The sequence below is a fragment of the Asaia krungthepensis NRIC 0535 genome (assembly GCF_025995175.1).
In the GTDB taxonomy this organism is placed as follows: domain Bacteria; phylum Pseudomonadota; class Alphaproteobacteria; order Acetobacterales; family Acetobacteraceae; genus Asaia; species Asaia krungthepensis.
This window is the reverse complement of sequence record NZ_BAPV01000037.1, coordinates 1-50,930: the sequence shown is the minus strand read 5'-3', so window position 1 is coordinate 50,930 and position 50,930 is coordinate 1. Positions and strand designations below refer to the sequence as shown.

Sequence of the window (50,930 nt, the reverse complement as noted above, 5' to 3'; positions counted from 1 at the left end):
TGAGATGGCCGCGATCGAGGCCAGAGCCACGGTAATCCGCCAGTTCTGCGCGCTGGCCATAAGGCAGCCCTGTTTCCGGATGGAAGAATTTCGTGACGCGTCCAAGGCTTTCCGCACTGTCGAGCGCCTCGTCTGTGAGGTGCTCGGCCGACCAGAGGGGAATACGCGCGTCAAGCGACTGCATAGCGATATAGACCCGGCGACAGACGATTGTCGTGATCGGCCGGACTGACTGCGCAAGCAATGCCGGCGGCGTATGGCCGACAGAAAGGTCGTCGCAGGGGCGGGTCTGGGCATGAGCCATGGTCAGAGGCAGGGCTAAGGTCGCAAAGACGGCGGAGGCGCTGAGAAAATCGCGCAACATACTGAAATCCCTTTACTTTATTCTCGGAGCGGCGCTTATCTTTCCTCATGCGAGGAAATTCCATGACACAGGCAAGTGCAAGGCTTCTTCGGTTTCCGGCCGAACGCTGTGCTGCGCCCACCTTCGATCACCTGCTGGCGCAGCTCCCCGCAAATACCAGCATGGCCGATGAGTGCCTGCATTATGGACTGCCGGCACCCGATCTGAACGCCTTGCGTGAGCAGGGCATCGCAATCGGTATGAAGATGCGTCGCCAGATCGTCTTGCCCGCCGATGCAGGCGAGGAGGCGAGCAAACGCGAAATCTGGTTTGCTCCCGCTCGCGTCACCATGCAGCGAAGCATCACGCGTGTGCATGATATGACGTGGCGTGCTGAGCAGACCCGAAATCCTCAGGATCACAGGGCCGCATTCAGCGCCCGCTATCGTGCCTGGCAGACATGCAAACGATTGATCGCGGCCTGGGAGACGCTTTGCCTGGATGAAGAGAATGTGCGTCCGAGCGCATCAATCCTCACCTTCCAGAAGAAGGCGTCGGGCTGAGCGCAAGGCGCAAGTGGCTTCACGGCGCCAGCTTGCGCTACGTGATGCGAGAAGGGCGTCCTCTTCAGAGGCGTCCCTGAGGAAGGCGGCTTCCGCCAGGGTTCGACGTGGGTTTCCGAAATACGCGCAAAGCGCCGCGGCTTTCATGTCGGCGGATGGGGCGTAACCTTTGGCTGTATGAAGAGCGGTCCGCATGGCGAGATCCTTTCACCGTATGGCACGGCATTCCAGAGTGAAGTCTTATTCCCGATTGCGGCGGCGACAGCCGCCTGGGCGCGCAAGCGCCACTGGGCGAACCACTCGACGAGGTCGGCGCCCTCTACGGGATGATCCTCTCCGAAGGCCTCGGCTTCGTAGCCGAGTGCCTCCTCGATGACCGAGATCAGGGGGCGGGAAATTGCGTCCGGCATTGTCGGATCAGCGACGCGCAAGAAGCGTCGTGTGGTGAACAGGCCTGGCATCATCTCCGGCCAAGAGGCTCGGGCCGCATGTGACGGTCAGAACCAGCGTCACGAAGCCCGTGACATAGAGCGACATGGCCGCCAGCTCGCGCATGTTGGTGATCAGGGCCTGCTTGGTTTCTTTCGTCATGACGGGTTCCTTTTCGGGATGGATCGGAACACCCGGCGCGCAGCATCTCATGGCCCGCCTGGGTGGTCAGGACGGAGCCGACTATCTGTCTATTCTCCTCTTGACCCGATCCGCAGCTCATGGGGCGTGCAGCCCGGAAAGGGGGATGCGCCGGCACGGCGCGTCGGGAGCGGAGCGACAACCCCTTGTAGGGCTGTGCGCGCCATGAGAGCGGTCCCTCTCCTCTTCTCTCGTTTTCTTCGGCACCTCCCCAGCGGTCCACTGGCCTCTTAGGGCGGACGGCATTGGGGAGGATCAGTCGGGGCCGACGCCACTGATAGTGACGGTTTGCCCAAACGCCGCCGCCGCGAGAGCGGTGCGGATGGGGAGCATGGCGGGTGTCTCTGATGTGGCCTCGCCATGCTGGTTCTGCATGACGCAGTCATGGGCCTGAGCGGCAGCCTCGCGATCGACATCGAACACCTGATGGGTGGAGTGCTCGATCTGGTGCGCCCAGTTTGTAAGACTGAGCGAGGCGATTTCCTTGCCCGTTGCAAGGTCCAGCACGATTGCACCGCCGCAATACGCATCAAGGCATGGCTTGCTGCAATCACCAGTCCAGATCAGACTCCAGCGAACCGGCAGGGTGAGCTTCTTCTCGCAGCAGGCGTACACGAAGGTCAGCACGTCCTCGATCGACCCACGTTCATCATGGTGAATCCACAGATGCTGGAGCTCGGAATCAGGAGGCTCGTTCGCCTCGGCTTCAAAGCCTACAGAGTCCGACTCAAAGGCCCCGTCAGCACCTTCCGCGCGCATTGCTTCGAGCAATTCAAGGGCCAGAATGCCCGCTTTAGCGCTGCATAGCGGCAGAAGAGTAGAGAATTTTGTGTAGTGGTTGGGCATTGCAGTCAGTCCTCATCCAAGAATGGAAGGGTCTCATCGACCGGGCCGTCCGCATCGAGCAGGACGTAATCGCAGTCCAGCTCACGGGCGCGGGCGAGGATTGCGACGAGCGCTGGGATCTCACTCCAATGCGCAGGATCCGGGTCGGTCGATACGTAGATCAGCCATCCCCTTTCACCCGTCATCGAGCTGCTTGATGCGTAGGGTGGCTGTTCGGTCAGCATTGCTGTGAGCTGCTCGCGGTCGTGCTGCGAGAGATGTCCCGTGCTGAGATCGAGGAACTTACGAACGCTCATGCGTCATGCTCCTTTAGCCAGACGCGCAAGCGCCGAGCCGCGTCGTGGCTCTCGGGGTGACGTGTGTCCAAAATTGCGCGCGCAAGGATTCCATCCAGATCCCGACGCATGTCGCGATCCGTCCGAAGGAAATCAGAGGCACCACAGGTCAGGATCAGGTCTTCGCTGCCGGATGCGCGGACCTCGGCAAGGATATCCGTATCCTCGACCGTATCGGGGTCGAGGGAGGCAGTTGATCCATCAGGCAGGATGACGGAACGGACGCCGCCACTGGTATCGTCAGAAACACCCGACAGCACGATGCGTGCTGCCGTTTCTGCGTTGCAGGCCTCTATCGAGAGGGTCGCCTCATCTATCATGATGAGGCGTTCGACAATTTTTACATCGAAGCGAGGCATGGCTCTTACTCCGTTCCGCTATGCGGGACGCAGTAACCAGCGCTCATAAGCTCGGTCGCCACGACGAAGGGGTGGTGACGGTCCTTATATCGCCTGGTCATGATTGACGCGTCGGTACGGTCGAACAAGGAGCAGCGCGAGTTTGTGAGCAACTGAACACGGGCATTGATCATTCGCAGCCAGCCATAATAGCCGAGATGCCCGTGAGCATGAGGCGTGAACTCGTCGGGCTCAGCGTCCGTCCAGACAGGAGCGCGATCGCTGAGCTGGAATGGCGCCGCTTTTGCCCCCCACATGCGCACGGGGGGCGTTCCGTCCTCGATCGTCGCATCGAGCATGATCGTGAACAAGAACGCCTCGTCGCGCAGTCCGCCGTTTCGTGCGCAGCGGGCGTACCAGCGCGGCTTGCGCGCGCCTGGAGCGATCTCGGCGCAAACGAGAAAGGACAGTTCGCGTGAGCGCTGACGGATCAGCTGGCCGAAACTGTTCATCGCGTTCGCAAGGGAGTCCGCGTTCGTGACGTCTGCCTCATGGGAGAGGTCCGCAAAAATCCCGGGGGTGGGCTCGATCGAATACTCGTCGGATTTCTGAACGCGTGCGGCGGGGGACGCGACCAACTGGAAACGGGTCATCGTGTGTCTCCTGAATACGAAAAAGCCGCCTTGCGGCGGCTTGAGGGAATGGAAAGGATCAGGCTTCGGATCGGGAGGTGAAGACATACTCGGCACCGCCGAACGACTTGCTCCATGGCGTGTCTTCCTGCCTGGCGCAGTCGCTGTAGTGATCGAATGTGCCGGTCTTGAAGCGGCCGGTGATCTCAGACACCTGATCTTCAGACGGACCGTCGCTCCAGCGAACGTAAATGCTGCCGTAATCCGACTTGCGAACGCTGAATTTCGTTGTCTTGAACGCAGCCTTGAGAAGTTTGCGGATGTTCTTCGCCGCGAGTGCTCCGTCGCGAGCGTCACCCTGTTCCAGATCGGCGTAAGCCGGGTCGGCTTTCAGGGCCTCGACCGCACGTGCGAACGCCGCCTCTTCCTCGCGTTCCTGCGCGAGCTGCGCAGCCTCGAGATCCGATGCAAGTTTCTCGAGCTCGGCAAGACGCCATCCTTCGGCGAACCCCGCGTCCTTGGGGTATATTTTCCACTGCGGGCCATGAATGATGCACTCCGGTAGCCGTACTGAACGAGCGCCGATTTCGAAGATGATATCGAAGTGCGCGTTGCCTCCGGTGCCCATGATGCCACCGATGCGCTTGACTGTTTGTGGCATCTGTTCCCCATGGATCGCCGTGATATAGCCACGCCCTCTGTCGTAGAGGGGTGTTGAAACCATCGTGCCCACTTCGAGGGTATGTGCTGTGTCTGACATCCTGCGTCTCCTTTATTTCTGCTGGATGCCCTCCCGCTGACGCGAACGACTGGCCGGGGCCAGGGCGGCGCGCGCGCCGTTCACGGAGCCACGCGCAGCTTGCGAGCATGGCGACGCCCTGGCGGCGGACTGGCGTTTGTGTCAGCCCCTCTCTCCTCATTGTCTCGTGGGTTGCGCCGTGATGAGGGAGGGTGGATGTGAAGAGGGCAAAGAAAAGGGCGATGCCTCTGCGTAGAGACATCGCCCTTGAAAATCGTATCCGGATTGACCATCATCGGAGGTGATCGAGGGGTACCTCGGGAAAAGATAGCCCCTCGATCGGTGTGAAAATGCTACTCGAAAAGGCTCTTCAGAGCGGCTGTAACCGCCTGAAGGGCTTTCTTCGTTTTACGAAGAGATTTCGAGAGCCATTTCCTGTCCACCACAATCAAAACGATCACGGAGGACTCTCCTCTGACAATGGGCGCGACACCACGGCCCCGCGGCATCTGACCCGGCTACGAGATATGGGGCCGCGACGGTGCAGAGGTGTGCCCTCTGGCCCGTTTCGCCTATGCCCGGCTCATCAGGCGGCCCAAATGTTCAGTTGCGTCAGTATGGGATCTCCCACTCCTCAAGCGGCGTTACCGTTTTTGGAGCCGTAAGATCGCGCCATGCATCGATGCCGTGCTCGCTGACATAGTCATGAGCGCTGTCGTCTTCCGGGTGGGGAACGCGCAATCCGACATAAAGAGGATTGGGGTACCAGACGTCACGGTCGCTGAGCACCCATGCACAGTCGGTGCGCACCCGCCCTGCCTCAAGGGCGTAGTCGTGATTGGCGAGAAATTCGAAGCTCATCCTGCGTCTCCTTAGGAGGGGTAACGTTCGTTGAAGGAGCGGGCGACTGGCGATCCGGTACGGACCAGTTGCCATGCAGGGTTGGTGCGGCTGGCTCTCAGTGGCAGCGGTTTGTCGTGACGACCGTCCCAGCTCAGCCCCTCGCAGGGACCGAGGAGCTTTGCGGCCTGGGCTACGCGATCGCGGCCGGGGCAGACGCGCTCATTGCCGCCCGCGCTGCGCTGGCAGGGATTTCCGGGCGTGGCATTGCAGTCGGGACAGGCGAAGCGATAGGCCGGATCACCGTCATCCCATTCGTGATGGCAACGGCGGCAAGTGACGCTTTCGGACGTGCAGGACCAGCGAACCGGCGTGCTGAAAGTCGGATTTTTTCTGGAAAACAGGTCGTAGGTCATCGACAATCTCCTCTTGATTGCCTCCCGCGCGACGGGGCGTCGGTTTTCGGGTCAAGGGCGACGCGCTAGCGTCGGGCGCAGCCTTCCCTTGATGCGAAAAGCGACGTCCCGTAGCCCTCTCTGCTTTGTTGGTGGGGCACGCGTGTTGGGTGCCCCTGCGCTTCAGACTGGGCCTTAGAACGGGACCTCGTCGTCCAGATCTGAGCTGGAGTTGCCGCCACCTTGCGGCTGACGCGGCGGCGCATCACGGGAGGGACGATCATCAAGGCCGTAGCGGCTCTCATCACTGTAGCTCTGCGCGTTATCGAGCAGGGTGAGCTCGCCACGGAAGCGGTCGAGAACGATCTCTGAGGTGTAGCGGTCCTGGCCGGACTGATCGGTCCATTTGCGGGTCTGAAGCTGCCCCTCGACGTAGACCTTGCGGCCCTTGCGCAGGAAGCGCTCGGCCACATCGGCAAGGCGTTCGTTGAAGATCACGACGCGATGCCACTCGGTGCGCTCCTTGCGCTCGCCCGAATTACGGTCATTCCAGCCTTCGCTCGTGGCAACCGTCAGATTGACGATCTTCGCGCCAGATTGGGCGTGACGGACTTCCGGGTCGCGACCGAGATTGCCTACGAGAATGACCTTGTTGACGCTTCCTGACATGAGGGGATCTCCGTGACTGCATGAAGAGAGGATCGTCCCGGCCACCTGGCGCACAGTCGAAGCAGTTGCTCTGCCTGTTCGGGATCATATTTCTCTCTTGATGCTTCCCGGGGACCGGGACGGCGTAGCCGGGGCAATCGCGGCGCTCATGCGTCGGGATCGGCATCGACCCGCAGCCACGCGCAGCTTGCGAGCATGGCGAGGACGCGATGCCGACCCACCGATTGCGCCGGCTGCGCCGTTCTGGTTTCCCCCTCTCTCCTGTGTGCGGCGTTCTATGGATGCATTCGAGACGACGGGACGCCTAGGTCGGCACTATGATCTCGCGCCAACGCTTACCTGCATGCCACTCTGCGACGCCTTGCAACGCCCAGTTCGATCCTTCGGGATGGTAATGACAGGACAATGCAATCTCAGGGAACTCTGCGCTGATGCGGTCACCCAGAAAATAGGTGGGGCCGTCATCGGCGCCGAGCTGGTCGAAATCCAGTTCCCACAGGCCCGAAGGTACGACGGCTGGCGCCACCTCGACCATCAATTGCGTACGCAGGCGCTCGATATCGGCCGCGCTGCCGATCGCCACGAAAATATCATGGCTGCGATTGCCCATCACGCCGCCTCCTGCGCAATTTTGGACACAAGCGCGGCGATATCCCAGCTTTCGGGCAGGTGAAGCACGAACCAGTGGTGATATTGTTCGGTCAGCGGATCTGCTGCGTTGATCCTGTCTGCTGCCGCCTGTGCCTCGGCCTCGGTCGGGTAGATGTCCTCCTCGATCTCCTGATCCAGAGATCCATCCACAACAATCCAATGGCCTGCCTGCGCACCATAGGTCGCAGGATCATCGGCAAGCTGCCATGGCAGGGCATTGCATTTCGATTCCAAGGCGCAAGGGTCTGCCACTGCGGCAGGCGAGCCGGGATAGCAGGTGGTGATTGTGGGCTCGAGCGCACGTGTCCATTCACAGTACAAACCGAGGTCGGCGCATCGTTCACGTTCGCTCGTCACAAAGTTTATGATGGCATCATTCAGCTCGCTTCGTGCGCGATCTATCATCCTAAACTCCGCTGGAAACCCCGGCGTTCAGGCCGGGGAGGAAAGCGGCTCAGCTCTTTACTGACCCGGCTTTCCATACCAAGCTAATTGCATGTCGTTTCGTGGCTTCACATACAGGCTCAAGCCCAACGCCTTGCAGGAAGAAGCCTTCCTTCAATCCGCGGGCGTCTGCCGTCTTGTGTGGAATCTTGCTCTTGAACAGCGCCGCGAACACTGGCGGAACTATCAGGCCAGAACCGGCGACAACCTGAACTACGTGACGCAGGCGCGGGAACTGACGGCGCTCCGTCGCGAGGTAGACTTTATCCGGGCTGTCAGCCAGACCTGCCAGCAATACGCGCTCAAGGCGCTGGACAATGCTTACCGCCGTTTCTTCAAGGGTCTCGGCGGCTATCCGCAACCGAAGAAGAAAGGCGTGAACGATACCTTCACCTTCAACGGTCGTGAGATAACCGTTGAGCGCCTGAACAGCCGCTGGGGCCGTGTCCGTCTGCCGAAGATAGGCTGGGTCAAGTTCCGCATGACGCGGAACCTGACGGGTAAACTGACGGAAGCAACCGTCAGCCTCACGGCCCTCGGCTGGCAGATCGGCTTTGGTTGCAAGGACTGCGACATCCGCGACTTTGCGACCGAGGGCGCGGTTGGCATTGATCGGGGCGTGTCCGTGCCGCTCATGCTCTCCGATGGCACGGCGTACGTGCTGCCGGAACGGCTCGACGTCATCGAGAGACAGGCACGTAGGGCACAACGCGTCCTCGCACGCCGCAAACGGGGTTCGAACCGTCACACCTTTGCCCGCAAGCGCGTTGCAGCACTCAAAGCAAAGGCCGCCCGTATCCGCAAGCACTGGGCGCACGAGACTACAACCGCCATCTGCCGGAACCACGGAACTGCGATTATCGAGCGACTGCGCACCAGAGACATGACCGCCAGTGCCGCCGGAACCCTGGAGAACCCCGGCAGCAACGTCGCACAGAAGCGCGGGCTCAACCGCGCTATTCTCAACGTGGGCTGGCACCAGATCGAAACGCTGCTCTTTTACAAAGCCCATCGTGTCGTGAAGGTGGACCCGCGCTTTACCTCGCAGACGTGTTCGTGCTGCGGAGCCGTGGACAGTCGAAGCCGCAAGAACCAAGCGTCCTTCGTCTGCACTACATGCGGCTTCCATGCCAATGCCGATCACAATGCCGCCCTCAATATTCTTCACAGGGGGAACACTCCTGTCGTGGAGCCACAGGTAACTGGGGCGTCGAAGCGAAAACTACATCCGGTCTGACCGGAGAAATCCTCGCCCTTCAGGGCGAGGAAGATGTTAAGTCTCCTCATCTCCTGCGCTGCGCGCAGGAGCGGTTTCATTTGTAGGTTTTTGGGGGCGTCAGGCCTGGAAGGTGTAGGCCTCGTGCTCGACGATGCGCTGGGTGTGCGAGACGGAGAGATCGCGTGTGGCAAGGTCGAAAACCGCTTCGCCGAAGCCGCCTGCCCCGTCGTTCCATCCTGGCTTGGACCGACCGAGGACGATCTGCACGCAAAGCCATGCAACATCAGACAGCGTGTCTGGGAAAATCGGAGCGAGCTGAGCGGGAAGGCCCATGGCATCGACCGCTGTAGGCAGGCGAATTGCTTCAGGCAATGGCACGCTATCTGATGTCCCCTCGAAGCTGACCGTAGGGGCATCAATCCCGGCGTACTGGCAGTCATAGTTCACTCTGAGCCGCGTACCGGCACCGGCCTGCATCGCATCCCAGACAAGCTCGAGGTTCTGTCGCAGCGCCTTCTGACGCAATGCCTGGCGGCGCTTCAACTGCTCCATGTAATCAGGCCCTATCACTGAAGGGCGTTCCATCTGGGGTGCGATCTGTTCGGACATTGTCCTGTCTCCGGCTTTTGTCTCGCGCTCTAATCTCTGCGCTTGACCGTTCCGGTAGGTGGCGGGTCGGACCGGGTCAGGCGCGGCGCGTTAGCGCCGGGACCGGACCCACGCGCAGCTTGCGAGCATGGGGAGGACCCACCGCTTGATGCGGGCCGATCCCGTCACCTACCCCCTTTCTCCTTTCCCCGTCCGAGAACCTCGGACGGGCGGGTCAACGGCTCACGCTGGGAGGGGCACATCGACGCTTGCGGCGACCGCGATCGGACGCACCCAGATGGGTTCGACACCGAGCATGAATGTCTCGCCATTCCATGCGGCCAGCAGCGTACGGCCCATGGTTTCCGCAATCGCACGCGCCGCATCGGGCGGGACTGCATTGCCGATCCGCTCACGCCAGGCAGAGTCATTCAGACCGTCAAGCTCGGCCTGCTCCTCAGGATCGTAGAGCGACTGCAGTGCCGCCAGCTCGGCTGTCGTGAAGGGGCGATGCCAGGTACCGTCGAGGGCGCGGATAACCGCAACGAGCTTCTCGGTCGCGCAGGGCAGCGTCTCACGAGGATCAGCCACAGCCCAGCGGCCGTTATCATGGCCAGCAGCGGCGCTCACGGCGCCGGTCGCGTCATCCCATGAAACCACCCCATAATGGCCCGCGGTGAGATAGGGATCTCCCTTTTCGCGCGACAGGTTCGGTCGCGGATCGGCGATGCGCTGTCCTGAACCTCTCGGCTCGCCGAGCACACCTTCATCCCCTGTCCAGGGGACGATCCTGTATTCATTCGCCAGTGCGGAACCGGCGAGGTCGCGCGGGTCAGCAACTGCATGCGGACCGCCTCCAACAAGCATTTTTCCCGTGACGACGGGAGCTGGCTCTTCCCAGCGCCGGATACCATGCTGGACTGAGCGCTCGTGACCATCGATCCGAGGGTCGGCTACATTGAACCGTCCATTCGTCGCATTCGAGCGCCCTGCGACCACGCCAACAGCATCACTCCAGGGGACAACGCCGAGAGGGCCACCACGCCAGTTCTGTTCCGATACCAGAAGGTAGTCGCGCAGAACGCCGTTTTCCACAGCAAGCCGTTGCAAGGAGCGCCAGTCCTTTCCAGCTTCGATAAAAGCAAGTCTGGCCCAGGTCTGCCACTGGAGACGAGGCACGCGGTGCATCGGTCCTGCCAGTGGATCACCCGGCAGGCGCATACGCCCCAGTACATCGCCCACGCCGCCGATTGCGCGTTTGGGTGGTTCCCAGAGGAACGGCCGCACCTTGGCGGCATGCCGCGCGACGAGGAGAAAACGCTTGCGCGATTGCGACAGCCCGCCCAATGCGCCGCAGTCATGCGTCGTCTCGGCGACAGCGTACCCATAGCTCCCAAGAAGCGCCACGATCTGATCGAGCAGGTGCCTGCCTCGGGTCGCGATGCGCGGCACATTTTCGAAGAGAATGAATTCGACCGGATCCTCTTTGTACGCTTCCAGAGCAAGCCATATACCGCGAAGCGTCAGGCGGTTGAGCGCCTGATACCGCCCTGTCCGGCTCATGGTTTCTGACAAGAGACCGGAAAATCCCTTGCAGGGTGCAGACAGGAAAAGAATGTGCGGCTTGCGGTTATTGAACGCGCGATGAATGTCGGCCGTGGTTGCTTCGGACCAGTCGGGCGCAGGGTCTGCGCCATGGAAATCCCGATACTGACCATGATCGAACAGGTCTAGGACGGTGCCCTTGACGCCTGACAGGCGTTCAAAGTCGCGGATCGCTGCAGGATCCACATCGATCCCGCCGAGACATTCGAATGACGCTGTCAGGGCGCCGTGTCGGGCCTTGGCTGCGTTGAAGCCCTTTGCTCCCCCGCCGAGGCCGCAGAACAGATGTGCGTGTGTGATAACGTGATGCGTCGTCAGGTCTGGCATGATTTCTTCTTCCTTTACGACTTCCCGGCTAGTCGTCAGGGGCGGTCCGGGTCAGTCGCGGCGCAGAAGCGCCGGGACCGGACCCACGCGCAGCTTGCGAGCATGGGGAGGACCCACCGATTGAGGCGGACCGGGCCTGTCGGCGAAAGCCTCACGCTGTGGAAGAGCGATGTAGTCCAGAACGGGCGAGTAGAAAGCCTTGTTTCCGCCAAAGCGGATATGCGCTTTGGTGGCTGCAATCACGGCCTCGGCAGCCTCGTGACGCTCGGCCAGTGGCGTATGAGCCGGGAGCTCGCATGCGCTTTCAGGCAGGCCCTCGCATTGCTCGATGTTGAAAACAGTGTAGCGCTTGAGAAACGCGATCGTCTTTGGATCGTCGCGCTCGACCTGGCTCTTGGGCACAAAGCGATTGGCATAGAAGACTGTCGTGCCTTTCTCGCCCTTGCGTACATTTCCACCCAGTTTCTCAGCCTGCCTGTAGGTCAGCCAACGCTGTGCGCTAAAACCGCCTGTTTGCCCGGCGATCCAGAGCAGGATGACGTTGATCCCGCTATAGCGGCTTTCCGTCGTCGCATTACGCGGCAAGGACCCTGACGTCATGGTGTTGGTCCACGGCTGAACCCAAGGCGCATAGCCTTTTTCGAGTTCAGTGATGATACGGTCGGTCGTTTCCTGGTGAAGGTCGGCGCGGGTACGGTCGGTCATGGGAGAGGCTCCGGATTTGGTGTGCGCTCTTTCTCTGAGCTTGACCTCTCCGGTAGTTCGCGGGTCGGGCCGGGTCAGGCGCGGCGCGTAAGCGCCGGGACCGGACCCACGCGCAGCCTGCGAGCATGGGGAGGACCCACCGCTTGATGCGGACCGATCCCGTCAGCTACCGCCCCTCTCCTCCCTCATTCTGTTGAGACCACCTCGGCGGGGGCCTCTGCCGGTTCCGGGTTGATGCGGTCGTCATCGAATTCGACGTCTTCGGCGACTGGATCATCGCCGACCGGGACGTCGCTCCCGTCAATCCAGCAGATGATTCCCTCGCGACGATCGGTGACTTCGATATGTTCCGGTTGACCGGTCTGTTCCATCATCTCGCGTGCGGCAGCCTTGGCCCGTTCGATGATTTCGCCGGGGCTATCGGCCTCTATCTCCGCGCTGTCATAGGCTCGGAGCCAGAAGCCGATCTTGACGGTGTATCGGGGCATTACGCGGCCTCCCTAGCGGCGGAGGCATTTGGCGAGACCAGCTTGAGCACGGGCTCCCTCCCCTTCGACGGGCCGCGAACCGTCGCCTTGCTGTAAATGGCGCGTTCATCGAGCGTGTGGAACGCGAAGAAAAGCGCAGCATGCAGCGGATCTCGCAGGGGGCTCAGCTCCCATAAGGCGTAATCACTATCTCCCTGCGGCGTCATCAATGCCTCGAGCTTTGCGAGACGCTCCCTCTGCCACGAACGGAGCTTCGTCCGTGTCACCCTGATCGACGCGGAAACTCCGATGCCGGTCTCGCCGAAGCCATCCCGTGTAAGGGCTCGCTCGAGGGTTGAGCGGTTCTTGCGGATATAGGTCTCTGCCTGCGTGCTGCGAGCATTGGAAAAGCGCATCCCGCCACCTTCACAAGAGGCCGCGTATTCGACGACCTTGCGCATGACGACCCACTCGCAATCCGCGCCAATCAGATCCCAGGAGCGGGTACGCGCGCCGGTATCGCAGTCATACATATTGTTATCGCCCCCCAGTTCGAAGAGCATGAAATAGTCATCCCTCCCGTGTTCGGTCGGGCAAGAAATGGCGAGCTGGGCGGCCGTGAATTTCACAGCCACCTGATCATAGACGATGCGATAAGACATAGCCGGCCTCCCTCAGTATTCAGAGGTCAGCATGACGACCTTGGCCCCTAGGCCCTCGTCGCTGATCGCATAGAGTTCGAGGCTCTCGAGCGGAAAATCCGTATAGGGAATGTCCTGCGCAAAGAGTGTTACCGGCTCCCGCCCTTCCTTGCCTCCGTCCGTGCATGTGACGACGGCAGCGTTCGTCTTGAGATCGACCTGCAAAGACCATGCTTCGAATGGCTCTCGCCGAACTTTCGGATCGAGGCGTGCAGATGCGATCACATCGACAAGCCAGCCTGCCCCGTTTTTGACCAGAAATGCAGCGCCGTCTGTGAGAACCAGACCGAATGTATACCGATAATATTTCGAGGTGCCGTAGAACCGGGCGAGTTCGGCTTTGGTAAGGGCAGTCGTCATGGAGGTCTCCGGGGTTGTCTCGCGCACCTTGATATTCTTTGCGCTTATCCCTTCCGGTAGCTGGCGGGTCGGACCGGGTCAGTCGCGGCGCGCGAGCGCCGGGACCGGACCCACGCGCAGCTTGCGAGCATGGGGAGGACCCACCGATTGAGGCGGGCAGATCCCGTCAGCTACCGCCCCTCTCCTTCCCTCACGCGGCTATCGGGGTTTCACCCACTTCCGATGCGGCATCGGCCTCGGCGTCGGACGCCAGATCGGCCTCAAGTTCTGCGAGAGCGCGCTTCTTCTCATCGAGCACTGCCTGGTCGCGGAACGGCGTGCCAAGCCGCGCGCGATAGGCAGGCAGACGGGCGGTGATCTCGTCACGCGCCTTGCGGGTTTCCATCAGCTCTGTCTCGATGCGGCCGAGCCGGTGCTCGATTTTCGAAATCAGGCCAAGCGGTTTGGTGTCGCGATCAAACGACACTTCGGACGGGGTGGACGTGAACGCGATCGCAAGGCCTGCCTCGATCTTCGGCGTTCCATCATCAAGAAACCGCGTCTGTGCTGCTTCGAGCAGGATCTCGAAACCACCGATACGGCCGAGACGCCACGAGCCTACCTCGCGGTTCTTCTCCACCCTGCGCGCCTGGGACAAAAGCCATGCCCCGGCTTTCTCGCGCTCGGCCAGAACGCCACGCGGTCCCTCGAAGGAAAAGGCCTCGCCGCGCGTCTCCACCCGCTGCGCGAGATCGGCCTCCAGGGCCGGGATCCGACGTTCGAGCGACGCCAGCTCACGCTCGCCAGTCTGGATCGAACGACGGACAGCGAACTGGTCATCGTAATGCGCGGCTGCAAGACGCTCGAGACGCGCGAGATCGGCTTCCAGTCCGGCTTTCTGCATCAGGCGCATATCGCCAGAGGCGAGCGCTTTGGCCATAGCGAACTGATTGCCCTCATCGTTGATGTCCTCGATCCGACGGATCGAGCGATCGCCTGACATGGCGAGCGCGATGAAGCGCAGCTTGCGCTCGAGAAGCTGCCAGTTGGTCGCATCGACCGAGCCTTCCTGCGCATAGGCGTAGATCTCGATTTCGGCATGCTGGTTGCCTTGTCGCTCGATACGGCCCCCGCGCTGGATGATGTCAGAAACGAGCCAGGGCACATCGAGATGGTGCAGAGCCTTCAGACGGACCTGGGCGTTGACGCCCGTTCCCATGGTGGCGGTGCTGCCAATCAGGATGCGCTTGCGCCCTGCGTTTAGATCGCCAAACAGGCGCAGCTTTGCAGCCGCCTTCTTGTAATGCTGCATGAACGCGATCTGATCGGCGGGCACGCCGAGACGGGTCAGCTCGTCACGGATATGCAGATAGGCCGAGAACCCACGTTTCTCGAACGCGGCTTCCGTGCCGAGATCGGAAAAGATCATCTGCACGGCGCCTGAAAGCGGCGCGGTCTCCCCTGTCTGTAGATCGCGATAGGTGTTCTCGCTCGTCTCGACCCAGATGCGATGGACGCGAGCGATCAGATCGTCGAGCTTGCTGGACTCTTTGGCGCCCCAGCCCACAAGACGCGGGTCGATCGCGGCGTGTCGGGCATCATTGATGACCGAGAGCAGAATATCGTCGCCCTTCTGGGGCTTGCCTTCCCGCTCCTCGATCGCCTTGATCCGGTACGCGAGCGTACGCTGATAGGCCTTGAAGTCGTCATTGGCGGGCGTGACGACGATCTCACGGTGTCCGCCCTTGATCGCGGGCAGTTTGACGTAGCGGCGCAGGTCGTCCTGCTGGACCACATCGGCGAAATGGCGATACATGGCCATAAGATCAGCGACGTTGACGAATTCGGTGAAACGCGTGACGGGCTTGTAGAGCCCGCTCGGCTGCAGCTCGAGCTCGGTGCGCGTCTCGCCGAAATTCGCAGCCCAGGCGTCGAACTCATGGAGATCGCGTGCGCGCAGATCCTCAAATGCCATGAAGCGCTGGACGGTGAACAACTCTCCAATCGTGTTCGTGATCGGTGAGCCCGATGCGAGGATAAGCTCGCGACCGGAATTACTACGGGCGAGATAGCGGGTTTTCACGAACAGATCCCAGGCACGCTGGCTGCCATTCGGGTCCACGCCCTTCAGGTCGGACTGGTTCGTCGCGAAAGAGAGCTTGCGGAACTGTTGGGCCTCGTCGACCATGATCTGATCGATGCCGATCTCACCAAGATGCACCAGATCGTCCTTGCTGCCCTGCAGGCTCTCGAGACGCTCCTGCATCCCCTCCTTCATACGTTCGATGCGCTTGCGTGAGAGGCGGTCGTCAGCATCGACATTATCGAGGATGGCCTCGTAGGACGCGATCTGGTCCTCGATCATCTCGCGCTCGAAACTGCTCTCGACCGGGATGAACTTGAAGGCATCATGCGTGATGATGATGGCGTCCCAGTTCCCCGTCGCAGCACGCGCGATGAAGCTCTGACGTTTGGCCTTCACGAAGTTCGTCTCGTCGGCGACCATGATATTCGCGGTCGGGTAGAGCATCAGGAACTCGCGAGCCATCTGCGCCAGGCAGTGCCCCGGCACGACGATCATCGCCTTGGAGATGAGACCTAGGCGCTTTTGCTCCATCACGGCCGCGCACATGGAGAAGGTCTTTCCGGCACCCACGGCATGCGCCATGTAGGTGCGCCCCGAGGCGATGATGCGCCAGATGACGCGCTTCTGGTGGTCGCGCAGCATGATGGCCGAGCTGGCCCCCGGCAGGCGCAGGTGGCTTCCGTCGAAGCGGCGCGGGACGAGATTGTTATAGGTCTCGTTATACAGGCGCACGAGGCGGTCGGCGCGCTCGCTATCCTGCCAAACCCAGTCCTGGAACGCATTGCGGATCGCCCGGAGCTTCTCCTTGGCGGCCTCGGTCTCCTTGGCGTTGAGCACGCGCTTTTCGACCCCGTCCTCCTTATAGGTGTCGAAGATCTTCGGGCTTGCCTGTGTGAGGGCGTCCTCGAGCAGCTCTCCGGCATGACGGCGCTCGGTTCCCCAGACCGAGGTCGCCTCGGCGCGACCGGCAAAGGCCTGCTTGTCGATCGACCAGCAGGCCACGGCAGCGGTGTGGTAGATCCGGGCTTCCACCCCGATCACCTCGGACACGAAAGCCGTCACGACCTCGACGGGAACCCACGGCGCACCCAGACGGGCGGTAATGTCGCTCGGACGCAGATCCTCGGGCTGCACGGCCTCGAGGGCTGAGACGTTGCGCGCGTAGCGTGCATCGCGCGCAGCGGCTTCGCGCGCCTCGGCGAGCTTGGTGCGCACGGCACCGGAAAGATACTCGTCAGACGTCACCCATACCGGGCGGCCATTGCTCGAGCGGCTTGGCTCGAGGAAGATGCTGTTGCCCAGCTCGGCCGTCACGGCTTCTTCGCTCTGCCCCATCAACTCAGCCACGATCGGCAGCTCGACGCGTCCGGCCTCGTGCAGGCACACGGCCAAGGCGTCATGGACGGAATGGATCTCGGGTTCGGACGGCGCCTGAATGACGCGATCGGTAAAGAGCGGCCCCGGCTCGGCCGTATCCGTCTCCTCGTCATAACGCTCGATCGAGGACACGAGCCAGACATCGGGATCGTCGAGAAAGGTCTGCAGGTTCGGGCGACGCTGGGTCTCGCTCTCGGCGCCGGTCACGGCGTTGACGCGGGTTGTCGTCTTCGTGTGGTTGATCGGGCCGAACTGGCGCGTGAAGTTCAGCCAGGCACGCTTGAGGCTCGCCTGCAGACCGGCAAACGGCTTGTTCTCGAACTGCGCCCGCAGCACGGCGCGGGTCGCATCGCGCACGGGAATCATCGCCTCGATGATACGCGCGTGCTTCTGGAAGATGCCTTCCTTCTGCTCGCCCTTGCGAATGGCGACCACCCTCCCCTGCCCTTCGACGATCTGATGCAGGATGCCGCCTTCCATGAAGTAGCTGCCTTCACGCAGGTCGCCGCCCTCCTCACGCGTCTCCTTTGCAGGGCGCACGATGCGACTATCGGCCACGGGCGGGAAACGCAGTGCAGGTGCAATGCGGCCGAGGGCTTCGGGGAGTGCGTCAGCCAGATCCTGCCCGTCGCGGGCAACGCAGGTATAATCCATACCAAAGGCCGTGCTGGCCCAGCCATGAAAGCCAAGGACCTGTTCGGGGTGCGCTTCCATCCACGCATTGATGCGCAGGGCCCCCTCCCCCATGTTCGTGCCCTCGATATCGACGCAGGACAGCCAGGTCTCGTCACCGGGCATCTCGCCGATCTCGCGCTTGCGGAAGAGCACGATATCCACGACCACATCCGTGCCGGCATCGGCGCGCATGGTGCTGGCCGGCAGGCGCACGGCACCCAGGAATTCGGCTTCCTCGTGAATGAGCGTGCGCGCACGGGCATCGGTCTTGTCGAGGGTGTGGCGCGAGATCACAAAGGCCGCGATCCCATTGGGGCGCAGGGCATTGATCGAGCGGGCCAGGAACCAGTCATGGAGCGACAGCCCCTTGAGGTCACGCGGCTCAGTCTGGCTCACGGTACGGTTCGAGAACGGCGGATTGCCGATCGCCAGATCGTAGCCCGTGCTCAGCTTCGCACGGGTGAAGTCCTCTGCACGGATCCACTGTTTCGGATAGAGCTTCGCGGCAATGCGCGCCGTGAGCGGGTCCATCTCGATGCCGGTGAAGGCGATCTTTCCCTCGAGCTTCTCGGGGCGCGACGCGACGAACAGGCCTGTCCCGCAACCCGGCTCCAAGACGGACCCGCCTGCAAAGCCACGCGCCATCATGAAGTCCCACATGGCATGGACGACCGTTTCAGGGGTGTAGTGGGCATACTGGGTCGAGCGTGCGAGGGCGCTGCGCTCCGCCTCGGTGGTGCAGGCCTCGAGATCGGCACCCAGCTTTTCCCAGCCCGCGCGATAGGCTTCATCGGCGCGGGGGAAAAGCGCATTCGCCAGATCCCCTGCCCCGAAGCCTGTGAAGCGGCTCAGCTGCGCCTGCTCTTCGCTCGTCGCGCTTCGGGCCTCGCGCTCGAGGGTCGCGACCAGCTTGATCGCCTCGATGTTGTCACGCGCACGCGCCTTCCAGCCCTGGGCCAGACCACGCAGACCGGCGAGACGGAAATCACTCTGAGGAATGGCAAGGGGTTCGACCGCAGGCCGCAGCGCGCCCGGTGCGTCGCCCTCTTCGCCTTCCAGTTCACCCCAGAAGAGGTTCGCATTGCCATCAAGGGCGGTATCGCCAAACAGGCTGAGTTGGAAATCGGCGTTCGACATCGGCTGGCATCCGTGCAGGACCGGACCTCACCTGCGCTCTTTGACGCGGGAGGATGCGGTGATTGGAGAGGATCCGGGATCGAGATTTTCTTTTCTCTCTCCCTTCTCCATCTCCGGCACCAGGACCCGGCGGCAGGGTTAAGCCCGGTGCGCTCGCGCGCCGGCACCGCAGCCACGCGGAGCGACCGCAGGTCGTGAGCATGGCGAGGCGCCACGGCTTAGCCATGACGGCGGGTTCTGGTCCGCCTCTCTCCTCTCATCTCCCCTCTGTCAGCTTCACCTCACTCCGACACCACTGTACGCGGCCCAATAAACAGACCCGCACATGCTCAATGAAGTCGTGATGCAACGTTGCATCACGCAGTTTCTATGAAACCGCCTCTTCGGAAAGGGTTTGACGTCGCCATCTCTATGTGCTTCGTATATGTTGATGGTTGAGTGTTGATCGTCAACAGTCACCAAACGGGGACCATAGTCGATGTCGTTCAAAGAGATGAGGGAAAAGCTTGGCTTTTCGCAGAGCCAACTCAAAGAGACGTTGAACCTCCGTCTAGGACGAAGCTACGATCGGCATACCATCTCGCGCTGGGAGAACGGCAAACAGCCTATTCCTCCCGAAATCATGGACGAGATGCGGCAGCTTGCTAACAACGAGAAGCGACAAACCACAGTTATAACTTTCGCCAATCAAAAAGGTGGGGTCGGCAAAACCACCAGTGCGCTGAATATTGCTGTGGCGCTAGGTAAAATGGGTTATCGCGTTCTACTCGTCGATGTTGACCCACAAGCGAGTGCGACTTCTGCTCTATTAGGCATGCATATTGTCGACCTCTACCGCCGAGGGGCGACTTTGGCGCACGCTTTGCTCAAGGATGCTTCTCTCATCGACTGCATCGTGAAAAAAGGAACGATTGAAGGGACAGATATTAATCTCCCTATCGATTTTTGCCCGAGCCATATCGATCTAGCCGAAGTGGATATTCGTCGCGAACCTGGAACAGAAGGGCTGCTAAAAGATGCCTTGGCGACAGTCGCCGACTCTTATGAGTTTATAATTGTCGACTCACCGCCGCATCTCGGCTTCCTCACATGGATGGCACTTGCCGCATCCAATACCGTGTTCGTTCCCGTCCGCACGGAGCCCTATGATGTGATGGGCGTGAACCTTATCCTCGATACGATCGCGAAAGTTCATCGCAGGAGCAATCCTCGCCTAAAATTGGGCGGCATCATTCCAACACAGTATTCGCAAAGCCAGTACGTCGATGTCGGTATCGTAGAGCACTTGATCAACGTCATGGGAACGAGGGCGCCGGTGTTAGAGCCCGTGCCAGCTAGCACGTCATTTAGCAATGCGGCATGGGCATCTAGGATACCAGTAGAGGTTAGTCCTCGCTCAAATGCAGTTCGGGTCTATCTGCGCCTCGCCGAAGCGATAGCAGGGCGCCGCGACTTCGTTTCCGCAACAGACGCTTCTGCGGCTGCTAACAATGAGGAGGAAGTTTAATGAAACGTCCATTCAAGGAACGACCGCAATCGATCTTCTCGCGGAATCATGCAGAGACTATGGCGAAAATAGACGCACCATTCCTTGGCGAAGGAAAATTCAAACACAGCTTTGAGGTACAAATAGGCGAGGTCGCGCCTGACCCCGATCAACCAAGACGTCACATCGACCCAAGTCAAATATCTGAACTTGCGTCTTCCTTGAAGGCATACGGGCAATTACAACCAATACTCGTACGCGAGGATCCCAGCGATCGAACGCACTGGATCATCGTCGCAGGGGAAAGACGTTGGCGCGCCGCGCAAGAAGCCGGCTGGACCAGCATACTTGCTATCCCGCACACGGGCGATGCGCGCTCCGCCGCGCTGGTGGAGAACCTCTTGCGTGTCGACCTCCAACCGGCGGAGGAAGCGCAAGCGCTCGCCAACCTCATTGAACACAATGGGTGGACTCAGCGACAAGCGGCAACAGAGATGGGGATGGATCAGGCCCGCATCAGTCGTTGTCTGCAGATACTATCACTCCCTGCCGAATTCCTCGACGATGCAGGTCGAGCCGGAGTTCCGATGAACGTTCTAGTCGGCATCGCTCGTGAAAAGGCCCCCGATCGTCGAAAAAATTTGATGGATCGGGCATTGAGCGGAGACTTAACTGTAGCCGCGCTCAACACACCACATTCGACGCATGCAGATGACCAGAAGGCTAAAAAGCCCGTTAGCTCAAAGGGCAGCCCGGTTGAAAGGTTCCCAAAGCTGGTAGACCAGATCCGCAAAGAGACTGCCAATCTCAGTGAAGCTGATTGCGGAACGTTAAAGCAGGTGATTTCTGATCTGCAAGCCATTCTGAGATCCCGAGGATGATGCAACGTTGCATCAGGCCGCTCAGAACCTGCTCCGGCCCGGATTACGTGCTTTCACATTCGCCTCGTCAATATAGGTCTCGACAACCTGGAGGCTCTTGTGCCGCGAGAAACGCTTGAGCTCGAGCAGGTCGTATCCATCCTGGGCACCGGTGTTGATCGCACCGCGCCGCAGGCTGTGACCTGAAAAATCACCTTCCAGACCGGCTGCGAAGCATCGCTTGCGAATGATGTCCGCAATCGCTCGGTCGGAAAGCGCGTCCTCGCCGATCTTAGGCAGGGCAGGGGAGGGCATGCCGGCATTGACCTGGGCAGGTAGCCAGACCCTGCGAAACACTGGCCCCTCTTTGATACCCGCAACACGGAACCAGGCGGTAAGCGCGAGGATAGGGCAGTGACGGGTTATACCGGAGGGGATGCCGATCAGCTCGCCTTTCCGCGCCTTGTCGCCCTTCGAATGCCGTAGACGAACGATCAAGCCATCCTCGGAAAATGTCAGGTCGGACACAAGCAACCCTGACAGCTCGGAACGGCGAAACGCTCCGGCAAAACCCAAAAGTAGGATGGCCCGGTCTCTGCGAGAGGTCGGATCCAGACCGGGTATCGCGTCAACTGCCTCCGTCAATGACTCCCAGGTAAGAGCCGTTTTCTGCTCTGGCTGCGGATTGATTGCATTGCGCCGAATACCTGCAAGAGCCCCTGAGACCAGGGGATGGCTGGTAGGAATGGCGATCTGCGCCAAGTGATGCAGATAGCGCAGGGCCGCACGGTGGATATCAATCGTGGACACCTTGCGCGCACGCAGGGCCATATCAGAGAGATAGGCAGCAACGTCATCACTGCGTGCGGGTAGGGCAGGGAGGTTGTGGTCGCTCGCCCAACGGCACCACCCACGCACCGCCGAACGATAAGTGCGCAGCGTGTTGCCTGACTTAGCTAACTGGTTGAACACCTCGGCCGCATCCCGGGCCGTCTGCAGGGTACCATCATGCTCAGGCAAGACGATGGAAGAGACGTGCGAGAACCACGCCGAGACAGCGGCGGGCGGTTGGCCAATAGGGCAGGGGGGTAACTCGGCGAGCACCTTACCTGGCCTCGCGCCGCCTGCGTCCCCCAGCGCCCCAACGAAGCGAGGTACACCGCTCTCCACCTCAAGACACAGGGTTAGCTTGTGCTGTTTGGGGAGAGCGCCGACCAGCCTTTGTAGCGCTGCAAGAGCCTGAGCGCTCGTTTCAGCCGGCTCCGCAATCGGTGTGTCGGCAGCAAAATCGCCATTCGGCAATTGGCCGCCGGCCAGGATCACTGGAAGGGGAGGGGTGAACACTGCCTCGCATAAGATCGCGGTCGCGTTGCGCAGCTCTGCGTCCCCGATGAGACCAACCGCTGCGCCATTTAGGCGATCGAAAACGGCTTGGCGGCCCGCCGATCGGCTCCCAAACAGCCTTACCTCATCAATCATCGATGCATCGCCCAGTCAAACCTTCTTTCCCAGTCGACTTACCATGTACATTTGGCAGCGGGAACACCGTTGTAGCGACTATACGGGTTGTATCGGAAGGTAGGGTAGTACTCACTTCGCCACATGCTCACCGTATAAAAGTCCTCGATACCATCATCAGTCCGACCCTGCGGCGAGGGATATGGGTTATCCAGTATATTTTCGCGACAACTCTATAAACATCCCCCTCGAACCCAGGCTCAGGACTCAAAGCCAGAACATGACGGTAGCGGCGAGGCAGATGGCTGAGAAAAAGACGGCCAGGCATCTGTTGTCGCATGTGGCGACGCGCCTCCAGTCTTTGAGCCGGCCGAACATGATCTCGATACGATTGCGGCGCCGGTATTTGCGTTTGTCGTAGCTCACGGGCGTCGTGCGGGATCTCCGGCCTGGAATGCAGGGTCTGATCCCTTTTTCCTCCAGCCCGTTCCTGAACCAGTCGGCATCATAACCACGATCAGCCAGAAGCCACTTTGCAGCGGGCAAATCGTCCAGCAGGGCAGCGGCCCCGGTGTAATCGCTGATTTGGCCTACCGTCATTAAGAACCTGATCGGGCGGCCATTCCTGTCTGTCACCGCATGCAGTTTCGTGTTCATGCCGCCTTTGGTCCGCCCGATCAGGCGGCCTGGGCCCCCTTTTTTTATCTGTAGGCTGGAAGCCGTGCGGTGCGCCTTCAGGTAGGCCGCGTCCATCATGATCGTCTGGTGATCCAATCTGCCGGCCGCCAGACCATCCATCATCCGGGCAAAGATCCCCATGGCGCCCCAACGTTTCCAACGATTATAGAGCGTTTTGTGCGAGCCATACTCTCGCGGAGCATCCCGCCAGCGCAGGCCGTTGCGGTTCACGAAGATGATCCTTCTCAGTACACGCCGGTCATCAACACGCGGTCTGCCATGGCTCCTCGGGAAAGACGGCTCCAGACGCGCCCTCTGCTCGTCCGTCAGCCAATACAGGTCGCTCATCTTCAGTCCCCTCAAGGAGCCTGAATCAAATTTGCCCACTCAAATCAATGGGTCCCGAGCTTAAGTTTGTCATGGCTCTCAGGAGAGAACGGCCGTAGACTCTCCATCTGTTCGTCCGTCAGCGAAAAATGATGATTTATCTTTAGGCTTCTTACAGCGCCAGTATGGGATTTCCACAACTAGACCAATGTGTCCTGCACCAAGGAGCACAAGCCTCAGCGCCGCTTCCAAAGGTAGCGGACCGGGTGTTTTTGGGCACAATCGTGCTTTCTATGGACGCGATAGACATCGTCCGTCGCACACTTTTTACCTAAGAGGTTCTTTCGATGTAGACCTCTCCGAACATTGTTCTTGTCTGCCTGCGCTGGGAGGACGGAAGTGATGTATCGTTACCCATTTTCGGTATCTGGGTATATTCGGGTATTTGCGACAGGATTTTTGAATCGTATGAGTTATAAATTATTTGTTTAATAATCGTTGAATATTGCGAAATAAAGCAAGTTACTGAAGAATATTTTAATGCCCAAGGTTATAAACACATACAACGTTTGTGACGAAATAATTGATCTGTTGCGGAGAAACATGCGTTCGTCCTCGATATCTCTCATAGCTAACCATTTTTTACCTGATCTGACAATGCAGGCCTCGGGGGGAACGAAAGTTGTCTCGATAATTGATGGCGATACTCCCGGCTCGACAAGAAATATATTGGATTTTATTTGCTCAACCGAGTGGCCGGTAATAATTCTTTCTAAGAACTGTACTGTGAGATTGTCGACAAAGTACATTAGGGCGGGGGCATTGGATTACATCGACAGTGTGACCTGTCGGAATCATCTTGTCGCCAAATGCATGAACATATTTCGTCTCATGGATCGGACCTACATTGGTGATATTACAGATGATACAAATGAAGTATTATCTATTGATTATAGGAGGAGGATTATACACGGCCCTGGCGGAGACAGTATAGGTCTAACAGTTGCTGAGATTACTCTTCTCAGCTTACTAGTGAGGCATCGCGATCGGTGCATAACCCGAGATGAGCTACTATCTCAAAATATTACCGGAAATAACACAAATTACCATTCACTCAACGTGTTGATCGGCCGACTACGTACAAAACTTAGGAGTACAATGAGAGAGCAGATCATAGAGTCCGTCAGGGGATCTGGGTATATTATCAGAAAAGGGGCGAGGTTAGTTGCGATTACGGATTGATATTAGACTATCTCTTAGAGCCTGTTTGGAAACTGCCTCTGAGCCCGACAAATGGTCGGGTGGCCCATTTAGCTTTTGCGCAAATGCCCTGATTTCCGCTGTTTCGTGACCGTCAATTGCTCGGTGCAGCTACCAGGGGCCATCATCAGGGGACTTTCCGAACAGGCTCTTATGCATCAACGGATTCTGAAGAAGACAATATACTTTATTTACATAAACACATTATTCCACGCAATTGTAAGAATAATCTCGGAGAGTCCGTTATTTACGAGAAACTATACGACTACTTGCGCCGAGAAAATCGGCAGGTGTTTGTTTGATTGATTGAATCGGCGATTGAAGCGGGGTGCCGTTTTGCTGCCCCGAAGGCGCCAGATCGGCACCAAAAGTTTAGAGCGGATGACTGTTTTCGAAAATGGGCTGAAGTAACAGGATAATATCACAGAGGCCGTCAGCTGCGGACCGTGTTGCTGTTGTGTAACATATAAGCGCATTGTCAGGTCGAACACTGTGCAAAATACGGTAATGCTATTGCAATGAAATGATAGAAACCGCAGTCATGCCCGATCAAGTTCCCTCAATGATATTTTAATGGACGCCATTGATTTTCAGAGACGAGGTTGATTGCTGTTGAGCGCAGCGATCATACTCTGCCCCATCGTGACGAGTGTAGCTGCTCATGCGCAGACCGCTGCAGCGACCATCTATCATCACAAGTCGGCCTAGAGCGTTTTCCTTTCAATCTGGCTCATACCCAGCGGTGGTGAAGAAGTTTGCGCATTCTGCTGGAGTGAACAGATCGATCAGCGTGCCGATCCTGTCCCACAGGGCGTCGCAAGTGCGTTCTGCGGCTTTACGGAGATGGGCTTTGAGTTCGGAGAAGGCCTTCTCAATTCGATTGAAGTCCGGGCTGTAGGGCGGGAGATAGCGCACGGTGGCACCTGCTGCTTCGATCGCGGCCTGAACGCCAGGGCCTTTATGAGAGCCGAGATTGTCCATGATGACAATGTTGCCTAATCGCAGATCGGGTGCCAGCACGCGATCGACATAGGTCTGGAAGCTGCGGCCATTGATCGGACCATCCAGCACTATGAGCGCTACGATGCCGGTCAGCCGTAACCCCGCAACGAATGTCGTCGTTTTCCAGTGACCATGTGGCACGGCAGAACGCAGCCTCTGGCCGCGCAGACACCGCCCATAACGGCGCGCCATATTGGTGGAAGCCCAGGTCTCATCAATGAAGACCAGCCGTTCCGGATCGAGATCGGGCTGGACATCGAACCAATCCTGTCGTCGTGTCAGGATATCGGCGCGATCCTGCTCCGCCGCGTGAACGGTCTTTTTTTCCATGTGATCTTATGAAGCGCGGAGAAACGCCACAGCGTGCCAATTGCGAAGTGATGGCCGTCCTCGGCCAGTCGGGCGCGGATTTCAGACAGGGTCAGATCGTCCCTCTGTGCGATCAGCGCATGAATACGTTCCGCCTGCGCCTCAATCCGGTGAGACAGACGATCCCCGCCGCGGTGGCTGGCAGCAGGACTGCCGGTCGTGGCGGCAAGAGCGCACCAGAAAACCGCACTTGCCGGGCTGACGCCAAACCGTTCAGCTGCCTGACGACGCGACAAACCATTCGAAACGACCGCGACAACACGTTCGCGGAGATCCAGAGTCAATGTGCGTGATGACCTCCACAACCGGCCTCCATCCCGGCCGTGATCTTGGATCAGATCACCACCATTGTAGGAATCCCCAGCGATTCAATCAGGACAGAAAACGCTCTAGATGTTTGGTCCCGGGGTTTGAAGGTGAAATCTTTTCATTCGAATGGAAGGAGGCATTATGGGCTAGATACACCACGGGAGCGCCACGACGACAGCGGCAATCCGTCGAGCGATACAACATAGTCAAGAGAGCCTGAGGGCTCTGGCCCAGCGTTACGGCATCAATCAGAAGACGGTCGCAAAGTGGAGGAAGCGGTCGGACGTTTTGGATCGCCCAACGGGACCGCGCTCTGTATCTTCATCGATGCTGTCGATCGAAGAAGAAGCGTAACCGACCGCTCGGGGCCGCGGTGTTCAGGCGGCGTGCTTCTAAGCGGCAGCGAGCGGTTGCCAGTTCCAGGGCAGGAGTTCGTCGAGGCGGTTGATCCTGTTCTCATTGATGCAAGCGATCATGTCGGCGCGATAGTCTTGGGGATTCAGACCAGCGAGCTTGGCGCTTTCGATCAGGGTCATGGCGCCGGCGTCCGAGCTGGTGAACAGGTAGTTCTTCAGGCCGATGCAGACCGGGCGCACGGCGCGTTCGGCGGCGTTGTTGTCGATCGCGACCCGTCCATCCTCGAGGAACAGCGTAAAGACGGCCCAGCGATTGAGGGCGTAGCGAATGGCCCTGGCCAGCACGCCCTTGGCGGGGATCCGCGCGAGCTGCCTCTCGCACCAAGCCTGGAACGCCACAACACGCGATCGGCTCTCGGCGTTCCGGATCGCAAGGCGTTGTTCGGGTGACTTGCCGTTGATAGCGCGCTCGACGTCGTAGAGCGCCCCGATCCGGTCAAGTGCTTCTTTGGCCAGGGCCGAGCCGCTGCCCTGCCAGACATCGTGGAAGTCCCGCCGCAAATAGGCCCAGAGCGCGGCTTCGCGCACGCGGGCGACGCCGCTGGCATCGGGCTAGTAAAACGCCCGGAACTCGCCATAGACGTCAGCCTGCAAAATGCCGGGGAATTTCGCCAGATGGGTCTGCGGGTTGATCCCGCGCCGATCGCGCGAGAACCAGTAGGCAATGACCGGTCGATCGGATCCGCCCCAGGGTCGCGGATCGCGCACATAGGTCCAGATCCGCCCTTCCTTTACGCCACGCTTCTTGCCGATCTGCCGCGCCGTTTCGATCACCTTGAGTCGGGCCGTGACCAGTTCGAGGATCTCGGCGACATCCTCGCCCACCAGGCGGAGTTGGCCACCACATTCGGCACCGGTTTCTCCGGGGTCGAGCACGATGCGCTCGCGGGATACGCTGTCGGACACACACAGCTTGCCGCGTTGGGGTTTCGTCTCCGGCATCGCATCGATGTCCAGTAAGGCCACGGGATCATCGGAAAGGTCCGGCGCTGCCATGGCGGTCTCGAGGCGAGACGGCTCGGCTAGGGGTGGCTCCGTGACGGGTTCGGCCGGCAAAAAACAGACTTCCGACGGGGCTGGCACGGCTCGCCGACGTCGACGGAATCAGATGCACCACTGGAAAAGATGCTGCCGCGCGACGTCATGCCGCCGGGCCCCGTCGGCCATACTTGCCCCGTCAATCCCGACCTCCGCCAGAATCTGCAGCTTCTGTTCGTCCGTCCAGCGGCGGCGTCGCCCGACACCCGCCAGGATCTCCGCCCGCATCGTCATCACCCGCAAGAGCAACTTCAGTATTGACGCCAATAACAACGTCAACCTATCCGCAAGCGACATACCTCAGAAGGCGGCACCGAGCGGCCGGTCACCTTTGGGCTACTGATCCAAGATTTTGCAACAGAGCCTTCGTGAGAACTGTAACAAAGGCAATTACCGAACGATCGCGGGATCGAACGCAAGCGGCACGGTTTCGGGGAACGGGCGGCTGGGCCAGGACGAACGCTGCGTTGATCGCTCACCTATAGTGTGCCCTCCCGAACACGCTTAAAGGGGGTGATACATAAAACGGGCACAGATATACGCTCTCATGACCGTCATTTGGGGAATGTAGCTGCAGGAAGCCTACACCAGCCTGGCGTCTGATGTGACCAAAAACTGATGATAGACCTGACGGGTGTGCCGCGAGCCGTTCGACGACGATTGATCATGCTCTCATCCGCGGATTGGTCACCGCATTTCCCATTTCCATCGTGGGCCTTCCTCTCTCTAAGCACGGGCGTCGGCCGAAGCCTGCCCCACCGTACGCCGAGGGTTACCCACCTTGCCTGGTCTTCGCGGCACGCCCGTCAGGTCCAATGACCGAACGCGGGACTCTGCGTCAGGCAGGCTGCATGCGGCGCCCGATGTCCCAGATGAACCCGACCAGCTCTCGGGCGATCGCCGTGATTACTTTCGGCAGGGCTTTTCCGGTCGAGGCCAGCGACCGATAGCGCTGACACAGACGGACCTGCGCCTTCCAGGCGATGGCCCTGATATCCTCCGGCAGGCCTTCGATACGGGCCCGGTAGCGCCGCTCTTCGCGAGCTGGCAGACGATATGACCAGGCCGCTTCCACCAGCATCGCCCGCGCCTCACGGTTACCGGTCTTCGTGATCGCGCCGCGACGGGTGCGGGTGCCGCTGGACGCCTCGGATGGGACCAAACCGAGCCAGCCCATTAGCTCCTTTGGGGTATCGAAGCGCCCGAGGTCGCCGATTTCTGCGGCCAGGGTCGCCGCCACCACGAGCCCAACACCGCGCAGGGCCTGCAGCGCCTGCACCAGGGGCGCGAGTGACCAGTGGGGCATCGCCTCCACCAGCATGGCATCCAGACGATCGCAGCGCTGCTGCGCTTCCTCGACTATATTCGAAACACCGCCCTCAAAGACCGTCACGCGCACTGGGTTGAGAGACTAATACCAATTCTGACTGGCCCTGCCTCATATGTGATTTCCTGACGCTATCGTTTTGGAACGCGCTGTGATTCACAGGATGCTGCACTGGTTGGGAGGCATTTGAATGGGTAGGGCATTGGCGCTGCGTGAGGATTATGATGCGGCGGGCCTACGTGCGCTGTCTCGTGCGACCAGGCACGCGGGACAGGCAAGACGTCTTCTAGCGTTAGCGGCGATCTATGACGGCGCTTCACGAGGGGACGCGGCCCGGTTGGCTGGGACGGACCGGCAGATCGTGCGGGATTGGGTGGTACGGTATAATGCTGAGGGTCCAGAGGGTGTACGGGATCATCATGGCGGGGGTGTCGCGCCGCGGCTGACGCCGCCCATTCTTGAGGCCTTGATGCGCCGGATCGAGGATGGCCCGATCGCCGCCGTTCATGGGGTGGTACGCTGGCGACAGGCGGATCTGGGGCAATGGCTTTACGAGGAATTTGGGGTTTCTCTTTCGCGCAGCCGGCTGAGTGAGATCATCCGGGGCCTCGATTTCCGCCTTCTGACTGGACGTCCCCGGCATCACGCCCAGGCCCCCGAAACGCAGGACATTTTTAAAAAGACTTTCCTGCCGTCATGGCCGCAATCCGGGCACGGCACCCTGGCAAGGTCATTGAGCTCTGGTGAGGTGACGAGGCACGGGTCGGCCAGAAGATCAGGCTGACGCGACGCTGGGCAAGGCGCGGCACCCGCCCACGCATGCCTACCGATCAGCGCACCCGTTCGGTCTGGATTTTCAGCGCGATCTGCTCGGCCCTGGGCAAAGGAGCAGCTCTTGTTCTTCCCTGGTGCAACGTCCACGCCATGAACCGACATCTCGACGAAATCTCCCAGGCAGTGGCACCGGGCGCCCATGCCGACCTCATCGTCGATCAGGCCGCGTGGCACACCAGCCCGAAACTTTCCGCTCCCCCCAATATCACCATCCTGCCGCTTCCGCCACGATCGCCCGAGCTCAATCCAGTGGAGAACGTCTGGCAGTTCATGCGCAACACCTGGCTGTCAAACAGGATCTTTCGCACATACGACGACATCGTCGATATCTGCTGCCATGCAAGGAACCAACTCATCAACCAGCCAAGGCGCATCATGTCCCTCGGACTGCGACAATGGGCTCATGGATTCTGACAAACAGGAGTTGGTATTACAACCAAAGCCCATCAGTATAACAAATATTTAATATCGTGTCGTTTGACTGTTTACTAGTTCCGTGCAGACGTTAATGGTTCTGGCCTAAGCCACACGGTCCGTCAGACAAGAAACAATTAGATTTCAACTGTGCCTTATAAAGCCGGTATTTGGAGGCGATAGTGTCAATGGGAGAAGTTGTCCCGTGACGCAACGTTTCCAGTAGCGTCCCCTGGCTTTCCGGTCTTCACTGGATTGCTATCCATATAAGCGGACCCAAATTTAGTGAGGTCAGTTCCGGTGATCGGATCTTTACGCTCTGCCGATGTATCATCTGGGTCAGGGCCATGAGTAATCTCAACAGAAGGGGTATCTAGGTAGCCTAGTGGTGGCTGGTTTCGCTTGCCAGTAACGCGGTAGCTTTCAATTTTGTCCGTACCTAGATCAATCCACTTTTTTTTGTCGTGGTTTCGGGTATTATGTACTGGATCAGCAAATGATGAAGATACAGTGATCAGAACGAAAAGTGGAATAATATTATTACTATATCGCATTACCGCTCCACAAATGTGAGGGTGGCTTTTGGTATCTGATCCAGTTAACACCTTTGTTTGACGACAACTCTTACATTGCTGGATTAACCAAGTAAGAGTCATTTCTAATCCAAGTTGTAACGGAGATTCGTCTATCTGCGAAAATTTGAGATTTCATGTTAACTTCCGTTACTGAATGCAGTATCTTACTTGGGAATATAAGGGTTATTCCAGATTCGAATGGTATACTTATCTTTTTTTTCGCAATGGGAGAGTAGATAATGAAATCTCCTCCACTGAATTTTCTAACTCTATGCCCAACGAGGTGCACAACTGATATAAGTCTCGCGTTCATATGGTGATCACTACAGTCAGAATGGGGCTTGAGAAAACTTTTATCCCCATAGCTATTTATTTTATGCTCGTACCAAATTTTGGAAAAATCTTCAGGTTCCATTTTTAATCCCGAAAAATAGGCTTTAGTATTCTTCGCTATTTGTGGGACTAAAATCTCAGACACGATCGGTGCGTTTCTGTACACACTTGATAACTGCTGCGCGGTATCGACAAATTGCTCTGTGCCATCTGTGAATTGCCCAGGATGGAAGTTCGCCTCCGAGTTTGCAACGGAGTAAAACAGAGTTTCGCTCTCCGATTCCGACAGTAAGTCGTCTGACACCAAAAGATTATAGTCTGGATATGAATATGTGCCCATATCGATATTACTCCGAAGCAATATTTCTATCTTTATGACTGATAATGAATTCGGCTGTATCCCTCACATCAGACCAATCGGAAGAGTTATATACCTCGAATGATTGTTGTAATTGGGGCAATAATTCAAGTCCGTCCCGGAACCACTTGTCGATATAATGCGCGGTATATCTTATATGTCGAGCCTCATCGTCTAAGACCTTGGTTAACGCTTTGTTATATTTTCTTTGCACTTGCGTTTCTAGAAAGCGCAGCGGCTCTACATAGGCGCTAAGTGAGAAGTAAGTCCGAACCTCGGCTGCTAAGGTGTCGCAAATAAACCCAACTATATCGCCATCAAAAGAAGCTACAAAGGACTTTTCTTTTTCCAGTAGAAAATCGAAGTCATGCGTCGATGGATACTCGTTTATCTCGCTTAGGGCCTCGAAGATTTGGAAATGCTTATACTCATCCGCTGCATGATCGTGCATTTTAGTCCGCAGTTCCCCTGGCTTGAGCAACGACCCAATCTGGCCCAGCGTCCAAGCATTTGCCTTTTCGGCGACTGCATGTCGACGGAATTTATGAGATCGCAGCGCAGGATTAATTACAATCTCTTGGGCCAACGCCGTGCGCACTGGACCGGATGGGGCGAATCCCCTCTCGCTGATTTCACGAAGAGCGTTTGTGAAATCCTCCGATAGCGACATATTGCTCACAGCAATTACCAGATTATCGAGCACAATTCACCTCCCTTGCAGTGAGCTTCGCAAAATCTCACTTATCTCTAAAATTACTTCTCAAGATTCTCATTGCAATAACTTTTATGAAAAAGTAACGTTTATGAGGCAGTTTTTGCCGTAACGTCATTTTGATCATAGGGGTAGCGAAATGAATATCCTCGAACCTACCATCCAGTCAGTTAGACAAGAAACGCTCTCGGCTCACACGAGCTGCCTACCAGAAACTAAGCAATCCAAGCTTAAAGCGCGCTTGATCGAAGAACTGATCGACGACAAGCCAGCAGGAACGAGGAATGTCTGGGGAAGATGGTCTTGCCCATTCTGATTTGACCTAGAGAGTGCAGGTACGAAATCTTGTAGCCTGCACTCTTGTTTTTGGGGATACGAAAAATGGTTCTTCTTCCGAAACAGAAGGTCTTAGAAATAGGTATAAAGATTTCAGAAAGGTGCAATATAGACTGTACCTATTGTTATTACTATAAGATGGAAAACACTACATGGAAAGATAGACCCGCAACACTTAAGGGTGAAGCGCTAAACGATTTGGAGTCTTTGCTCGAGTTGTGTAATTCCGCTGAAGACTTAGATTGGGTCACCGTCATTCTTCACGGCGGGGAACCTCTCCTTTATAAAGAGGCTCCACTGTCTGAGTTATGCGAGTTAGTGAGCCGCACGCTCACAAAAAAGAAGTATCAAATCAGTCTTACAACCAATGCCGTTCTGATCAATGATCTTTGGATATCTATATTTGGCAGATACAATATTGCCGTAGCTATCTCGATGGACGGCCCCGCTGCTTATCATGATATGTACCGTGTAGATAAGAAGCAGAATGGGACCTATGAAGAGGTCTTGGCCGGAACGCAGAAAATGATCCTTGCGGCACGCCAGGGAAGGTGTCTGCCCCCTTCAGCCATTGCTGTTGTCAACGCTGAGTTCGACGGCGCAATCGTGTACAATCATCTCGTGAGCGTGGGATTCAAAACGGTCACCTTTATTTTGCCAGATGGTCTCTCTGGATCGTCGACCAGTGAGCGTGATCGTGGTCTCACTAATTATCTCATCGGCGCTTTCGGCGCTTGGTCGACTTTCAACAGAGCCACTCGCGCGAAGGTATCAAATTTTCAACGCATCATGGGGCGCGCTCTTCGGGAGATCGAAGGCAGCATTGCGGACCCTGTCGAGCATTTTGCTATTTCCATGGATAGCAGCGGCGGCATAGGGCTTTCCGATGTTTTAAAATCTGTTGCACCTAATGAATGGATTAGTACAAGGGTCGATGGAAAAAAAAGCATTTGGGAAATCCATGATTATCTAGTGGATCATTCTAGAATCACGGCTACTAAAGACGTAGAGAGATGTGCTCATTGCGATATATTCTCACTGTGTGGTGGTGGGGTGGCGGAGGAAAGGTATAATAAGGAAAATAGGTATAATAATCCTTCCGTACATTGTGGCGTCTACAAGAGGTTCATTCCCCACATCTTGAATGCTCTACAGTGAATGCGTGATATCGTATATTTCGGCTGGCTTCCCAACTCCATCGAGGAAGTGCTGTGCAGATCGGATTGCAGAGTGCGCTTGCATGTGCCGCCCACATCTCCTCCGCCTGATACCATATTATCCCAGGAGAACTTGTTAGCGTCAGGTATTATCATTATTTCTTTCTGGTATAAGTATAAGATTCCTGAATATGCGGGAGTGATCATAGTCCTCAACATCCATCCTACCCTTCTTCCCGAAGGGCGGGGGAGATGGCCGATACCGAACCTACTCTACAACCCGTGCGCTATGGGTGGCGTCACAATCCACAAAGCGACCAGTTTATTCGACTCAGGCGACATTCTGATCCAAAAAAAAATCATAAAAGACGCATATGAAACGCAAGACACCTATCTTGCAAAATGCTTAATAACGGTGTCAGACCTTCTCGAGAAGGTTCTCGCAGATCCAGAGTATTATTGGAATTTCTCTACACCGCAATCCGAAATAAGTACTCCTATCACCGAAACACCCCGCTTCATCGATATTTCATGGTCAGGAATAGAAATAGAAAGATACGCTCGTGCATTTGGAAGGGGTACTACTTATCTGCATATAGGTGAGAGAAAAATCTTCTTGGATTTTCTCCTATTCAGTCGGTTTGATCATAGTGTTGCCCACGGCGTGATTATCGGCGAGAACGAGAGCACCATCTCTATCGCCCTTCGAGACGGTTTGATAGTCGTATATAAATGTGTCTTCGAACCCCAGCGCCTAATCCCCTAAAGGCGATCCACCTTGATCTGATTCGTGAGAGGAGGACCCATCCGTTCGGACAGTTTCGCGGACCCGAGAAGCTGTAGCTGGTAGTTTTTATGCCGCCTGTTTGACGGCGTTGCTGTTGGCCACTGGGTTCGGGGCTAATCCCGAACCCAGTGGCGTCAGTGCGTCCTGATATGCCTCGTCGGGCGATCGTCCCGCCAATGTCGAATGCGGCCGCTTCCCGCTGTAACGCGCTTACCCTAACTTGAATACGTTGCTAAGCTCGGGGCAGGATCATAACTCTTTATAAGGTGATGAGGATATGAGATTGTACTGTTACTTGAGGCTGTCATCGCTGATTTATATCACGAGTCTCGTGATGGCAGTGACCGCGGCCGCAATGCCCGTTCCTAAGTTCCCTGGTGCCCCCAACTTACTTGGAAAAGCAATTCTTGCTCCAGGAGCAGCTATCGAATCAGTCATGATCTCTCCGTTGTTCAATCGCCGCTTCATTTGCGCAGATCATCCTGAGGGCGAGGTAACAGAGCTGGGAGATGCTCTGGGCACGGACTGTTTGGTTTTAGGCGGGTTTGCTGATGAAGATTCAGGATATTTTAGGCTTTTTAAATCTGATGGAAAGCAGAATCCAGATTGGTACGGGTGGCATGCTCCCGTACTCTCCCCAATAACCGGTAAGGTGGTTGGGATATATAGCAATCCACTAACAAATACACCGGGGAATATGCAGCCTGCCTTGCCTAGTTTTATTGCCTTTAAGCGGCCTGATGATGTCGTCGTTGTGTATGCGCATGTCACAGATATTCGTGTCAAAGTCGGCGATCAAGTCACCGCAGGCCAGATCGTAGCTCTTGACGGTAATAACGGCTTTGCGAGAGCACCCCATATTCACGTTGGCGCATACCGTGGCGTTACGCCGTTGCAGATACGGTGGGACCAGAAAGCTGAAAAAAAAATATTTGCAAACCAGTGATGATGGTTCTCGCCTAGTCAATAGAATGCTCGAGAGATGGCGAGTTTCTCGAAGCCTGCCTAGATGCTTGGTCCAGGGGTTTGATGGTGCGGATTTTGCGTGGACCTTAATGGCTCGTGTTGCCATTACTGGCAAATGAATTCGTAGGGCGTGAGACCCCGAAGCGTTTTCAGCCGGCAGGCGAAATTGTAGGCTGCGACAAAGTCACCTAGATGCTGGCGGAGTTGGTATGAGTTGGTCGTTATTGACGTCAATACTGAAGTTGCTCTTGCGGGTGATGACGATGCGGGCGGAGATCCTGGTTGGTTTCGGGCGACGACGCCGCTGGACGGACGAACAGAAGCTACAGATCCTGGCAGAGGTCGGGATTGACGGGGCGAGTGTGGCCGACGTAGCCCAGCGGCATGACGTCGCGCGGCAGCATCTTTTTCAGTGGCGCACCTGGTTCCGTCGACGTCGGCGAGCCGTGCCAGCCCCGTCGGAAGTCTGTTTTCTGTCGGCCGAACCCGTCACGGAGCCACCCCCAGCCCAGCCGTCTAGTCGGTGCTGTCACGTTAACTGCGACGTGATAGAACTTGACGTACTCCTCTTTTGTATCTGCTCAAAAGGAGAGTTCCCTGCTTTTATGGGCTGATTGTGATGTGATGGCAACGCTTCTGGGGCATGCCCCCAGGAGCGTTGCCCGGCGATCTGATCGGGCGTCTTGCCACCGAGCTGCGAGTGTGGGCGCACGGTGTTGTAGTCGTGCTGCCAGGCAGCAAGAACCTCCCGGGCGTGTGCCAGCAATGTGAACAGGGTTTCGTTGAGGCATTCGTCCCGTAACCTGCCGTTGACGCTTTCGACGAAGCCGTTCTCTTGAGGCTTTCCAAGCGCTATGTAGTGCCATTCGATCCCTGTCGTCTCGGTCAATTTCAGAATGGCATGTGACGTGAACTCCGTCCCGTTGTCGCTGACAATCATGAGGGGTTTGCCATGACGCTTGATCAGCACAGCCAATTCCCGCGCGACCCGTCCACCGGACAAGGACGTATCGGCCCCAGACAGAGGCATTCCCGGCTGAAATCATCGATGAAAGCCGGAATGCGGAACCGACGACCGCAGATCAGAGCATCTGTAACAAAATCCAGGTTCCAGCGCTGACCGGTGGCCTGTGGAAGCGTCATCGACACCCGCGTCCCCGGTGCCCGTTTCCGACCGCCTCTTGCACTGACTTTCAGGCCTTCTTCCCGATAGATCCACAACAGTTTCTTGAGGTTGCGAGCAAGGCCATCCCGCGCCAGAAGATAACCCAGCCGGCGATAGCCAAACCGGCCACGCTCGGCCGCCAGTTCGCGCAGAAGTCGGCGCAGGTCCGCATCTTCAGGCCGCGTAGAGGCATAGCGAAAAACGCGGCGAGCCACGCCCACCAGTCCGCACGCACGTCGCTCGCTCAGGGCGAAACCTTCCCGGATGTGTCGGAGCGCCTGCCGTTTGTCGGCAGGTGTCGCCACTTTTCTTCTACGATTTCCTTCAGCGTCGTGTTGTCCAGCATGGCATCCGCCAGCAACCGCTTGAGGCGACCATTCTCATCCTCCAGCGTCCTGCGCCGTTTTGCCTCGGAAACCTCAAGCCCGCCGTAACGGGTCTTCCATTTGTAAAACGTCGCATCGCTGATGCCATGCTTACGGCACAGATCCGCAACCTTCTGACCCGCTTTCCGCTCCTTCAGAATGCCTATGATCTGCTCTTCCAAAAATCGACTGCGCTTCATTCGTCCGTATCCTTCTCGATCGGACTCTACTTCAAAACGGTCACATTCACGTGGAAAGCGGTGCCGTTTGTAGTTCACAGAAGTCGCGCTCATCACGGAGTTCTATCACGCCGCAGTTAATGTGACAGCACCTCTTCAGTCTCCTTGCACAGCCTGAATCAAAATTACTTACAAAATTCAATGGGTCCTGAGTCAAACAGGCCCTAGATAGCCCGGGGAGAAGATGGCATAGCGACCGTTTCAAATCGAGCTGCTACCGGTGTCGCTCAAGAGTTAGAACACTCTTGCCTAGATGTTTTCAACGAGCAGGCCTAATCGCTCTCTCACCCATCGCTGCACCGGATGCGTCGTAGTTCGGTCATGCCAAAGCAACGCTAGTTCGAAACCTGGCACACCGATCGGCGGATTGAGAACCTGCAGCCGCCCTCTTTCCTCACGGACAATTCGCGCTGGCACGACTGCGATCATATCAGAGTTCACGACGATCCGGGGAACGATAAGGAAGCCCGGGGTGGAGAGCACAACACGTCGTGAGCGGCCCATAGCTTCGAGAACAGTATCGGTGGGTCCGGCGAAGCCCCCCCCGTCGGGTGATACGATGATGTGATCAAGACAGCAAAACAGGTCGAGATCGATAGTGCCTTTGATATGAGGGTGCCCGTTTCGCGCGATTAGAACATATTCTTCACGACAAAACGCACGCATCCGCAACTGCCCTGGCACCACTTGCGGGCGGTCTATGGCGAGATCAACCACTCCGCGCTCCATCTGGCTGTGCAGGGCCGTGAGGTCGAGGTTAAGCCACGCAATACGAAGACCAGGCGCTTCGCGCCGTAAGATATGGACCAGTGGCAGGAGCAAAGCGCTTTGCGTGTAATCGCTGGCTGCAATACGGATGGTGCCCTTTGCGCGGGATGGATCAAATGCAGAGTCTGTTGCCACGACTTGGCGGACGGCTTCGAGTGCCACGTGTAAACGCGGCTGTAATTCCAGCGCATTCTGTGTCGGCACCATCCCGCGTTGCGTCGGAATTAGCAGCGGATCGTCGAAGATGTCGCGTAAGCGTGCCAAGCGCGTCGACAGTGCGGGCTGGCTCATATTCAATCGCCGAGCAGCACGGGTGACATTTCTCTCGGCCAGCAGCGTGTCGAGAGTAACAAGCAGATTAAAGTCGAGCCGGCTCGTATCCATGCCGTGGATACCAGCACATAGAATATTTGATTTCAAGAATGCCGAGCAGGCTCATAGATTCGAGGCGAACGGTCGAAAGCCGCCTCTTCCACTTCTTGTTCAGGATCGCCGTATGAGCAACGTTCTGATTGTCCATGCCCATTCCGAAGCCCAGTCGCTCACGAGTTCCTTGAAGAATCTGGCTGTTGAGACCTTGACCGCGCAGGGCCATCAGGTCGAGGTTTCTGACCTGTATGCCATGCACTGGAAGGCTGTCGCCGACGCAGCTGATTTCCCAACGCGTAAGAACGCCGACAGGCTGCATTATGCATCTGAATCGGGTAACGCCTTTGCAACGGGCACGCAGCCCGCTGACGTCGTGGCCGAGCAACAGAAGCTACTGTGGGCGGATGCGGTTATCCTCACCTTCCCGCTGTGGTGGTACAGCGCGCCAGCGATCCTGAAAGGCTGGGTCGAGCGCGTCTATGCGCTTGGCTTCGCCTACGGTGTCGGTCAGCACGGTGGAGAGCGCTGGGGTGACCGCTTCGGCGAAGGGACGCTAGCCGGGCGGCGGGCGATGGTTGTCGTCAACATCGGGGGTCGCGAGCCGCACTATAGTGAACGCGGCGTGAATGGCCGTCTGGATGAGATCCTGTGGCCCATTCAGCATGGGCAGCTCTTTTATCCGGGTATGGCGGTCATGGAGCCCTTCCCGGTTTATCAAAGTGACCGCATGTCGAAAGAGCGTTGGCTCGAAGTCGCCGCCGCCTTCAAGGTCCGGATGGAAAATCTCTTCACCGACACGCCGATCCCGTATCGCACTCAAAATGGCGGCCACTACGACGGCCAGCAAGTGCTCAAGCCCGGTCTTGGTGGTGATGAGACAGGTGTGCGGATCCATCTGGTGCAGCCTGGAGATCCCAATGAGGATCTCGGTGCGTCCCAAACGGATACTGCCGAAGTAGCCAGCTACATTTGAGCTCAACGCAAGTAAGCACGTCGTCTCCTGGCGCGGACAGGCGGAAAAAAGATCTACCAGTAGTCGAGTGCGCCTGTACCCCATTCTGCGCATCGGACGTCTCCATATCCATCGCGGAATATGGAGATCAACCAGATGGACTAGGTGTGGCGCTGGGATATTGCCTGTATCTCGACGCAAAAGGGATCTCTTTGCCTAATGGCGATCATACCCAGGCAACCCGCATGGTGGTGTACTGGCGACTTTCGCACACAATGGCTGACGAATTTCGCATTGAGACGCACTGGAAGTCTCTGATCCGCTACGACGCACCGAAGATCTTCGATACGGACACGGGCTCACAATTTACGACACCTCGGTTCAGAAACGTGCATCAGCGAAAACGAGAGCAACCGCAGGCTGGAGGAATGCCCGATGAGAAGGGTCATGATACGTCAGCAGCAACGAAACGGGCCAAACGACCGTATCCATAGATCGCATAGCAGGACCACAACACTGTCCGAACAGATGGGTTGACCTCATACTGCAATAGTCGAGTGCTGTATGTGGCGGACGTACGTGACCGTGAAGGGATGCGGATGTCACGCGTGAGTAGGACCAACCAATCATTCGAAGCGAAGACAACAACCATTGCTGCGCCGTTCAATACTCGTTTGAACACCCATGGTGGTTTGTCGGCCCATAGCGTTTTTTTGGCGTGCCGGGGGCTTCGCCTTGCAACGTACTGGTTGTCGGGAGACGGCTTAATAAATGGCTGACTAGCACATCTCCGGCCAAAATGCCTGCTTCCGTTCAGAGCTATGAACATACCGATCGGGCGAACATAATCTGATCCGCCTCTGCATTAATTTCCTACCAAGCGGATCAGACGGATATCAAGCTCTCGCTGATGATAATCGTTGCATTGGAGAGATTTTAGATCGTAACTTTGGCCTTGTTTTTGACGACGTCCAAGGTTGCCTGATTGAGGGTAGCCTGCGCCGTCGACCATGACGCCGCGTCAAACCCTCGTTCGTCACGAAGGAGCGGGATAGATTTCCTGCGAGACAGTTGTTTTGATCGGACGCAAGCGTTCCCTAGCCGTGCAGCATGTCTGTAGCCCGCTCGCCTTGCAAGAAGGTTCGAGTATCCTTCCTACCAGGCCAATACTTCCATAATCAAAATCAGCTTATGAAGCGAACGACCAAATAAGTCGTTGACTCAAACATGGGATGAATTGCAAGAATGGGCGTCGCCGACGGCTCCATCCGTTCAGATCTGATTTGCGTCACTCTAGTCAGAGCCTTGGGAATGAGGGCTCAGTTCATCACCCGCCCATTGCAGTGAACGCGAAGAACACCGTCGGACGCACCGATATCAAAAGACTGTTTTCCGAAGAGGTTAGTGCCAATGAGCAGCAGTCCGAAAAATGAAGACCGTGAAACCACTATTGAAGGCCACTCAGTTGAGCAGACGCCTGCGCTTGGCCTCACCGCGGTGAGGCCAGTCGGTTTCTTCCCCGGACTAGGCAGTCGCGCGGCGTATCGCGAACTCGAACGTGATTTGTTCGAGTGTGGCGTGCCTGTTGTTCGGCAAGTCTTCTCGGAAGCAGGGGCAGCTTTGGGCTGTGATCCTGAGTGCCTCGTCTTGCGGGATTCGAATATTCCAGATGATCGGATAGAGCGACAGGCATTCCTGGGTGCCGCGCTGTTGGTTCACGGGATCGCCTTGCACCGCTATCTCGTCGATGTCGTGCGGCGAAACGGGACGGACATCCATTTTGTGTCGTTCACTGGCGAAAGCTTTGGCATTATCACTGCAGCAGTCGCCGCGGGCGCCTTGTCACTGGCCGACGGCACCAAACTTGCCCATGCGCTGGCCCCGTTCATCCTCGTCGGCGCTGAGGGCGTGTCATCGCGGTCGGCCTTGCAGGTGCGTGTCGCCGAAATGCTGGCCGCTGTTGGCGTCACGGAACCTCTTGTGCTTCAACCCGCCCATGTTATGGCGCTGACGGGTCATCCGGACGCGGTGAGTCGCGTCCTGGTGGGGATCGGCGATATCTATGACGTGTCCGACGTGGAACTGCACAAAACCTACGCCGCGAATCAAGCGAATGTCTATGTTCGGACGGGTGCAAGGGAAAGCTTCGGGCTCTTCATGCGCAACTTCGCGGACGTCGCGGTGACAGAGTTAAAAGAGCCGACGCGCTTCATGGCCCATGCCGCGCGCATGGCGCCGGTCCGGGAAGCATTCGCTCGAATGATGGACAGCGAAGACATACGGTTCCGGAATGCGCACACGCCGCTGATCTGCAATCATACCAATCGCATCGTCCATCAGGCTGCAGACGTGCGCGATGCTATTTTATCTATCATCGATTGCGTCATGGAATCGCGCTGGACCGCCGACAATTGCGAGCATGTCGGCGGCAATATCGTGCTGGAACTAGGGCAGGGCCGCAAATCGGTCCAGCTTCTGGTCGATAACGGCCTCACTCTGCCGGCGATCGCCTATGCCGGCGGACAGGAGGATACGGACGCCCTCGTGGCGGCCGCAACGCTGCTGCAGCAGGTTGGCTGCGTGACAGCGCGGGATACTGATGGGAGGACACATCTCCAGGACGGTGATTTGGCCGTGTTGAGGCGAATGTTCGGCGTGCCAACACGCTATCCCGTGGTCCGAGAATTCATGCTCCGGGAATTCACACGTATGATTGCTGACTTTCAAGTGACTGCCCCGAGTTCTTTATCGCCCTCTCTGCGACGGTTTTTAGAAATCTACCAACACACCTCCGCCGCGCGCGACGATCTCGACCTTGCGGGTGGCGAACTTGCGCTTCAGGTGCAAGCGAAGAAAAGTGTCGTGGGTGACAGCCATACGCTGGGGCGGGTGACCACGGAGATTAAGGTCCTCAAGCCGGATGGGTCGGTGACGGCCCGGTGTTCCGCCAGTCGCTGGACGCCGGAAGCGCTGGTCTTCCATTTTAGCCGTCTAGACAACGCTCCAGTGCTTGACTTGATCCGCAGTGCCCGACGTATGGCTGAACATCACAAAGAGGTCGCAGCGCTCTATGAAAGGTTCACCTCCGCGCTGTCGTTTGACGTCATTGAAGATGGGGCGGGGCCGGGTCGGGCCGCGGTGATATCCCCGCAGGTGGTTGCGACGTTTCAGATCCTTCATCAGCTCGCACTGTTGATCCTTTTGCGAGCGGAACGTCCGGCGATTTTCCTTTCACACGACTATTATTTCGCGAGCTGCGACGTATTGGGATGGTGCGTAGCGCTCTGTGCCGCGGATGCGCTGGATCCCAAAGACGCCGTGACGCTGTATTCTAATTACTTGGGTGGCGCCACCCTGGTGGACGCAGCGCTCAATACCGGACATAATAACGTTCTAGGGCGGCTTCGGGAAGCTTCGGCCCCGCTTGTCTCGGCGGCTGGCGTACCGATGACGGCGGCCAAGGATATCGCGTCCGCTACGCGGGGCCTGTTCGAACTGCCCCTTGCTGAACAACGGCGCTGTTCGCTTCGTCTCAACGGCGATGTCCAGATTGTTTGCCTGGGCGCGGATCCCGGCGAGGGAATATTCGACACGGCGCCTTATGGCAGCGCGGTAACCGTCGTGTCTTCGGCGGAGCAGATTGCTCAACGCAGCCATAATGCATCCCTTGAATCTTTGGAACACGGATGTGTCTCGTCCCTTACCAGCGACAACCAGCGTGTTCTGCATTTCGCGCGCGGCCGGAAGATTCTTAGCAGTACGGTTTTTTCCTACGTCAAACTTGGTGAGCGCGTCTTGGGTTTTGGAAAGGGCGGTAGTGAATCCATGACCATGTTCGTCACCGCGGAGGACCACCATGCAGCATGAAAATGTCATCGTTCGAAAGATCCTAAGCGAAGCCCTGATAGCAGTCGGCTGGAATCCAGAGGGGACCGGCGTCATGCTGCCGCCCTTCACCAAGGCCAAGCGGCAGGCTGAGTACCTACAGGCCCTGCCGGACCCGGCACGGCGCTACTTTCCGCACGTGTTTGATATCCTTGAGCGCGAGATTCAGGTGCCGACCCATTATCTCAAGGAAACGGACCGGCTCACCTTCAAGGAGCTAATTTATGAGATGAGTTTCGTACCGGGAGAGGAGGTCAGCCGCTATGTCGAGCGTTGCAGCCCGCCGCCTGCGATTATAGCCCGCATCTACGAGCAAATCGCTCTTGTGCTGCGCAATGACGTGCACAGCCTTCGGCGTGTAAGGTCTCCTGGCAATACCCTGGAGACCTCCTATTTCCGTAAGATCGAGGACCGCCTTGATCTATGCCGCAGCACAGCGCCAGACACTTTCAACGACAAGCTGTTGGATACGAGCCACATTATTATCAACGGGGTACGCTACCGAAACTTCCGGACAATCCTGAGCATCCTGCGAGGAAACAAGGCCTATTGCGACATGCTCGAGCCACACTTCCATGCCCTCGTCATGGGTGACACCAATACCGAAAATATCAAGATCAATGACGTAGCACCCTTGGTCCGTGCTCAGGCGCTGATTGAGGCAAGCGCACCGGCGGCAGATATCGAGGCCGCGCTAGACGCGATTACGGCAGCCTCGATCGATTTGCGGTTCCTCGATCCGCGGGCGATCGGTTTCAACAGCGAAGGCGCTGAGACGCGCGACGACCCGATGTACGACAACAAGCCTTGGCACAATTCGCTCGGTCACTACGACGAAGTGCATCACGAGCGCTTCGATCTTTCAGTCTCGGTCGGGGAGGGACGCTCACCAGAGGTCGAAATTCGGTATGAACCGGGTAATCCGTATGAGCGCTCCTATAGGGTCGAGGATCTGACCGAGCGCAACATTGATGTCGACGAACGTCCTGATGTTACGGGGATGGAGCGTTACTTCGCGCCGGTGATGCGCAAACTCTATGACCTCGACAATCCCCAATCCGCCGCTGTTGCCGAGGATCCGCACTGGCTGGTCCGGTTTGTTTTCATGATGGGAGCTCATTTCACCGCCATGCCGCCATTCCATTTCCAGATGGAACTCGACGGCAGCTTGGTCGACTCGTATCTCGTGCAGCGGCGCCCGGTCGCTATCTTCTGCGAGGGAGTCCGCTGGTTGAACTGGGCACTCGAAATGCTCGAGGGCAAGCGCCGGAGGTTCCTAGGCGTCCCCGTACCCGATTACGGAGGATCGTCTCTATCCGAACCGGCGTTAGCAGACATGGTGGAAGCGTAACTAACGAATTGACGGCTCACCTAAGACCAAGTTCTCGGGCGGACATACTCGCCGGCCGCTGAGGCTCCTCGGAGGAAATATATGATGGTCACAACGCCCAATTCCGCATTGTCGCGCTTCGGCATGGCGGCTCTGGCTCCCGAATCTCGAGTTATCTGCACGCCCTGGAGCAGGATGGTACGCGGGCTCTCCCTCGGCCAGTATCCCGTCGACTATAATGAGCGTCTCGGATCCCTCGTTCATCAAGCGCGCGATATCCTGCTTCGCAAAATTCCCGCGCCTGAGGGCTATCTACGTTTCGCGCTACTCCTGGCGGATTTCGCAGTTGATGTGTCTAATCCGGGCGTCGGAGTAAGTAGCGACCGGCTTGTAAAGACGACCCGCAAACTCACGGATGCGCTCCGGTCTGAGAAAAATCCTTATTACGCTGTCGTCGGCGGTGGTATACTTTTTGACGCATTTGCCAAACTGCATCTCGATATCGCGTTGCTGATCAACGCCGAGTACGATTTTGCCGAGGAGATGCTGGCATTGGTCGATCGCATCCAACCAGACCAGATCAAGGACGAGAATGCCGGCAACCACGGTGAATACGAGAAGTTGTTCGCCTATACGTCGCTCTTTCTCGGAATGGGGCAGGTGGGGCTGCAAGAGAAACTGACTGCGGGCCGCTGCAATCATATCCGCGAGGCACTAGGCCTGATCCAGACGGTTCCATCCCCCTTTTTCAGGGGGCGTGGCTGCTCAATGCTGTTTTCGGTGTTGTCTGCGATCGGACTGGACGGGATGATTTTCGACGACGGTCACGATTTCATGAAGGACGTGCTGGAGTACGTCGATCGAGATGACGAGATCAACTTTCCGCTGCGCTTCCCACAGCCGATCTCGCCTGCCTATGTCAAGATCTATCCGCGTGTAACGATGCTGAACGCGATCGCGGTTTCGGGGCGTACATCCTATGCGACGATGGGGCATGATCGGCTGGCCGAGCTAAGGCCGCTATGGGCTGAGCTGGAACCAGCGGAGAAGATGCATCAAGGATTGTATTACCTCATCGCCTTGCATAACCTTGGCAAGATTTCAGAAGAGATCGGCGCAGAGAGAGTGATCGTCGACGATCTGGTTCGTTTTCTCGATGTTGTAGATCCCGGTGCCAACTTTTTCCTTAACGGCTTGTCACATGCCTATATCGTTGAGACCGCGATGGTCACGGGCCAACTCGATGCGATCTCCGATCGGGCGATCAACCGCATTGCCGATTGCTTCGCGTATATGGATGCCACTCCGATCGACCGTATTAGCCGGGCCTATCCGTTTGCCTATGATCTTAACGCCTTGGGCGAGGTGGGCGAGGCGGAAAAGCTGTTCGAGCCACGACCAACATATGGCGGTGTCTCTGCGTTCTCCTGGCTTGTCGACCAGTTCTCATCGGAGGGTCACGCTGAAGGCAGTCGGATCCTGATGCTCGGGAATGCCCTGATCGGATTGGGATTGCGCTTGCGTGGAGCGGAGAACGACACCACACCCATGTTTGATCATCTTGCCAAGCGATTGGGATGGCAACGATTGCATGCACGGGTCTCATCGATGTGACTGATATCACCCTCGATCTGTCTCCTCAGATCCTATAATTTTGCAGGCGTCACCACTGCCAAAATTCAATCTCGGAACGAAACCTTTTTGAACTGGGAGCTTCAGACGCAGCGAGCGCTTGCACGCCTCTGTCGGAGATCGTCTGCGTCTGGCAGAGAGGGCGGATAATTGTCAATTCTGTGGACTAGTACCTTCGTCGGACAATGTCCGACGAAAGATTGGAAAGATAATGTCTGAGGTTTTTCTCGCACCGCATATGCCTATCCTCACCTCGACCCGACGTCAGTCTCTCGTGGACTCCGCCCTTGACGCCTTGAATCAACGTATAACCTCAGGAATATGGCAGCTCGGTGAGAGAATTCCCACCGAAGGAGAGCTCAGCGAGCTACTACAGGTTGGGCGCAATACAGTGCGCGAAGCTATTCGAGTACTGTCCCACGCAGGTATTCTTGAAGTCAGGCAGGGGGACGGTACTTATGTGCGTTCCCTGGATGACCCTGCTGTGATGATGCGGACGTTACGTAGGTCGAGTCTGCGTGAGCATTTTGAATTGCGGGCTATGTTAGAAGTGGAGGCGGCCAGACTCGCGGCCCTACGACGCACAACAACTGACCTGAAACGGATCAAGTCACGGCTCGTTGCCCGAGGGCACTGGGTTGAAGGCCAGAGTGTTGACATGTTTCTTGAGCGAGATTCGGCCTTTCACTGTGCAATTGCAGAGACCAGCCGAAATCGAGCCCTGATTGAGCTCTATCGGTATTTCCTTGGCACCGCCCGTGATGCTGCGCGCGCGGCGATGGTCGAACACGGCGTTACAGAGCCAAGTTTATCGCTTCACGACGACCTTTACCACGCGATCAAAGCTGGTGATCCCATCCAGGCAGCACACGCCGCACTTGCAATCCTTCATCCGCTGATAGATGCCTTCAGTCTTGACCATAGAGTTCCAGACATACCTATATCCGAGCGCAACATTTCTGGGATATCTAAGCAGGGGCGTTAAACCAGCGCCACTCGCGTGTTTATTACCTAGACTGTTGACTCTCTCGCAACGTGACTTCGACACATGACCTGCATCACAGTGCGTCGCAGCCACTGATGAATCAGGTCGTTCTCGTGCCGAGGATGCCAAGCTTGAAAAATAGTTACGGGATCAAGCTCGATCGGCAATGGAAAAGCGAAAAGTCCCAAACGATCGAGTCGTGAGGCGTCGATGACGATATCGGGCACTGAGAGAACGAGATCGGTCTGCGATAGACCTTGAAGCGCAGCATAGAAAGAAGTGAGTAAAAGAGCGACGTTGCGTGTCAAGCCATATTGATCCGCGAGTATCTCGTCGATCGGTCCCCGTCGTCGCCCCCGGCGTGAGACGGCAATGTGATCGTAAGTCACCAGGGTCTGAGGTGTGATGTCGCCCAACAGAAGGGGATGGCCAGCCCGTACTACGCCGCGAAATCGGGTCTCGAACAAATTCCGCCGCATGATCTCAGGCCGCAGGAACGCTGTGGCTCCAATATAGAGATCTATCCCTTCCTGACGCAAAAAATCGCTATCGTCGCTGCTGGACTCTGCTGTGAAAATCAATGTGGTGGCGGGACAATCGACGCGCAACGCACGAAGCAGCGCCTCGGCATATGGACCGATCACCACGTCAGCGGCCCGGATACGGAAAATCGGCGCCAAGCCCGTGAAATCTAGTTCACGGCGCGGGTGATAGAGGTCACCGATAGCAGCGAGGATCTGATTGACTCGCGGCTGCATCTGCAGGGCGCGTGGTGTCGGCACCATATGACGACCTGACTGCACCAGAATGGCATCTCGAAATGTCTCGCGCAGACGCGACAACGTGCGGCTCATGGTTGCGGCACTCACCTGTAATCTCGCGGCTGCCCCAGTGACGCTCGCTTCTTCGACTAAAGCGTTCATCGCCTTCAGGAGATTGAGGTCGTAGCCGCTTGTTATGTTCCCCATCGAGTATTCCCCTGCTTAAAGATCCGATCATAGGATGAATTAAGTTGTATCTTTGTTGCGTTGTTTCCGGACAAGCTGGCAGACACTTCGCCCTGTCGCAATCGATATCTGATACCGCCTTATTCCATATTTGCTTAGCGACGATTTCATAATTGAGTGTTCACAAAGATGGGATGTTTCTCCAAAGTCACAAGCACTCTTCAATGATCCCGCGGCGAGGTGTCCCATGGACCACGCAGATAGTATGGCATGGCCGTTAGCCGGCGGCGCGACGGAATTGATCCGCATGCCTATCCGTGCCGAAACGCCCCCTAAGGCTGCGGTGTTCGGTCCGCGCCTGGCCACAGGGCTGGCGGGCGTGCTGCTGGCGGTCCTGCTGGCGGGCTTGAACGAGCACACAACAGAGGCGGGGCTCGCTGATATAAGAGGCGCGTTTCATCTGGGGCACGACGAGGGAACCTGGTTCACGGCCCTGTTCGAGGCGTTCAACATTGCCGCTATGGCGTTCGCGCCATGGTGCTCGGTCACGTTCTCCATCCGCCGCCTAACAATTGCGATGACGGGGCTAGTCGGCACGCTCGGCATGATCGCCCCTTTCATGCCCAACCTGACATCGCTTTTGCTGCTGCGCTGCGTGCAGGGGATGGCATGCGGCTGTCTGCCGCCAATGCTGATGACAGTTGCGCTGCGCTTCCTGCCGCCCAACATCAAGATCTACGGCCTGGGTGCCTATGCCCTAACCGCGACCTTCGGGCCGAACCTGGGCGGCGCGCCGCTGGCGGGATTCTGGTTCGAGTATGTCGGCTGGCCGTTCCTGTTCTGGCAGATCGTGCCGCTATGTCTCGTTTCCATAATATGCGTGGCATGGGGCCTCCCGCAGGACCCGATCCGGCTTGAGCGTTTCCGTCAGTTCGACTGGCGTGGCCTTCTCACCGGCTTGCCTTCAATCTGCATGCTGGTGATTGCGCTGGAACAGGGGGACCGGCTGGATTGGTTTCGCTCGCCGTTGATTATTCATCTGTTCTTTGGCGGCGGATTTCTTTTCGCTCTCTTCATCGTCAATGAATGGTTCCATCCGGTACCATTTTTCCGAATCCAATTGCTCAAGCAGCGCAACGTGACAGATGCGTTGCTGACATTAGCGGCGGTTCTAGTGTTGGGCGCGGTCACAGCGGAAATTCCTACAGTCTATCTGGAAGAGGTGCGCGGCTATCGCCCGATCCAGATCGCGCCGGTCATGCTGATCCTGGCGGTACCGCAGGTGCTGGCGCTGCCGCTGGTCTCGGCCTTGTGCAATATCCGCCGGGTAGATTGCCGTCATGTGCTGATGGCGGGCCTTGCGATCCAAGGGCTGTCTTATTTCCTGGGCACCTGGATCGATGCCGACTGGGTCCGCGAGAACTTCTACGCCATGCAGTTCCTGCAGGTGGCCAGTGAGCCCATGATGGTCATCGCAATCCTGATGCTGGCAACGATGGGGTTGGGCCCGGCCGACGGGCCGTTCATCTCCGGTATGTTCAACATGACCAAAGGACTGGCCAACGCGATTGCGGCGGCCGTCATTTCCGCGTTGCTGCGCCGGCGTGAGCAATTCCATTCCACCATGCTGCTCGACACTTACGGCACCAACCATAACGGTTTGCAGCCTTGGGGCGACCCGGCGCATGCGCTTCTGGCGCCGCACATCGCCGATCCAGCCCGACTTGACTGGAACATGATCGTCCTGCTGCACGGCGAGGTATCGGAGCAGGCGCTCATTCTCGCCTGTGCGGACATCTACACGATCATGATCAGCGTCTGCGCGGCCCTGTTTGCCCTCAATCTGGTTCTGCCGCAACGGGTCTATCCACCCCGCGCGCTCTCCACCACCACTCCTGCTCGCTGACGGCGGCGGGCAGTATGTCATGTGAGACTAATATGAAGACCAGTTCGTATCGGAATGCGCGCCGACTGCAGCATCGAAACATCCTATCATCGGATTATACGGGCTGCTCGATAGCTCCGAGGTGGACGCTGCGTGACCGGATCGAGGGCTACTTCGTGGCCCTCGTCGTGACGATCTACCTGAAGCTGACCTGACGGTCCCACGCAATCCGCGACAGACGATGCGGCCAGCGGGGCCGCCAGAGGGAGTATTCATGAACGCAACAACGAAGGTCTTGCTGCTGGTAGCCGGCGTCGTGGTGCTAGGAGCGGCGGCCTGGGGCGGCGATCGGCTCGTGCTCGGAGACGGCGTCAACGTCGAGACGAATGACGCCTACGTGTCGGCCTATTCCTCCGTCGTCGCTCCCAAGGTTGGCGGACGCGTCGATGCCGTGATGGCGCAGGACAACGAGCGCGTCCGCAAGGGGGAGGTGCTGGCCCATATAGAGGATGACGACTATCGCGCAGGCCTTAAGGTGGCGCAGGGCAACGTTGCCGCCGCGCGGGCGGACGTTGTGAACCTGCAGGCCGAATTTTCGCGGCAGGATGCGCTGATCTTCGCCGCGCGCGCGGCGGTGCAGTCCGACGACGCCGCACTTACTTTCGCCCAGCAGGACGAGGCGCGCTACCGCACGCTGGCCGCAGGGGGCGCCGGCTCGACCGAGCAGCGCCAGCACACGGCCGCACAGACCCGCC

At 57.7% G+C, this 50,930-nt stretch carries 47 protein-coding genes and 6 pseudogenes; 19 read left to right on the top strand and 34 right to left on the bottom strand.

The window, feature by feature from the left end; genetic code table 11:
* Window positions 1–364 (bottom strand): DNA/RNA non-specific endonuclease (locus tag AA0535_RS11245; RefSeq protein ID WP_264816282.1); only part of this gene is annotated, 364 nt, incomplete at its 3' end.
* 62 nt (window positions 365–426) lie between these two features.
* Between AA0535_RS11245 and AA0535_RS11240 the strand changes: the two genes are divergently transcribed.
* Entirely contained in the window at window positions 427–906 is a 480-nt protein-coding gene (locus AA0535_RS11240) for a hypothetical protein (protein ID WP_264816280.1), read from the top strand.
* A 143-nt stretch (window positions 907–1,049) separates the two neighbouring features.
* Here the strand turns inward: AA0535_RS11240 and AA0535_RS11235 are convergent, their stop codons facing one another.
* From AA0535_RS11235 to AA0535_RS11180, 12 genes are all read right to left on the bottom strand, one after another.
* Window positions 1,050–1,316, bottom strand: coding sequence for a hypothetical protein (locus tag AA0535_RS11235; protein WP_264816279.1), 267 nt, complete (start codon window positions 1,314–1,316; stop codon window positions 1,050–1,052).
* Between the two features lie 7 nt (window positions 1,317–1,323).
* Window positions 1,324–1,497: a hypothetical protein gene (locus tag AA0535_RS11230; protein WP_264816277.1), complete on the bottom strand. Its 174-nt coding sequence runs from the start codon at window positions 1,495–1,497 to the stop codon at window positions 1,324–1,326.
* 294 nt (window positions 1,498–1,791) lie between these two features.
* Entirely contained in the window at window positions 1,792–2,382 is a 591-nt protein-coding gene (locus AA0535_RS11225; RefSeq protein WP_264816275.1) for a hypothetical protein, read from the bottom strand.
* A 5-nt stretch (window positions 2,383–2,387) separates the two neighbouring features.
* The gene (locus tag AA0535_RS11220; RefSeq protein ID WP_264816272.1) at window positions 2,388–2,678 is read right to left on the bottom strand and encodes a DUF5983 family protein; all 291 of its coding nucleotides are present in this window, start codon (window positions 2,676–2,678) and stop codon (window positions 2,388–2,390) included.
* Entirely contained in the window at window positions 2,675–3,076 is a 402-nt protein-coding gene (locus AA0535_RS11215) for a hypothetical protein (protein WP_023977752.1), read from the bottom strand. The genes AA0535_RS11220 and AA0535_RS11215 overlap by 4 nt, the downstream gene beginning before the upstream one ends.
* A 5-nt stretch (window positions 3,077–3,081) precedes the next feature.
* Window positions 3,082–3,708 (bottom strand): hypothetical protein, encoded by a 627-nt coding sequence (locus tag AA0535_RS11210; protein ID WP_264816269.1) that lies wholly within the window; start codon window positions 3,706–3,708, stop codon window positions 3,082–3,084.
* Between the two features lie 58 nt (window positions 3,709–3,766).
* The gene (locus AA0535_RS11205; RefSeq protein WP_264816267.1) at window positions 3,767–4,447 is read right to left on the bottom strand and encodes an LPD29 domain-containing protein; all 681 of its coding nucleotides are present in this window, start codon (window positions 4,445–4,447) and stop codon (window positions 3,767–3,769) included.
* Window positions 4,448–5,038: 591 nt separating this feature from the next.
* A complete protein-coding gene (locus AA0535_RS11200) occupies window positions 5,039–5,287 on the bottom strand; it encodes a hypothetical protein (RefSeq protein ID WP_264816265.1) in 249 nt (82 codons plus the stop codon).
* Window positions 5,288–5,298: 11 nt separating this feature from the next.
* Window positions 5,299–5,682: a hypothetical protein gene (locus AA0535_RS11195; protein WP_264816263.1), complete on the bottom strand. Its 384-nt coding sequence runs from the start codon at window positions 5,680–5,682 to the stop codon at window positions 5,299–5,301.
* Between the two features lie 174 nt (window positions 5,683–5,856).
* Window positions 5,857–6,330, bottom strand: a complete 474-nt coding sequence (gene ssb, locus AA0535_RS11190) for a single-stranded DNA-binding protein (RefSeq protein WP_264816260.1) — start codon at window positions 6,328–6,330, stop codon at window positions 5,857–5,859.
* Between the two features lie 304 nt (window positions 6,331–6,634).
* The gene (locus AA0535_RS11185) at window positions 6,635–6,943 is read right to left on the bottom strand and encodes a hypothetical protein (protein WP_264816258.1); all 309 of its coding nucleotides are present in this window, start codon (window positions 6,941–6,943) and stop codon (window positions 6,635–6,637) included.
* On the bottom strand, window positions 6,940–7,386 hold the full coding sequence (locus AA0535_RS11180; protein WP_264816256.1) for a hypothetical protein: 447 nt from the start codon (window positions 7,384–7,386) through the stop codon (window positions 6,940–6,942). Before AA0535_RS11180 ends, AA0535_RS11185 begins: the two co-directional genes overlap by 4 nt.
* Before the next feature lie 91 nt (window positions 7,387–7,477).
* On the opposite strand from AA0535_RS11180, the gene AA0535_RS11175 reads away from it, so the two are divergent.
* Window positions 7,478–8,662, top strand: a complete 1,185-nt coding sequence (locus AA0535_RS11175) for an RNA-guided endonuclease InsQ/TnpB family protein (protein WP_264816253.1) — start codon at window positions 7,478–7,480, stop codon at window positions 8,660–8,662.
* Window positions 8,663–8,761: 99 nt separating this feature from the next.
* Here the strand turns inward: AA0535_RS11175 and AA0535_RS11170 are convergent, their stop codons facing one another.
* The 7 genes from AA0535_RS11170 to AA0535_RS11140 all read right to left on the bottom strand — a co-directional run bounded on the left by AA0535_RS11170 (window position 8,762) and on the right by AA0535_RS11140 (window position 18,651).
* The gene (locus AA0535_RS11170; RefSeq protein ID WP_264816252.1) at window positions 8,762–9,253 is read right to left on the bottom strand and encodes a DUF6878 family protein; all 492 of its coding nucleotides are present in this window, start codon (window positions 9,251–9,253) and stop codon (window positions 8,762–8,764) included.
* 222 nt (window positions 9,254–9,475) lie between these two features.
* Window positions 9,476–11,164 carry a DNA cytosine methyltransferase gene (locus tag AA0535_RS11165; protein WP_264816250.1) on the bottom strand — a complete coding sequence of 563 codons (1,689 nt, stop codon included), beginning with the start codon at window positions 11,162–11,164 and terminating at the stop codon, window positions 9,476–9,478.
* A gap of 51 nt (window positions 11,165–11,215) precedes the next feature.
* Complete coding sequence (locus AA0535_RS11160; protein ID WP_264816248.1) at window positions 11,216–11,869, bottom strand: ArdC family protein; 654 nt, start codon at window positions 11,867–11,869, stop codon at window positions 11,216–11,218.
* 185 nt (window positions 11,870–12,054) lie between these two features.
* A complete protein-coding gene (locus AA0535_RS11155; protein WP_264816246.1) occupies window positions 12,055–12,357 on the bottom strand; it encodes a hypothetical protein in 303 nt (100 codons plus the stop codon).
* Complete coding sequence (locus AA0535_RS11150) at window positions 12,357–12,998, bottom strand: hypothetical protein (RefSeq protein ID WP_264816244.1); 642 nt, start codon at window positions 12,996–12,998, stop codon at window positions 12,357–12,359. Before AA0535_RS11150 ends, AA0535_RS11155 begins: the two co-directional genes overlap by 1 nt.
* A 12-nt stretch (window positions 12,999–13,010) precedes the next feature.
* On the bottom strand, window positions 13,011–13,397 hold the full coding sequence (locus tag AA0535_RS11145; protein ID WP_264816242.1) for a DUF6876 family protein: 387 nt from the start codon (window positions 13,395–13,397) through the stop codon (window positions 13,011–13,013).
* Window positions 13,398–13,587: 190 nt separating this feature from the next.
* Window positions 13,588–18,651 (bottom strand): DEAD/DEAH box helicase family protein, encoded by a 5,064-nt coding sequence (locus AA0535_RS11140; RefSeq protein ID WP_264816240.1) that lies wholly within the window; start codon window positions 18,649–18,651, stop codon window positions 13,588–13,590.
* 478 nt (window positions 18,652–19,129) lie between these two features.
* On the opposite strand from AA0535_RS11140, the gene AA0535_RS11135 reads away from it, so the two are divergent.
* Together AA0535_RS11135 and AA0535_RS11130 are read left to right on the top strand one after the other, a co-directional pair.
* A complete protein-coding gene (locus AA0535_RS11135; RefSeq protein ID WP_264816237.1) occupies window positions 19,130–20,158 on the top strand; it encodes an AAA family ATPase in 1,029 nt (342 codons plus the stop codon).
* Window positions 20,158–21,018: a ParB/RepB/Spo0J family partition protein gene (locus tag AA0535_RS11130; RefSeq protein ID WP_264816235.1), complete on the top strand. Its 861-nt coding sequence runs from the start codon at window positions 20,158–20,160 to the stop codon at window positions 21,016–21,018. The genes AA0535_RS11135 and AA0535_RS11130 overlap by 1 nt, the downstream gene beginning before the upstream one ends.
* A gap of 21 nt (window positions 21,019–21,039) precedes the next feature.
* Here AA0535_RS11130 and AA0535_RS11125 read toward each other — a convergent pair whose 3' ends face one another.
* Both AA0535_RS11125 and AA0535_RS11120 read right to left on the bottom strand, forming a co-directional pair.
* On the bottom strand, window positions 21,040–22,341 hold the full coding sequence (locus tag AA0535_RS11125; RefSeq protein ID WP_264816232.1) for a tyrosine-type recombinase/integrase: 1,302 nt from the start codon (window positions 22,339–22,341) through the stop codon (window positions 21,040–21,042).
* 381 nt (window positions 22,342–22,722) lie between these two features.
* Window positions 22,723–23,481, bottom strand: a complete 759-nt coding sequence (locus tag AA0535_RS11120) for an IS5 family transposase (protein ID WP_264816230.1) — start codon at window positions 23,479–23,481, stop codon at window positions 22,723–22,725.
* A 519-nt stretch (window positions 23,482–24,000) separates the two neighbouring features.
* Between AA0535_RS11120 and AA0535_RS15815 the strand changes: the two genes are divergently transcribed.
* The gene (locus AA0535_RS15815; protein ID WP_373319328.1) at window positions 24,001–24,702 is read left to right on the top strand and encodes a winged helix-turn-helix domain-containing protein; all 702 of its coding nucleotides are present in this window, start codon (window positions 24,001–24,003) and stop codon (window positions 24,700–24,702) included.
* Between the two features lie 738 nt (window positions 24,703–25,440).
* On the opposite strand, the gene AA0535_RS11115 is transcribed toward AA0535_RS15815, so the two are convergent.
* Window positions 25,441–26,396 (bottom strand): IS630 family transposase gene (locus AA0535_RS11115; protein WP_373319327.1). Its coding sequence is split into 2 segments (ribosomal slippage): window positions 25,441–26,048 and window positions 26,048–26,396, totalling 957 coding nucleotides; the frame shifts between segments, so codons are not numbered across the junction.
* A gap of 154 nt (window positions 26,397–26,550) precedes the next feature.
* Between AA0535_RS11115 and AA0535_RS11110 the strand changes: the two are divergent.
* Window positions 26,551–26,751 (top strand): annotated as a pseudogene (locus AA0535_RS11110) (IS481 family transposase); the annotation flags it as partial.
* Between the two features lie 41 nt (window positions 26,752–26,792).
* Here AA0535_RS11110 and tnpC read toward each other — a convergent pair.
* The 3 genes and pseudogenes from tnpC to AA0535_RS11090 all read right to left on the bottom strand — a co-directional run.
* Window positions 26,793–27,824 (bottom strand): annotated as a pseudogene (gene tnpC / locus AA0535_RS11100) (IS66 family transposase); the annotation flags it as partial.
* Between the two features lie 96 nt (window positions 27,825–27,920).
* The gene (locus AA0535_RS11095) at window positions 27,921–28,088 is read right to left on the bottom strand and encodes a transposase (RefSeq protein WP_264816284.1); all 168 of its coding nucleotides are present in this window, start codon (window positions 28,086–28,088) and stop codon (window positions 27,921–27,923) included.
* Window positions 28,089–28,692: 604 nt separating this feature from the next.
* The gene (locus AA0535_RS11090; protein WP_264816227.1) at window positions 28,693–29,247 is read right to left on the bottom strand and encodes a transposase; all 555 of its coding nucleotides are present in this window, start codon (window positions 29,245–29,247) and stop codon (window positions 28,693–28,695) included.
* Between the two features lie 124 nt (window positions 29,248–29,371).
* Here AA0535_RS11090 and AA0535_RS11085 point away from each other — a divergent pair.
* Window positions 29,372–30,429 (top strand): annotated as a pseudogene (locus tag AA0535_RS11085) (IS630 family transposase).
* A gap of 185 nt (window positions 30,430–30,614) precedes the next feature.
* Here the strand turns inward: AA0535_RS11085 and AA0535_RS11080 are convergent.
* The 3 genes from AA0535_RS11080 to AA0535_RS11075 form a co-directional block, all read right to left on the bottom strand.
* The gene (locus AA0535_RS11080) at window positions 30,615–31,085 is read right to left on the bottom strand and encodes a hypothetical protein (protein WP_264816224.1); all 471 of its coding nucleotides are present in this window, start codon (window positions 31,083–31,085) and stop codon (window positions 30,615–30,617) included.
* Window positions 31,054–31,419: a 2OG-Fe(II) oxygenase gene (locus tag AA0535_RS15810; RefSeq protein ID WP_373319330.1), complete on the bottom strand. Its 366-nt coding sequence runs from the start codon at window positions 31,417–31,419 to the stop codon at window positions 31,054–31,056. The genes AA0535_RS11080 and AA0535_RS15810 overlap by 32 nt, the downstream gene beginning before the upstream one ends.
* Window positions 31,420–31,684: 265 nt before the next feature.
* Window positions 31,685–32,398 (bottom strand): hypothetical protein, encoded by a 714-nt coding sequence (locus tag AA0535_RS11075; protein WP_264816222.1) that lies wholly within the window; start codon window positions 32,396–32,398, stop codon window positions 31,685–31,687.
* Between the two features lie 390 nt (window positions 32,399–32,788).
* Here AA0535_RS11075 and AA0535_RS11070 point away from each other — a divergent pair, with 390 nt between their 5' ends.
* The gene (locus AA0535_RS11070; RefSeq protein WP_264816220.1) at window positions 32,789–33,901 is read left to right on the top strand and encodes a radical SAM protein; all 1,113 of its coding nucleotides are present in this window, start codon (window positions 32,789–32,791) and stop codon (window positions 33,899–33,901) included.
* Window positions 33,902–34,666 carry a formyltransferase family protein gene (locus AA0535_RS11065; protein WP_264816217.1) on the top strand — a complete coding sequence of 255 codons (765 nt, stop codon included), beginning with the start codon at window positions 33,902–33,904 and terminating at the stop codon, window positions 34,664–34,666. It abuts the gene before it with no gap.
* 87 nt (window positions 34,667–34,753) lie between these two features.
* On the opposite strand, the pseudogene AA0535_RS11060 reads toward AA0535_RS11065, so the two are convergent.
* Window positions 34,754–34,891, bottom strand: a pseudogene (locus AA0535_RS11060) (IS3 family transposase); the annotation flags it as partial.
* Between the two features lie 130 nt (window positions 34,892–35,021).
* Here AA0535_RS11060 and AA0535_RS11055 point away from each other — a divergent pair.
* Complete coding sequence (locus AA0535_RS11055; RefSeq protein ID WP_264816216.1) at window positions 35,022–35,633, top strand: M23 family metallopeptidase; 612 nt, start codon at window positions 35,022–35,024, stop codon at window positions 35,631–35,633.
* A gap of 59 nt (window positions 35,634–35,692) precedes the next feature.
* Here the strand turns inward: AA0535_RS11055 and AA0535_RS11050 are convergent.
* Window positions 35,693–35,860: pseudogene (locus AA0535_RS11050) on the bottom strand (IS481 family transposase); the annotation flags it as partial.
* A 2-nt stretch (window positions 35,861–35,862) separates the two neighbouring features.
* Between AA0535_RS11050 and AA0535_RS15805 the strand changes: the two are divergent.
* Window positions 35,863–36,267 carry a transposase gene (locus AA0535_RS15805; RefSeq protein WP_373319326.1) on the top strand — a complete coding sequence of 135 codons (405 nt, stop codon included), beginning with the start codon at window positions 35,863–35,865 and terminating at the stop codon, window positions 36,265–36,267.
* Here AA0535_RS15805 and AA0535_RS11045 read toward each other — a convergent pair.
* Window positions 36,183–37,383, bottom strand: a pseudogene (locus AA0535_RS11045) (IS3 family transposase). The gene AA0535_RS15805 and the pseudogene AA0535_RS11045 sit on opposite strands and share 85 nt — an antisense overlap.
* Before the next feature lie 288 nt (window positions 37,384–37,671).
* Complete coding sequence (locus AA0535_RS11040; protein ID WP_264816213.1) at window positions 37,672–38,610, bottom strand: LysR family transcriptional regulator; 939 nt, start codon at window positions 38,608–38,610, stop codon at window positions 37,672–37,674.
* Window positions 38,611–38,686: 76 nt separating this feature from the next.
* Between AA0535_RS11040 and AA0535_RS11035 the strand changes: the two genes are divergently transcribed.
* The 5 genes from AA0535_RS11035 (at window position 38,687) to AA0535_RS11015 (ending at window position 47,343) form a co-directional block, all read left to right on the top strand.
* Window positions 38,687–39,532, top strand: coding sequence for an NAD(P)H-dependent oxidoreductase (locus AA0535_RS11035; protein ID WP_264816210.1), 846 nt, complete (start codon window positions 38,687–38,689; stop codon window positions 39,530–39,532).
* Between the two features lie 1,389 nt (window positions 39,533–40,921).
* Complete coding sequence (locus AA0535_RS11030; protein WP_264816207.1) at window positions 40,922–43,378, top strand: ACP S-malonyltransferase; 2,457 nt, start codon at window positions 40,922–40,924, stop codon at window positions 43,376–43,378.
* Window positions 43,368–44,747, top strand: a complete 1,380-nt coding sequence (locus tag AA0535_RS11025; RefSeq protein WP_264816205.1) for a hypothetical protein — start codon at window positions 43,368–43,370, stop codon at window positions 44,745–44,747. The genes AA0535_RS11030 and AA0535_RS11025 overlap by 11 nt, the downstream gene beginning before the upstream one ends.
* Window positions 44,748–44,828: 81 nt before the next feature.
* On the top strand, window positions 44,829–46,340 hold the full coding sequence (locus tag AA0535_RS11020; protein WP_264816203.1) for a hypothetical protein: 1,512 nt from the start codon (window positions 44,829–44,831) through the stop codon (window positions 46,338–46,340).
* Window positions 46,341–46,569: 229 nt separating this feature from the next.
* Window positions 46,570–47,343: a FadR/GntR family transcriptional regulator gene (locus AA0535_RS11015; protein ID WP_264816201.1), complete on the top strand. Its 774-nt coding sequence runs from the start codon at window positions 46,570–46,572 to the stop codon at window positions 47,341–47,343.
* A gap of 26 nt (window positions 47,344–47,369) precedes the next feature.
* Here AA0535_RS11015 and AA0535_RS11010 read toward each other — a convergent pair whose 3' ends face one another.
* Complete coding sequence (locus AA0535_RS11010; protein ID WP_264816199.1) at window positions 47,370–48,311, bottom strand: LysR family transcriptional regulator; 942 nt, start codon at window positions 48,309–48,311, stop codon at window positions 47,370–47,372.
* A 244-nt stretch (window positions 48,312–48,555) separates the two neighbouring features.
* Between AA0535_RS11010 and AA0535_RS11005 the strand changes: the two genes are divergently transcribed.
* The 3 genes from AA0535_RS11005 to AA0535_RS10995 all read left to right on the top strand — a co-directional run.
* On the top strand, window positions 48,556–50,196 hold the full coding sequence (locus tag AA0535_RS11005; RefSeq protein WP_373319329.1) for an MFS transporter: 1,641 nt from the start codon (window positions 48,556–48,558) through the stop codon (window positions 50,194–50,196).
* A 32-nt stretch (window positions 50,197–50,228) separates the two neighbouring features.
* A complete protein-coding gene (locus AA0535_RS11000; protein WP_264816195.1) occupies window positions 50,229–50,390 on the top strand; it encodes a hypothetical protein in 162 nt (53 codons plus the stop codon).
* Window positions 50,391–50,449: 59 nt separating this feature from the next.
* Window positions 50,450–50,930: HlyD family secretion protein (locus AA0535_RS10995; protein WP_264816192.1), on the top strand; the 481-nt coding region annotated here is incomplete at its 3' end.

Coding starts and splice junctions, on each gene's coding strand:
- AA0535_RS11130 (WP_264816235.1), top strand. CDS start 20,158: ATGAAACGTCCATTCAAGGAACGACCGCAATCGATCTTCTCGCGGAAT.
- AA0535_RS11005 (WP_373319329.1), top strand. CDS start 48,556: ATGGCATGGCCGTTAGCCGGCGGCGCGACGGAATTGATCCGCATGCCT.
- AA0535_RS11150 (WP_264816244.1), bottom strand. CDS start 12,998: ATGTCTTATCGCATCGTCTATGATCAGGTGGCTGTGAAATTCACGGCC.
- AA0535_RS11015 (WP_264816201.1), top strand. CDS start 46,570: ATGTCTGAGGTTTTTCTCGCACCGCATATGCCTATCCTCACCTCGACC.
- AA0535_RS11195 (WP_264816263.1), bottom strand. CDS start 5,682: ATGACCTACGACCTGTTTTCCAGAAAAAATCCGACTTTCAGCACGCCG.
- AA0535_RS11135 (WP_264816237.1), top strand. CDS start 19,130: ATGTCGTTCAAAGAGATGAGGGAAAAGCTTGGCTTTTCGCAGAGCCAA.
- AA0535_RS11155 (WP_264816246.1), bottom strand. CDS start 12,357: ATGCCCCGATACACCGTCAAGATCGGCTTCTGGCTCCGAGCCTATGAC.
- AA0535_RS11210 (WP_264816269.1), bottom strand. CDS start 3,708: ATGACCCGTTTCCAGTTGGTCGCGTCCCCCGCCGCACGCGTTCAGAAA.
- AA0535_RS11170 (WP_264816252.1), bottom strand. CDS start 9,253: ATGTCCGAACAGATCGCACCCCAGATGGAACGCCCTTCAGTGATAGGG.
- AA0535_RS11145 (WP_264816242.1), bottom strand. CDS start 13,397: ATGACGACTGCCCTTACCAAAGCCGAACTCGCCCGGTTCTACGGCACC.
- AA0535_RS11180 (WP_264816256.1), bottom strand. CDS start 7,386: ATGATAGATCGCGCACGAAGCGAGCTGAATGATGCCATCATAAACTTT.
- AA0535_RS15815 (WP_373319328.1), top strand. CDS start 24,001: ATGCCCAAGGTTATAAACACATACAACGTTTGTGACGAAATAATTGAT.
- AA0535_RS15810 (WP_373319330.1), bottom strand. CDS start 31,419: ATGGAACCTGAAGATTTTTCCAAAATTTGGTACGAGCATAAAATAAAT.
- AA0535_RS11035 (WP_264816210.1), top strand. CDS start 38,687: ATGAGCAACGTTCTGATTGTCCATGCCCATTCCGAAGCCCAGTCGCTC.
- AA0535_RS11220 (WP_264816272.1), bottom strand. CDS start 2,678: ATGAGCGTTCGTAAGTTCCTCGATCTCAGCACGGGACATCTCTCGCAG.
- AA0535_RS11140 (WP_264816240.1), bottom strand. CDS start 18,651: ATGTCGAACGCCGATTTCCAACTCAGCCTGTTTGGCGATACCGCCCTT.
- AA0535_RS11230 (WP_264816277.1), bottom strand. CDS start 1,497: ATGACGAAAGAAACCAAGCAGGCCCTGATCACCAACATGCGCGAGCTG.
- AA0535_RS11055 (WP_264816216.1), top strand. CDS start 35,022: ATGGCAGTGACCGCGGCCGCAATGCCCGTTCCTAAGTTCCCTGGTGCC.
- AA0535_RS11020 (WP_264816203.1), top strand. CDS start 44,829: ATGATGGTCACAACGCCCAATTCCGCATTGTCGCGCTTCGGCATGGCG.
- AA0535_RS11200 (WP_264816265.1), bottom strand. CDS start 5,287: ATGAGCTTCGAATTTCTCGCCAATCACGACTACGCCCTTGAGGCAGGG.
- ssb (WP_264816260.1), bottom strand. CDS start 6,330: ATGTCAGGAAGCGTCAACAAGGTCATTCTCGTAGGCAATCTCGGTCGC.
- AA0535_RS11070 (WP_264816220.1), top strand. CDS start 32,789: ATGGTTCTTCTTCCGAAACAGAAGGTCTTAGAAATAGGTATAAAGATT.
- AA0535_RS11160 (WP_264816248.1), bottom strand. CDS start 11,869: ATGACCGACCGTACCCGCGCCGACCTTCACCAGGAAACGACCGACCGT.
- AA0535_RS11095 (WP_264816284.1), bottom strand. CDS start 28,088: ATGACGATGCGGGCGGAGATCCTGGCGGGTGTCGGGCGACGCCGCCGC.
- AA0535_RS11030 (WP_264816207.1), top strand. CDS start 40,922: ATGAGCAGCAGTCCGAAAAATGAAGACCGTGAAACCACTATTGAAGGC.
- AA0535_RS11000 (WP_264816195.1), top strand. CDS start 50,229: ATGAAGACCAGTTCGTATCGGAATGCGCGCCGACTGCAGCATCGAAAC.
- AA0535_RS11080 (WP_264816224.1), bottom strand. CDS start 31,085: ATGACTCTTACTTGGTTAATCCAGCAATGTAAGAGTTGTCGTCAAACA.
- AA0535_RS15805 (WP_373319326.1), top strand. CDS start 35,863: ATGAGTTGGTCGTTATTGACGTCAATACTGAAGTTGCTCTTGCGGGTG.
- AA0535_RS11025 (WP_264816205.1), top strand. CDS start 43,368: ATGCAGCATGAAAATGTCATCGTTCGAAAGATCCTAAGCGAAGCCCTG.
- AA0535_RS11240 (WP_264816280.1), top strand. CDS start 427: ATGACACAGGCAAGTGCAAGGCTTCTTCGGTTTCCGGCCGAACGCTGT.
- AA0535_RS11165 (WP_264816250.1), bottom strand. CDS start 11,164: ATGCCAGACCTGACGACGCATCACGTTATCACACACGCACATCTGTTC.
- AA0535_RS11175 (WP_264816253.1), top strand. CDS start 7,478: ATGTCGTTTCGTGGCTTCACATACAGGCTCAAGCCCAACGCCTTGCAG.
- AA0535_RS11205 (WP_264816267.1), bottom strand. CDS start 4,447: ATGTCAGACACAGCACATACCCTCGAAGTGGGCACGATGGTTTCAACA.
- AA0535_RS11120 (WP_264816230.1), bottom strand. CDS start 23,481: ATGAGCGACCTGTATTGGCTGACGGACGAGCAGAGGGCGCGTCTGGAG.
- AA0535_RS11065 (WP_264816217.1), top strand. CDS start 33,902: ATGCGTGATATCGTATATTTCGGCTGGCTTCCCAACTCCATCGAGGAA.
- AA0535_RS11010 (WP_264816199.1), bottom strand. CDS start 48,311: ATGGGGAACATAACAAGCGGCTACGACCTCAATCTCCTGAAGGCGATG.
- AA0535_RS11215 (WP_023977752.1), bottom strand. CDS start 3,076: ATGCCTCGCTTCGATGTAAAAATTGTCGAACGCCTCATCATGATAGAT.
- AA0535_RS11225 (WP_264816275.1), bottom strand. CDS start 2,382: ATGCCCAACCACTACACAAAATTCTCTACTCTTCTGCCGCTATGCAGC.
- AA0535_RS11235 (WP_264816279.1), bottom strand. CDS start 1,316: ATGCCGGACGCAATTTCCCGCCCCCTGATCTCGGTCATCGAGGAGGCA.